We start from the raw sequence: 57,671 nt of genomic DNA, 5'->3' as shown, positions 1-57,671 counted from the left end.
GCTACAATATGAGTAAAATCAGTCATGAAACTCAACGACTGTTCGATGAACTTATCATATAGCTTAGAGTGCACTATAACGCAAGGAGGTTTTTATGAATTATTCAATCACTGAAACTAGTCGTTTAACTGGCCTCAGTAAGTACACATTACGTTATTACGAGAAAGAAGAGCTGATTCCCCAAATCAAACGAGACTCAAAGGGATATCGAATTTACACTCAACAAGATCTTGAATGGTTAACTTTTTTATTAAATATCAGACAAACAGGTATGCCCATTAGTAAAATTAAGAAATTTTCTCAAATGAGGTTCAACACTAAAACGATTCTTACAAGACGGCAAATGTTAGTTGAGCATCAACAAAACATTCTAGAGCAAACACGAAAACTTCAAAAATCAATGGCGGCAATTGACGCTAAGATAGCCAGATACGATCGCTATCTTAAAGCCTCAGATGAACTGAAGGAATAAGAAGTATTAATAAAAAAAATACCTAGGGACTAAAATATTCTTTTACAAGCCACTCTAAGTGCCCTCAATTTACATTGAAAGGTGTGGCTGTTACTTATGCGCTAAACGCTGTCCCATTACAGCCATTCCCCAGTGGATCCAGCCGAGATTAACAACAAAAAGAACAGCTACAATTAGAATAATAAGAACCCATTGCCAAGCAGGAGAATGCGTTAACTTGATCAAAGCAGTTAAATATGCAATTGTGGGGAGCAATTCAAGCAGTGCGGTTGCGACTCCAGGGACATAGCCACGTTTGACGATTGAAAACACTAAATGCAGCATTAAATGAGCCAAATATGGAATAGTCGCGGCGACAATTAACAAAGGATAATTAAACCAAGCGGCCGTTGCAGATAACAACAGGTAAATACAAAATTCCTCCCAAATTCCAAGCGCCAAGATATCTGCACGCTTAATGCCACCAAATAGCATTCGACCGTGAATATTTGGGCTATGTTTTTCAAGCCAACTAGGAACTAAAGTTAATTCTTCAAAATCATGGAACATAAACAATAATGGTAACAACCAATACGAAGACCAAATCAGCATTGTTCAATAACCTCCCTTTACCTTAAGTATATTGTTATTTTTCAAGATAATAAACAGGGCAGGGATAAGTGCTACATAAAGAAGATAATGTGCCACGTGACACCATTACGCAGACAGTTAGACGTATGTTCTCGAAAAATCAGCCCACAGACCAAATAGTACTAGGTAAAAAATGTGACAGTCACTCAGATTCGGACACATTAATGATAAATTGCACCGTGTGATCGCATGCTACGATTCATCATTAACCTCGAAAATCTGATGGCTGTCACATTTACTTTTCGATACATTTAGTTTTTATTAAAGACTTCCTTTGCCACAGCAATCGCATTTAAAACTCTTGGAAAACCAACATAAGGTAAACAGTGAATGAAAGTTTCAACTATTTCTGCACGTGTTAAGCCAACATTTAAGGCTCCTTGAATGTGAATTCTAAGTTGCTTTGCGGTATCTCCTTGTGTCAATAATGTAGTAATTGTAATCATTTCCCTTTGCTTCAAGTCTAAGACGCCTCGTCTTTGTGCTTCATCAAATGCTAATAGCGTTTTTTGATCCAAGACAGGGGCAATGTCAGCTAAACTTGCTGATACCAATTGACTTGCTTTTTTTCCGATGACTGCTTCGCGAATTTTTAAACCATTTTCGTATTTATTCAAACTAATTCCTCCTTTGATATGATAAAGTTACTATAAACTATCAAGTAAACTTTATAGCAAGTCACATGACTATTTTTTTAAAGAAGGTGCCTAGGCTGACTAAAACATACAAAATATCAACGATCTCTAAGCTGACTGGTTTTTCAATCCCAACTTTACGCTATTACGAAAAGTTGGGACTCCTGAACCCCAAGCGTGATGCAAACAACTATCGGTGCTTTACAGCTAACGATTTACGCTGGATTAAATTTATTAAACGTGCCAAGGCCACTGGAATGCCGCTTGCAAAAATTATTAAATATTCGCAGTTGCGCGCACAGGGAACTGGTACAATTCAGGAAAGAATCGCGATTTTGGAACAGCAGGAACAAATCTTATATACTGAGCAGGCCAAAATTCAAGAACACATTGAATTTTTACAAAATAAAAAGCAATTTTATGCTAAACTAAAGGCCAAAATCAAAAAGAACCGTTAAAAAACGCTATAATGACAATTTAAAAGGTAAAAGAATCAAGGGAGGAACCAGTTCAATGTTAGCAGATGTTCTATTAGTGATCGATCTCCAAAATGGTGTTTGTAAGGAACCGATTCAGCTGGACAACTTACCCAGCTATCTAAAAAAGATCAATCAAAGCATCGCTTTATATCACCAGGCTCATAAACCAGTCATCTTTATCCAGCATAATGATGCGGAATTAATCAATGGAACTTGGTCTTGGAAGCTTGTAAGTGAATTAAATAATCAAAGTAACGATTTTTATATTCAAAAAACCCACGCTAATTCTTTTTATGGCACTAACTTGAAAATAACTTTGGACAAATTACATGTTAAAAGTCTAGAAATCTGTGGGGCACAAACCGAGTATTGTGTAGATACAACGGTTAAAATGGCACATGGGTTGGGCTATAAAATTCAAATGGTGCCCAAAAGTACAGCCACTTTTGCCAATGCCTATTTAAGCGCAGCGAAGACCGTTGCATTTTACGAAGGCATCTGGGATCAAAGATTCTTGCAATTCGTTGAACGTTAACAACAGTTTGCATAGGGGAGTTTCAACTTAAGTGTTTCCTGAAAATAGCTAATAAGCAATTTTTCAAAATTAACTTTATTTTTTTAAATGTGCTTTAAAAAAAGCGTAGGAAATGCTTAATAATAAAATTACAGCTCCTGAAATAGCTATTCCAGCAACTTTCCAGCTTTGATATATGTAAGTTCCCATCCAAGAACCAACGGATCCACCGAAATAATAACTTACCATATACAAAGAGTTTAAACGACTATGAAATCTTGGTGCTAAGTGATATATTCTTCCTTGGTTTAATGTCATGTTCATTCTGGAACCAACATCTAACAAAAAAATCACCAGCATCAAGCCGATTAAATTACTCCAAACAATCTTTAAAAGAAGAAATGCAAAAAGCATCACACTAAGAGCAACTAAGTTCCAATTTCTAGCGTGCGGCTGATCGGCTAATTTACCTGAAAAACCAGCTGCAAATGCTCCAGCTATTCCAATCAAGCCGAAAGTTCCAATCAAGCCGCTTGCAAAATGATAGGGTGCACTGCTCAAAATAAAGGTTAGCGGAACCCAAATAATGTTAAAAGTAGCAAATGCTACCGCTCCAAATAACATAGTTTCTCTAATCACAGGTTCCTGTTGGAGCAGCTGCGGTAATGACTGTAAAATTTTCAGATAAGACTGCTGTTTTTCTGTTCGATCATTTGGAAGTATAACAGCTAGTAAAGTAGCACATATTATTAGAACTGAAGCAATAATCCAATGAATCATTTCCCAACTAAACAATTGTCCTAACCAGCCTCCCAGCACTCTACCAAGCAAAACACCTATAAAGACACCAAATAGAAGCTGACCTGTAACTTGACCACGCTTTAGTTTAGCAGAATTGGACGCTACAAAGGGAATTAATAGCTGCGCTGCAACCGTACTGAAGCCTAGTAAAAAACCGCAAATTTTTAAAATCAAAAAAGAACTGGTCAATGTCATCAGTAGTAGCCAAAGAGCAGATAAAAACAGGCTGGCAAGCACAAGCTGCTTTCGCTTAAATCTATCACCCAGTGGTACTAGTAATAACAAACCCAAAGTATATCCAATTTGCATTGTAGTTATTAAAGCACCACCTTGGCTAGGCGAAGCATTAAATTGTGCAATAATTTTTACTAAAAGCACCTGATCATAATATAAATTTGCGACTGCCAAAGCACAGACAATTGTTAAAAAATGCAAAATTTTATTTGCAGGGAACTCACTCTCTATCATTCTACATGCCCTCATTTCTTTTAAAATCAAGATGTTATTTACTATAAACTGCAGGTAAACAACAAAATAGTGTCGCTTTATCCTAGGTTAGAGAGTCCTAGTCTAAAAACGTTGAATTGGAGGCAAAAATGAGTATCGACAACTACAAAGAGCTTGGAATCTTTCTCAAAAAGAAGCGTGCTTCATTAAACATCCAAAACTTTAATATAATTTCCAATCGCAAAAGGCGTGTCAGAGGTCTTAGACGCGAAGAAGTTGCAGAATTGGCGCATATTAGCACTGATTGGTATACAAAACTTGAGCAAGGACGTACAGTCAGTCCTTCTGTCAGCGTGCTACTTTCTCTCAGCAATGTTTTGGAATTAAATAAGGGTGAGAGGGAGTATTTGTTTGCGTTAGCAGGACACTCGCTTCCAGTCACTTCCAATCAAAAACAGCAAATCACACCACAACTGCAAAATTTCCTAAATTCACAAAATCCTAATCCCGCCTATATCACTGACAAATATTGGAATTTCATTGGTTGGAATACAGCTACATTGGCAGTCTTTGGGAACTATGTATCAATGAACACACGTGCAAAAAATTCAATCTGGAGAATGTTTACAGATCCATTTATGCAAAAGTTGCTGGATGATTGGGAAGGACATGCTAAATTAAGAGTGAGTCAGCTAAGAGTTGTCTATAGTCGGACAGGAACAGATCCATTTTTGTCTGAACTTGTGACACAACTTTGTCAAAAAAGCCGGGATTTTAATGCATTGTGGCACGATTTAGACATTATTGGTACACCTGAAGGAGACAAACTGTTGCACCATCCGCAAGTTGGTGACTTAAGACTTTCACATTTGTCTTTTTCAACTACTGAGCTCCCTAACGCAATCATCACAGTCAATGTGGCTAATGATGCTGAAACTAGTGAAAAACTCAAACAGCTGATTTTAAAGCAATAAATACCAGCTTTTAGTGGGAAAGTTTGACAAAAAAACACATTTATCCGTTAAAAACTACAAGGGGACTGTGACAAAAGTTAACTTTTGTCACAGCCCCTCTTTTATTCCGGATAAACGTGTTCCATAAGTCAAAATTCTCCGTCTAACCTCGAATTACTCATAGCAAAGTACACGCTATGTTCGTAATTTCGAGTTAGTACTCAAATTTTCCCGACTTATGTCACACTCTCTCTTTTATTCCGGATAAACGTGTTCCATAAGTCAAAATCTCCGTCTAACTTCGAATTACTCAATAGCAAAGTACTCACGATGTTCGTAATTTCGAGTTAGCACTCAAATTTTCCCGACTTTGTACTGCCTTAAAAAAGTTGGACATGTTTTTTACTCAGCGCTTAATTAGCCACAAATTTACTCATTGGTACTACTTGGTTAACAAATAGTTCATGAAATCTGGTATCTAAAGTTAATTCCGGGTGAAATGCGGTTACCAAAATATTCTTTTGTCTAGCCGCGACAATGCGATTTGCAGCTAAAGTTGCCAAAATTTTTACATCTGCACCAACCTTTTTGAGATAAGGCGCTCGAATAAAGACACCTGGAAAAGGGTCTGTGAAACCTGCAACTTCAATTGCGGACTCGAAGCTTTCGCGCTGACGTCCAAAACCGTTGCGGATTACTTCTCCGTCAAAGCTGTTGAAAGTTTCAGGTTGTGTTAGTAAAACCAATCCTGCACAGGTTCCAAAAACTGGAAAATTATGCTGCACTAAATTCTTTAATGGTGCCAGCAACCGTTCACGCACCAATAATTTATGCATGGTGGTGCTTTCTCCACCTGGAAGCACGATGCCTTTAATCCCTTGCAAATCAGCCGGTTCCTTAATCAGTTTAGTTTGAACATTGCAGCGTTTAAGTAGCGCAACGTGTTCGCTGACTGCACCTTGTAGTGCTAATACTCCGATTACCATCTTTTTGCCTCCTAGATTCCGCGATTAGCCATTTTTTGTTCAGCAGAAAGCGTGGAAATTTCAATTCCTCTCATTGGTGAACCTAGATTTTTAGAAAGCTCTGCAATTAAAGCATAGTCGGTAGGATGGGCCGTTGCAGTCACAATGGCTTTAGCAAACTTGGCTGGATTTTCAGAATGAAAAATTCCTGAACCAACGAAGATTCCTTCTGCCCCAAGGTTCATCATTAATGCGGCGTCAGCAGGAGTTGCTACTCCACCTGCGGCAAAATTAATGACTGGCAGCTTGCCGTTGTCGTGAACTTCCTTGACTAGTTCGTACGGAGCTTGTAAATTACGTGCAAGCATTACTAACTGATTGTGTGTAGCAGCTTGAACTTGAGTAATCTGTTCATTGACCTTTTCCATATGCCGCACAGCTTCAACAATATTACCTGTGCCGGGTTCTCCTTTAGTTCTGAGCATCGCTGCGCCCTCATCAATACGGTGTAAAGCCTCGCCTAAATCACGGCAACCACAGACAAATGGAACCTGAAATTCATTTTTATTAATATGGTACGTGTCATCAGCAGGAGTCAAGACTTCACTTTCATCGATATAGTCAACCCCAATTGCTTCTAAAATACGAGCTTCCGCCAGATGTCCGATGCGGGCTTTGGCCATTACTGGCACAGTCACGGCTTTCATAATTGCTTCAACCATAGCTGGATCAGACATCCGGGCAACGCCACCAGCGGCGCGAATATCCGAGGGGACACGTTCGAGTGCCATGACAGCGACTGCTCCTGCTTCCTCGGCAATTCTTGCTTGTTCAACGTTGACAACGTCCATAATTACGCCGCCTTTTTGCATTTGCGCCATTCCGCGTTTAACGAGAGTTGTACCTGTCTTTACCATGTGTTTCTCCTCCAATTTTAATTGAAAATTTATTCTAGCTTATGGTATTGTGAGCATAACTTAAACCACCAATTGGAATATATTTATACCAACCAATTAATTTTGAGGAGGATTACTAATGCAGTGGAAATTACCTGAGGGATCGCAAGCTGTTTATCTAAAACTAATTAAACTGATTACTAAGGGGATTGAAAAAGGGGAGCTGCTGCCAGGAGACCGGCTGCCGGTTGAACGTGATTTAGCAAAAGCTCTAGATATTAACCGTTCTACGATCCAACGTGCATTCAGCGAATTAGTCAGTCGTGGAATTCTTGTCCGCAAGTTAGGCAGCGGTACGTGGATTAATTCTGGAAAGTGGGGGGTATTAACTCAAGGTGTCAATTGGCAAAGATATATGACTACCAGCCGCCTAGGCGATCCGGAGAATTTTACGGTGCGGTTGCGCCAACTACAACGGCAACCAGGCATAATCAACTTATCCTATTCAAGTATCAGCATTCCTAACTTAGCACTGACTTTCCCTTCCATGACAGTCAATGATTTAATTGTGCAGGAAAATACGGATGCTGTGAGTGGGACACTTGCATTAAAGCAGCAGTTGATTACTCAGCTGACACCATTCTTGAAACAACAGCTTGCAGCGGCACAAATTTTGGTCACATCAGGTGCACAACAGGCTTTTTATCTGATTACTCAAGGTTTATTGTCTTATGGAGATGCAATTGCGGTGGAATCACCGTCATATTTTTATCAGTTATCACTTTTTCAAGCCGCTGGAATTCGCGTATTTGGAGTGCCACTCAAAGAAAGCGGCGGCATGGAATTAGATGTGCTGCAGCAGCTTTACTATAAACATCATCTGCGGTTTTTATTTGTCAACCCGACCGGTCAAAACCCAACTACACGCAGTATGCCGTTAGCTGCACGAAAAAAATTAGTTGAATGCTGCCGGCAACTAAATTTGCCAATTGTGGAAGATGATCCCTTAGGACTTAGTAATGCAGTCACCCAACAACCGGTGACCACCTTAAAAGAGCTAGATCCCAGTAATGTACTTTATGTTGGTTCACTTTCATCGCTGACCGGACCAGGAACACGCATCGGTTGGTTAATTGCACCGCCAGCAATCGTGGCGCGTTTGGCGGAAATTCGGCAGCAGATGGAAGCTGGAATTAGTGTGCTCTCGCAGTTAGCCGCAACACAACTTTTGCAACCAGTGCAACTCTCACAGTTAGTTCAAGCACAATTGCGCAACCTTGAGGAACAAAAGAAACATCTGCTCAGAGCTTTGGCACCGCTTGTTGCGCAAAAGCTAATTTCGTATAAATTACCTACAGCGGGCAGTAATATTTGGGTTCATTTAAATGTCCGCCAAAAGCTCCCGAGCTCTGCTTACAATCTATTCTTAGCGCATAAACTCCTTGTATTGCCTGATTTCTTATTCGGAGTGCAATCTAATCATGTGCGTCTCAGTTTCACTCATATAACAGCTGCTAACGAGCTCGAAATAAAACAGCGCTTCAGGGCGGTTATGGCTGAATTGTCCTAGCATAAAAAGCCAGCAAAATGTCTTATTTAACTTTAAAGTTATCATTTTCGATGAAGCCTTTAATACAAGCAATCGCGTAAAACTAATTGAATTTTTAAGTCAGCAATGTTTGCCGACTGTTTAGAGAGTGTGACATAAAGTCGGTAAAATTTGAGTACTAACAAGAAATTACGAACATCACAAGTAATTCGCGGTTAGACGGAAAATTTTGACTTATGGAACACGTTTATCCGTAATAAGTAGAGGAGCTAGGTTAAAATTTCACTTTTGACTCAGCCCCTTTTGTGTGGCAACAATTGCCAGAATAAAGAAGCGTAATTTTATAAGTGCGGCAGTCAATGCAGATTTTAATAATCTTATTCATAAGAAAAAGTAAAACTCTTTAGAATAATTTATAACAAAAAGTAAATATATTCATCTTTTAGAAACACTTTATTCACGGATTACACGTATCCTGAAGTTAACAAATAATTGAGGAAGGTGAAAATGATGCTAATTAACTCACAACTTTATTTACCTATTTTAACGCTTACTCCATTTAAATTGGGATCTTTTCTCCTGCTGGGCGTCTTTCTTCATTGGACAAACACCTCATTTCCTAAAATAAACACCCGCAATATCTTGAAAAGTTTATTTTACTTTTACTTGACCTGTCTTGCTCAATTGACTATCAGCATTAACATTTATACGCCTTGGACTTACCTGCGCATGTTGCGAGCCGCTCATGGATTCGGTTATTTTAATAGTATTGAATGGCATCCCTTAGAGATGTACAAGACAATCTATACTGCAGCTTCACAATACACTATTGTAGGCAACCTAGTGATGTTGATTCCATTGACACTTTTCGTTGCACTCCTCTGGGAAAATAAAGCAACTTTTAAAAACATGTTAACTATTTCATTTTTAACCTCATTAACTATCGAAACTTCACAATTATTGCTGTCCGCTGGTTATTTTGAACGTCGCCTTTTTGATATCAATGATTTGCTCCAAAACACACTTGGGGGGTTACTCGGATTTGCTGTTTTCGTTATTGTACGCAAACTGGTCCCAAATCTTGCGCTGCATAGTAGGGCAAGTTCTAGGACCTAGGTGTGAGAAAAGCAAATTTATGGTAAAAAAGCTCGTAGGCAATCAAATTGTTGCGAGCTTTTTATTGGCATTCTTCAATTTAAGAGGCTGGTCTTGGCTTAGTTTTGCACAGTAAGTAATAGTGTATCTAAGCGTATTATCAAATGGTAAGCTTTTTTGCTCATACTATAAGTTGAAGTTGAATCGCCGGAACTCTTATATACTTTTTTAAGAAGTTCAATGGGGGTTTAATTATTTTGAAGAAAAAAATTATTTATGGTTCTTTGCCATATTATTCTGCTAGTCTAGGACTCCACTTGCTTGGAATTATGCTTTTGTTCACAGCAGCTGCACAGCATTCCAGTTTTTGGGGTTTAGGTTTGTTAGCTTATTCGTTAGGTTTACGGCATGCATTTGATGCAGATCATATTGCTGCAATTGATAATACAGTCCGCAAATTAGTTCATCAAGATAAGCAGTCTTACGGAGTCGGGTTCTATTTTTCTTTAGGTCACTCTACGGTGGTTTTTTTGATGGCAATTTTAGTAAGCATTTCAGTCAAGTGGGCTAAAATAAGGCTGCCTTTTTTAGAAGCAGTTGGTGGCAGAATTGGATCTTTAGTTTCAGGAAGCTTTTTAATTCTTATCGCTGTTTTCAATTTTTTGCTTTTAATTAGTCTTTACCGTTCGTTAAAAGCGATGAAGGCAGGAGCAGTTAATGAAGATCAGCTTAATAAAATTTTGATGGCTCGTGGATTCTTAGCAAGGATTTTAAAACCGTTCTTTAAATGCATCAATCATTCATGGCAGATGTATCCAATCGGTTTTCTCTTTGGCTTAGGTTTTGATACCGCAACCGAAATTGCCTTGATTGCTTTATCTGCAAGTACGGCCCAATCCGGCGTGCCCACAATTGGAATCATTGCGTTGCCAATTTTATTTGCCGCTGGAATGAATCTCATGGATACTACTGATTCCGTGATGATGTCAGGGGCTTATACTTGGGCTTTTGATACTCCAGTCAGGAAAGCATACTATAACTTAACAGTTACCACAATTTCTGTGATTGCGGCGTTTTTGATCGGAGCAATCGAGTTAATTCAGGTTATTACGAGTATGGCACACACGCAAGGCAGAATCTGGTCCTGGATTCAGAATATAGATTTTAGTTGGTTAGGTTACGGCCTAGTGATTGCCTTTTTGGTAACCTGGGGCATTGCATACGTGATCTGGCACTTCTTCATTAAGAAAAGCGAGACCACCATTTAAAAATACTGTAAGAAGAGTGTTCCATAAGTCGGCAAAGTTCGAGGTTAGACGAAATATTTTGACTTATGGAACACGTTTATTCGGAATAAGTAAAAGAGCTAGACTAAAATTTCACTTTTGGCCCAGCTCTTTTTTGGTGTACTTGCTTTCCCAACAGCTAGTGCTGAAACGTGCACCAAAAAGCAGATCCACTCGCCTTTTTATTAATTACACAAAATCTCAGCTATTACCAATGCTGTGTACTGCTGGTAATAACATGTTTTAGATACAATTTGCGTAAAACCTTGAAATTTTAAAGTTGAACTGATAATGCTATAATGAAATAAAATTTTAAGAATGTGTGGCCTGCCTGAATTGATTAATCAAAAAAACAATATACTGCGAGCATGGATCGCAATTGAACAGTTGACTGAAGGAAGTATCCAGAAAAAAGAGCCGCAATATCGCCAATTTCAACAAAATATTCCGGATTTTAAAACATATTTCACTAAATTTATGCAGCAACAGCAAGAAAAACTGCATATTTCTGATAAATTGTTTCAAAAAGCTGGAATAGCGGTTTATTGCGAAATTTTTCCTTTTCAAGAAATTGTAGAGAAATTACGGCAAAAATATCAGATTGCTGCGACTAATGAAGAAGTCGTATCTTCTGAAAAATTTACATTTGCAATTTACTTTGATAAAGACTTGAATTTCTTGTCAGAAAAATTCTTTTTAACAATCAGCGGGGCCATTAGGCTTAAAGGTAAATTACCCAGCGATTTTTCGAAGGAAGAAGAAAGTTTAAGAGATTTGCTGGCAAAAAAATTCGCAGATGGTGACTTTAATCAAACCTTTGAAGAACTATTCAAAAAATATCAGTTTACATTTGCCAATGCACGCTATGCGTTTGTGAAAAATATTGAAAATACAGAAGCTAATCTCCATTCATTTTTTATCGATGATCTAAAACAGGCACTAGCTATTAATACAAATAATCTGTATCACTATTTTCAAGGCTTTGCGGGTAAACGCAAGAATTTGGATAGCAACAAAAATTCAGCGGCTTTTAATCCTGAGCTTCTGACAGAAATTTTGCAACCTAAAAATTATCCTCTTGGTCGTTTCCCAAGTAATCCTGATCATCCGTTAGCATTTATGCAACAAATTGCTGTTAATTTAGCTTTAAATGATAAAAATGATCTGCGCAGTATCAACGGTCCTCCTGGAACAGGGAAAACTACTCTCTTAAAAGAAATTTTCGCGGAGCTAATTGTACAACAAGCAGCGGTAATTTGTAACTATTCCAAGCACTCCTTAAAGGGTACATTACGCTATAATGATGCATACAAAATTGCTGCTTTACCGCCAGAAATTGCCAATAAAGCAATCATTGTCGCCAGTTCAAATAATGGGGCAGTTCAAAACATTGTTGCTGAATTACCACAGATTGAAAAAATTGAGCTTTCTCAGTTTCTTTCAGAACTAATGGATGTTGATTATTTCAAACAGCTTTCAAATTCGGAGATCAAGGAACATTGGGAACAACAGGCCTCCAAAAAAGTTAAAAAAATAACGGTTAAACCGCGTGTTGGCAAATTAACATGGGGGCTATTTTCACTTGAAGGCGGAAAAGCAAAGAACCTGAATTCTTTGCTAAATAAGATAGAAATGATGGTGCAAAATTTAAAGCAGCCTGATTTTAAATCTCAGCCCAATGCATATGCTGATTTTAAAAGTCAGTATTGTCAGTTGAAAAACAGACGTGCCAAAACCCAGGCCTTTTTTGAAAAAATTAAACCACTGCCACAGTTAAAGTTAAAAAAGATTAAACTCCAAAATAAATTTATTCATGAAAAAAAGCTTAAACAAGATCAGTTACATACCAAGGTCCATCAAAAACAGCTTGAAATTGAAAGTCTCAAAACAGAACAACATGAACTTGAACAAAAAACAACGGCGCTGAATAATCAATTGAAAAAGCTTGATACTGAAAAAATAGAATTGCAACACGCTTTTGAGGTGCTTAAGTTACAAAAACCAAGTCTGTTTTGGTTCAAGAAAATGTTTAAGTCAGTAGAAGCCACTGTATTTTTGAATAACCTGGATAAGACACAAGCTACTTTTGTAAAAGTAACTCACAGTAGAAAGCAACTCTTAGACCAACAAGCTGATACTGCCAAGGTAATGGCTGCTAATCAGCAAACACTTACTTTTGCTCAAAAGGGAATTAATGAAGCTCAACAGACTTATCAGCTTTGGTTTGCTGAAGAGAAAAATAAAATTGAACACTTAAACCAGCATATCAGAGCAATCGAAAAACTAATCGCTGTTAATCAGGACATAAATATAATTGACTTTGGAACTTCGTATGCTAACCTGCAAAAGAGTAATTTCTGGTTTGATCGGACATATAGAATTGCCCAAAGTAATTTGTTTATTCAGTCTCTTGCAGTTAGAAAACAATTTCTTTATGAAAATGTAAATCACCTGCAATCAGCGGTCATAATCTGGCGTAATCAAAATAAATACCTTGCCAAAGAAAACGGAGAAAAACTGATTAAGATTGCTTGGGATTGGATTAACTTTGCTATTCCGATTATCGGGACCACTTTTGCGAGTTTTAACCGCATGTTCAAGCATCTTGGAACTGATACTCTTGCCAATCTTTTTGTTGATGAAGCAGGGCAGGCTGTTCCACAAGCCAGTGTCGGCGCTATTTATCGCAGTAAACGAGTATTAGTTGTTGGCGATCCTGCTCAAATTGAACCTGTGCTAACACTAGATTCAAATGTATTAAATCTAATTGCAAGAAATTATGCAGTCACTGAAAAATTCATTTCAGCGGCTACTTCAGTGCAATCATTAGTGGATGCGGCAAGTCAGTACGGCTTTCAAAAGGATCCGGACACCTGGATCGGAATCCCGTTATGGGTTCATCGCCGTTCATCAAACCCAATGTTTCAAATTTCAAATAAATTATCCTATCACGACTTAATGGTCCAGGGTAAATCAGAAAAAGAAGGGCAGGCCCAATGGTTTAATATTCCAGGAACCGCGAATGATAAATTTGTGCAAGAACAAGCCGAATTTCTCAAACGCGAAATTTCAAAAAGAACTCATGGCATGTCCGTACCTGAAAATGATATTTTTGTAATCACACCATTTAGAAATGTGGCCCGTCAATTAGTTAAAATCCTGGACCAGATTAGTTTTGTGAAAAGAAATCAGGAAAATAAGCCCATCAATGTGGGAACTGTGCATACTTTTCAAGGCAAAGAAGCTAAAGTTGTTTACTTTGTTTTAGGAGCTGATAATAGTAGTGTTGGAGCGGCCAATTGGGCTGTTACTAAACCAAATATGATGAACGTGGCTGTAACTCGAGCAAAAGAAGAATTTTATATTATTGGTGATCGTAAGCTTTATCAGTCATTAGGCAGCAATGTCGTAAAGATAACTATGCGGCTGTTAAATGCTAATGTCTGAGCTTGAATGGGGAAGTGTTGTAAGAGAGGATGAACTGTGCCAAGCACTCAAACTTGGCTTATTTAATAAATCTAAGTATCCCATTGACAGTAACATTATTTATAAAGGAAACGATATCTTTTCTTGTGTATCCCTGATAGTTACTGCTCCAAAACTTGATAATTCCTAAAATCGCAGAACTAGCATAATTTGCTAACAAAGTCGTCTGCTTTTCTGGAATTTCATGCTTAGTTAGTTGTTTCAAGGTAACTATATTTTGCTCCATTAAAAATTCTCGTAGTTTTTCTTGAAAGGAGATATTGCCCGTCTTATTTAGCAGGGCATTTACCATTTGGATATTAGTTTCGATTATTGCTAAAATTTGTTCGATAAAATTAGACATATCTGAATAATTTTCCATTTTCTGGGCTTCAGAAAGCAAGTTTCTATGGACAAAATATAGTTTATCAAGAAAGTTTTCCTCACAATCTTCAACTAAAGCTTGTTTATTTTCAAAGTAACGGTAAAAAGTCCCACGATCAACGTGAGCTTTTTTGGTGATCTCAATTACGCTAATGTGAAGAGCATCTTTGCTGTCTAGCAATTCAATAAAGGCATTCACAATTGTTTGTTTGGTTTCTTTTGTTCTTTCTCTTCTATTTTCCATTTTAGAATCTCCTTTTTCAACATAAGTGAGTGATATGTTGCGCTAAAATTAAATTACTCCTTGTATAATCTACAACGTAGAGCACAATAAGACAACATGCTGTTGTATTTTGATTAAGGAGAACAATATGTGGAAAATACTAAAAAGTAAAAGTTTTTGGCTTTATGCCGTAGTCCTGGTTGTAGTTGTAGGTTCCTTTTCTTTTGCTCAAATTGCATCTAGGAATTCAATAAAAGTGAAAGAGTTACCTGTCGCACTTGTCAATCAAGCGGACAAGCAGGCTAGTAAAACTATCGTTAAGCAACTCAAAAATAAGTTTAGCAGTTCAGATTCGCAAATTAAATTTATTCAAGTTGCCAGTTACACTGCTTTAAATAAGGGTTTTGCTGCTAAAAAATATTATGCCGCATTAGTAATTGACAAAAATTTTGATAATCAACTTTCTTTGCAGCAAAACTATCTTAAAGGATTAATTATCCAAGAAAAATTAAATAAAATCTCAAATCAAGGAACTGCCCAAGTACCACAGATCAAAGCACAAAGGGACTTTGCAAAAAAAGCTTTGGCTAATTTGCCACAAGCAGGAAAAATAAAAGTAATTATCAATCAGGGAATGAATGCTCAAGCAGCTCAAGTATTAACAAATGCGCTCCCAAGACTTGTAGCAGGATTAAATCAAGGAATCGCTAAAAAAATACAAACTGCTATTCAGCAAAATGGAATCGCAATGAACAGCTCAGAATGGCAAACGCTTAGTAATCCCGTCAAAGTTCAAACGAAAATAAAAAATAAAATTCCCGAAAAAAGCATTAGTGGAATGGCACCAATGATTATTGTTGTGCTCGCTTGGATTAGCTCATTAATTGGTTCAATGTTGTTATGGCGCGAACACAAAAAACATAGTGAACATCATAAATTTAGTTTGTCACTAATCAACAGCCAAATTCTGACTGGCGGAGTACTGACAATCATCGCTAGCCTATCCATCTACTTTTTTTCCGCAATAGTTTTTGGATTACCAATTCCAGATGTACCAAGTTTCTTAGGGTTATTAGTCTTCAATGTCTTCATTTTCTATCTGCTCCAAACATGTGTCTTAAACTGGTTGGGCTTTGCTGGTTGGCCCTTAATTATTGTGATTTGGCTACTATCAGCTGGAACAATCAGTTATGCACCTGAAATGTTGTCACCATTATTTAGACAATGGGTCTATAACTGGACACCTATGAGATTTAGTATGGAGATGTTTACCAATAATCTTTATATTCATGGTTCAGTGACAACTATGCAGACTAATTTCTTAGTGCTATCACTCGTTGGATTAGTGGCTTTACTGTTTATTTATCTGTCCAGTTTGTTAAAACGCAAAGAGGACTGATAAAAGAAAAATCGGTAACTTTCTAAGAATACAAATATAGTGGAGGGAAATTAGGATGAGCAATTATAGGATTACATTTAAAGTTGCTGGAAAAATTGTGACAGCAGCTAAAATACGTGAAGTTGAACTCGAACGTTATCATCACGTTTTTAAAGTCTTCAATAAAAAAAATATTAGCATTACACTGAAGGGAAGGCCATTAACAACAGCTGAACTTTTGCACCTACCATTAGCTGATGCTAAAATAGCCTTGGCTGAAACTCGAGAAGCAATTGGCAAAGCAAAAACATTGTCTCTTTTTGCACCAGAAATTGAAAAAAGTAATAAAATGTGGCGCGAAATTGCTGAGAATTCACAAGCTAATCAAAATTTACAAGCAGGAATTGTTGAAGTGGAGACCCATAATATTTCACTACTTCAATTTATGTTGTTTAACCAATTACTAGTTAAAAAGAATAACTTGTATTTGCCCTCAATAATTCATCCTGAGCATTATTATTTTGACGCTAATCGAAAAGGTGTACAAACAATCATTGAAACTTTTGGAATGTACCAAGAACCATCTTATTTAGACTTACGCCCAAGTAATGCCAGTGTAGCTCCAATTAAGCCGGACCCAAATGTTGACTTAATCATGATTGGGAAAACATTTTTGAAATCTTTGAATATTGATACTAAGTTGATTGGGATGCATCAGTTGACTCAAACTGATGCTGGGATGCGCGTTAAATTAGGTGTCTTTCTACCGGAAGCTGCACCTAAAGAAATTGTTACAGGTCACCAGTGGCATCTAATGATTGAGTTTAATAATGGTTTGCAGATCGCGGCAAATCAACATCCTAATGCTGTCCAAAAAATTTTGTTGCAACAAGCAATTAAACACTTGAAAAATAAGCAACAAAGCAACTAGATTGCAGTCCTACTAGTTGAAACAAGGTAGAAATACCATAAGCAACTAGCTTTTTATTACTAAAACAATAAAAGAGAGTGTGACATAAGTCGGGAAAATTTGAGTGCTAACTCGAAATTACGAAGATAGCGAGTACTTTGCTATGAGTAATTCGAAGTTAGACGGAGAATTTTGACTTATGGAACACGTTTATACGGAATAAAAGAGGGGTTGTGACAAAATTTAACTTTTGTCACAGCCCCTTGCTGTTTATTCCAATTGCAAAAGATACGCTGTGTTATTAAAATCTGCGTACTAACACAAATTTTAATAACACAAATAAAAAAACCAAAAGTCGCTTAGCGTACACTTTTTGCCACCACACGAATACGACGATAATCAGCTTCCCAATGATCCTCTTTCCAAAGATCAGATTTTAAACGTTCTTCCAAATGGTCAAGCACCATGGTAGCATCATCTAGTTTTGCCAAATCCGCAGCAAAAAACTGTTGAACCCAGTTGCGTAAACCAGAATAACCACCTTTCAAAAAAGTCGGACGTGAAAAAGCATCAGCAGTTACGATCTCAAAATTATTTTGACTTAACAGCGTCGTATATGCTGACACACTTGGAAAATAGAAGGGCGAGCGGTAAGTTTTTCCCAATAATTTCAATTCAGCGCTAAAAGCCTGACTAATGATGTTAATGTTTCCTTGCGCCCCAAATTCACAAATTAGGTAGCCACCAGGTTGCAGCACTTGTTGAATTTTTTCAGCCAATTTTTGCTGATCTTTAATCCAGTGGAAGACAGCGTTTGAAAACACGGTATCAAATTCACCTTTTTCCAAGGGCATGTTTAAAATATCACCCTGCACAAAATCCAGTTTTGGAAAATTCAAACGAGCTTTTTGGATCATATTATTAGATTGATCAATTCCCTTAACTTCGCAACCTTTTGCTGCAATTTGAGCAGCCAGTTCTCCAGTCCCACAACCAACATCTAATACTTTATTTGAATGCGCTGGCAGGTAATCCAATAACTTTTCTCCATATTTGAAAACAAAATCGTGTTTATGATCATAAGTTTCGGTATTCCATTCCACCACAGCACCTCTTACTATTAGTATTTTTTAATAATAATCTTACTATAACATAATCAAAATATATTTGGCATCTAAAATTGGGTTCACTGGAATTAACTTCCTGTTGTAAAAATGCTAGCAAAAATACATTCTGCTTTTCACTAGTTAACTGACTAGCGTAAAGCAGTTTTGCTATCTCTTTCCTGCTACTTCTGCACAGGAACCCAGTTCAGTAATCCCTACGATATTTAAAAGGAAAAAGCAACTTTCATTTTTTGAAGCCAGTTAACCAAGATTTGTGCTTTACTTGGCCTTTTAGGTAATATATAATTTACTTAAGCAATATATACATTACCTAAGAAGGTGTCATTAAAAGATGCTTAAAAATAAAGTGAAAATCTTTAGAGTTGAAGCAGGTCTGTCTCAAAAAGAGCTCTCTTTTGCTGCAGGTGTGACCCGGCAGACAATGAGCTTGATTGAAAAAGGAGAGTACAATCCGACCATTATTCTTTGCTTGAGAATCTGCTATGCGCTTGATAAGACACTGGATGAAGTTTTTTGGTTAAATGAGGAGGAGTTTGAGCGTGAAGAAAGTTGAAGATGAAAGACTCAAAGGGCAGTTGCTAAAAAATTTTAAAACAGCATTTTTAATTGAAAATTCTTTTATTCTGCTAGTTTTAATTTATGAGTCTTTCAAAAATGTTTGGGGCACGGTTAATGCTCAAAATCCTTTATGGGCAAGCTTTATGCTGGGTCTCGTTACCCTTTCAATCTATCACAAAGGGTAACTGCTGCAATTGAAGATAAACCCAAGATCTCGAAGAAAAGATTAACAGTTTATTTTGTACTAGAATTTTTAGTCTTTAGCCTTTTATTCATGTTAGTAATCCCGAAAAATATTTGGATTGCCATTATTTGTGGGCTTACAGTCGCATTCATTACTTCAAGTGTTCTACTTTATAATAATCACTACCGAGACTAAAAAATTAGTCAGGTGGGAAACTATTAATAAGCACCGTATTAACAAATGACTGTTAGAACTACTGACTAATAATTAGATTAAGTACTTTTTTAGAGCAGCGCTGTTTAGCAGGCTGCTTTTTTTATATAAGCTAGTTAAATAAATCCCAGTGTTCCAGCAGTAGATTGAAGGCAAGACACCTTAAAATTTAAGGGGGCTACTACTCCAAGTGATATATCAATTTTTTTAAAATTAACAGCTTTTAAGCATGGACAATCCTGAAATTATTTTTTGGAAATAAGGCGCTGATCCATGCTATGCTTAATAAAATAAAACCTAGATGATTGTGAAGGGGGAGAAGATCAGTGGAACCATACGTGATTTATCTTCGCGGCATCAATGTCGGCGGTAAAAATAAAATCAAAATGATCGCTTTACGCGCCGCTTTAACTGCTGCAGGCTTTGAGCAGGTTAGGACGTACATTCAAAGTGGTAACATTGCCTTACTGTCATCTTTGCCAAAAGAGAAGGTCCGCACAAAAATCGAGCAGTTACTAGCCCAAAAGTTTGTACTCGACAGTGAACTGATTCAAGTCCTTGTGCTTAATGCATCATTGTATCAAGCAATCATTGCAGAAAAACCTGATACATTTGGTGTGAAATTTAAGGATCGTGACTATCGATATGAAATTTTATTTCCAATTGCTGTCACCCCCGATGAGCTCCTGGAAGAATTAGTAGTTCGTGAAGGTGTAGATCGCGTCTGGAAAGGAACACATGCTCTTTATTTCCGCAGACCCGGGCCGGCTCATCCAGACTATTCTAAAACTGCATTGGCGCGCATCGTTAAAAAGCCTATCTACCAGTCAATTACTGTGCGAAACTATCGGACAGCAATGAAGATGTCTGAAATATTGCAGGCGTTGAGCTCAAGATGCTGTAAGAATGTAAAACCCTAGACCAACAATTTTATTAATAGTTTTAACCTATCATATAAAAAAGCACCGCAAATAAGAAACTGAATTCTTCTGCGCTGTTCTTTGTGTAAATCAAAATTTATCAGTGACAAGTTTTCTTTTTAAAAAAAGAACACAGATAATTGAACCTAGTACACCAATGTTGCCCAACCATGCCAAAGAAGTCATTGGGGAAAACGAAATTATGACACCGCCTAAAACAGAACCTATTGCCATCGACATTTGACTAACAGATTGATTTAAACCAAGGATCATGCTTGTTTGTGAAGGAATTAGTGAAGCTAAATTAGCTAGTTGAGCGGGTTGAACACTCCAGACAGTTGCCGACCAAAAGAAGAGAAAGATAAAAATATATATTGCAGAATTTATGGATATTGTTAAGAATGATAGTGACACAATGTCACATACCATACTTACTAATAAAGTATTTATTACTCCATATCTATCAGCACAATACCCACCTATTTTTGATCCTACTAAACACGCGATTCCGAACACAAAAAGAGCTAACACCACCAGATTTGCAGAAAGTTTTAATCCTTTTGTCAAAAAGGGAGATATATAAACGTAAACGAGGGCATAACCACTTAACCAAAAAAGAGTAATCATTAAGCCCATTATTACTCTTGGATTTTTAAACAGTTTCAATTGTTCTTTGATTGATGTATTTTGATCATTTTGGACTTTAGGTATAAATACGATTATTATAAAAACCGCAATTATACTTAACAGTGAAATGATTAAAAAAACACTCCGCCATCCAAACGTGCTTGACAACAGTCTTCCGATAGGAACACCAATAATTAGTGCAATTGTAAAACCAATTGTGACGATTGCAATGGAACTTGCTTTTTTCCCAATTGGTGCAATTTGGCTAGCAATGGTCAAAGCAATCACAACGGATATTCCTGCTCCAGAAGCAACAATTATTCTAGAAATTGTAAATACTCCCACGCTTGAAGAAAAATAAGAAAGAATGTTTCCAAGTATAAAAACTCCAAATGAGCATAAAATTATTTTCTTCCTATCAATTTTAGCAGTTAAGGAAGTAACTATTGGTGTAACGATAGCGTAAACTAGTGCATAGGCTGTTGTAAACTGCCCAGCAGTGGCAATCGATATTCTCATTGCTGCCGCTATTTGATCTAGAAAACCTGATGTAATAAATTGTGAGGATCCTATCAGGAAACTAATTAGGGCTAAAATATATATTCTCCACATACAAAAAGTCAACCTTTCATAACTTGATTATTAATTATGGTATACTCTATTGATATTAAAAGTAAGTATGCACTTAAAAGTAATATACTGTCAGAAAGGAAAGTAATATGAAAAAATGGTCAAAGGATGAAGGCAATTGTTCAATATCTTATACATTATCTGTTGCCGGAGGACGTTGGAAATGGTTAGTCTTATATAAATTGTTTAGCAAACAGGTGCTACGTTATGGCGAGTTAAAAAAGGAACTTCCCTCTATTACTCATAAAATGTTAAGTCAGATCCTTAAAGAATTGCAGTCTGACCAATTAATCGAACGAAAATCATACAACCAAATTCCACCTAAAGTTGAATACAAGCTTAATGAGAAAGGAAAAAGCTTGATTCCTATTTTAAAAATGATGGCAGATTGGGGTAAAGAAAATAGTCCTAAAAGCAAAGAAAACTTCTAACTACGTGTTCTGGATACTAAGGTGACAAACATGGATTTTATGCTAAAAATACAGTATTAAAGAAGTAGAACTCATTCAACTATTCAACTTCAAGCAAGCAAAAGAACAGTTGAGATATTATGGGATTCAACCATACGAACAGCAGCTAAAACGAGCTTATAAAATCATTCAAGAAAATAACCAAAATTTTGGACACACTTAATATTTACACCTGCTTTTTGATACAATATTGAACCTATTATAATGGAGGAACTTTTAATGAACGCAATTATTTTTCACGGAACAGCACCGCATGCAACAGCTAACAAATTCTGGTATCAAAATCTTGCCCATAGTTTAAATGATAGCGGAATTACGGCAACTGTAGCTGACTTACCTAAGCTTGATCAAGAACCTCTAGTCGACACGTTGGCTAAAATTAAGGAAATGAATTTTGTAATTGATCAAAACACCATTTTAATCGGGCATTCAGCTGGCACAAATCTTATTTTTGCTTTGCTAGAACAGCTGACGACCCCAGTTAAGGCCGTCTATCTCATTGCTGGATACAGTCAGCCTAATGGTATGCACCATACAACTTTAAAGGATTCTTATGACTGGGAGACAATTAAGAGAAATTCAAATGAGTTTTACATTTTTAATTCATTCAATGATCCGTTTAATTGTAATGAAAAGCAGGGGAAAATCTTATTTGATCATTTAGGCGGTACCTTGATTTTGCGTAATGATGGTCATTTCACCCAGAAAGTACAACCATTATTAACGACATTACTAAGCAAGTATCAAGAATAAATAATTATCGTCTCAGTCTGCAGCTAAGTTCAACTTTTGCGCGTAATACCCAAAATAAACAGTCTAATAATTATTGAAGTGAAATTGCACATATTTATGCTACTGCTTCAAAGCATAAGTTAGCAGAAAAGCTGCATGGACGCTTCAAACTGCAGCCGTTTAAAATGAAAATAGGAAGGGGGTAAAGAATGCAGCTTATAGAGTACTCTGAAACAATAACTAATTTAGAAAGCATAAGCAACTATCAACTGACTGATTTAACCTACACTGGAAGTCCAGAGGCAATTATTTCTAAATCAAAGTTCGATTCTGAGCGAAAGCCTATTATGATAATGGATAATGAAAAATTAGTAGGATTTTTCTGTCTTCATTTACGCCAGGGACCAGCTCAGTATGGTGGGAATCCTGACTCAGATATTTTAATACGTGCATTTTCAATTGATGAAAGATATCGTCATCAACATTTAGCAAAATTGTCTATGATTCTGGTAGATGACTATGTGGATTGAAGTCAATATTTGAGACAGGTTTTAAGAGACATTCAGAACTGCGTTTACCTTCCACAGCTCAAATAAATCATTAATCGTGATTAATAACTTATTTGAACCATGGAAAGCATTAAATCAGGCGGCCATTTGGCTCGTAAGTGTTGCGATTTCAACTTGTAAGGGGGTCTGGTAGCCCAGTGAACTATGAATTCTCTTCCTATTGTAGAAAGCATGCACATATTCAAAAAGGACAGCAGCGGCAGTTTCATAATTCTTAAAGACCGGCACTGGATAAACACACTCCTTTTTGAGGGAAGCATGAAAAGATTCCATTGGTGCATTATCGTATGGACACCCCTTACGGCTGTAAGAGTGGCGGATATGTAGTTCTGTTAACCGTTGTTTGTAATCATCGCTGGTGTACTGTGATCCTAAGTCTGTGTGGATAATCAGGTCCCCAGTAATGGTTCGATTTTTAACCGCGCTTTCCAGGGTCTTTAAGACTAAATCAGTATCTATCTTTTTTGAGAATGAATAGCCGATAATTCGTCTTGAGTGCAGATCCATGATGGTTGATAAGTAACACCAGCCATTACGCTTCGTTTGAATATAGGTCATATCAGCGGTCCATTTTTGATTTAAACCAGTGGTCGAGAAATCCTGCTTAAGCAAGTTGGGACGCTGTTCAACCTTGGTTTTGGAAGCCGAAGCCGCTTTCCATTTATTGACGGTAACGGAGTGGATATCCAGTTCCTTCATGAGCCGGGAAATCCGTCTTGGGCTGCACCGACGCTGCAGTGGTTGAAGTTCCAGATTCAATTCATGGTGGATCTTCATAACGCCGTATCGCTGCTTGAATTCCGCAAAGATCCGCAGAATCCGTTGTTTTAAGTCCTCATCTTCGGTCCGGCGTTTTGAAGGCTTTGGGGATCGATAACGATAATACTGAGCTCTGGAAACACCGAGGATTCGGCACATCTTAGTTACCTGGTGGTTATGGCTTTCTTGGTGAATGTAATCAAAAATATTGGTTACTTCTGCGCAAGGAAGCCCAGGGCTTTTTTTAGGATTTCGTTCTCCTCAGACAGGGAAGCCAGCCGCTTTTCCATCGCTTTAATTTCGTCTGGCGATTTACCGGATTGAGTTTTGGCTTGGCCCTGGATCCACTTATGAACGGTTGAATAGCCAATGCCATATTCTCTGGCCAGTTGGGCGGCTGATTCGCCTTGTTTATATAGGTTGATGATGTTTTGTTTGAATTCTTTGTCGTAACGAGTTGGCATGTAAAAATTCCTTTCTTTTAAGAGACGATTGACTTATTATACCCTCTCTTAAAAGTTGTCTCAGGAATCAGCTTACATCCAGAAGGTATTAAATATGCCATTAAAATATGTTATTCCAACTGCCGAAACTTTCGGCAAATTAACTTTTGAAGGAAAAGATCGTGAAGTTACTGGTGGTCGTTCTCGGATTGCGACAGGAGTAGTTTATAACCTCTTGTCAGAAAAACAAGCTGAATTAATCGAAGTTCAAATCCCAGCAAGAGCTGGTTCTAAAACCTTTGAAACTGATACTGAGATTGAGTTGGTTAAGCCAAAACTTGAACCTACTGGTCGTTCAACAGGTGACGAAGCAATCGCATCGTGGAAATTAACAGCCGAAAACATCAAGAAAAAGGGGGACAAGTAGTATGGTTAAGATCTTAAAATTGCGCAATGGTATTGAAATTGATGAAGAAAAATCATTAGGAAAATTAAAATTTTTGGATAAGAAATCTCCGTCATTGATCTTGGGTGAAGATGGTGAACCAACTGGGGAGATTAAAGATCGGCGCTATGATGTTTTGTCTAAGCTACAACACGATTCTTTTACAGTCGTTTTACCTGCTGAAACAGAGGAAAAGGATTTTCCGTTTAATTCAACGGTTAAGTTAATCAATCCAGTAGTTGAAAATTATGCTATTCCAAATGGCCGATATGTTGATTCTGGAATTCGAGTTACTGCTGATGATATTATCTTAGATGATAAGGGGGTGGCTATCGAAACAAAACCAAGTAAACCAACAACCAATCCATTAAAAAAATAGGGTGATTTAAATGTTCAAATATAAAGGAATTCGCATCAGGCGGTTTCATCGGGATATTGTGTTTATCTACTTATCCTTGATGTCACTGCCTTTTACTTTACTTTCAATTTCATTTCTCTATCTTGTTTATGCTAGAAGTCCAGATAAACTTATTTGGGCTGCTCTAGCTGCTGCTATTTTTGCTTTTTGTGGTGCAATTATCAGCTTTGCAGTATACAAAAGAAGCGACAATCACAATGGTTTCTTTACTCGGGTAAAGCATAGACAACTACTTGCCAGAATGATTATTGATAATAAATTGTATCTTGCAAAAAATAGAAATCGTAATAATCCTCGACAGAAGATTATCTATTTTCCCAAAATTTACTATCACTATAAGGAGTTGATTATTACTGTCAGATTTCCAATGGATTTACAAAAAAATCAAGACAAGTTTAATCGGATCGGTGAACAGCTTGAACAAGCTTTGTTTGCTGATCTTTTTGATATTATTGATGAAAAAGGTTTTAAAGCATACAAATTAATCAATGATCCTATTCAAAATAGGATTAACATTACTGATACTAAACCTGATTCTAAAGAAATAGAATTAATGCATGGATTTACCTGGGATTACAATAAGTTTCCGCACGCTTTGATTAGTGGTGTCACTGGAGGTGGTAAAACTTATTTTATCCAAGCTCTATTAAAATCATTTATTGACTTAGGAGCGAATTGCTATATTTGTGATCCAAAAATGTCTGATTTATCACAATTAGATCAAATACCTATTTTAGAAGAAAAAGTCTTTTCTAGTACAGGTCAAATCAATAAGTGTGTCCGTGAGTTCTATGAACAAATGGTTGAAAGACAAAAAGAGTACAAACAATTATTAAGAAAAGTAGGTGAAATTGGCAAAGATTATCGAAGCTTTAATATGCAACCTAAAGTATTGTTCTTTGATGAATATGTAGCCCACATGAGCAATTTAGACTTCAAGGAACAAGAAAAAACTCTAGGATACTTGAAACAAATTATTTTATTAGGTAGACAATTAGGATTCTTTTTGGTTGCTGGAATGCAACGACCTGATGCTAAATATTTTGAAGATGGTATGCGTGATCAGTTTGGACTAAGAATTTCTCTAGGGCAAATGTCACGTTCTGGTTACATTATGATGTTTGGTGAATCCGACAAAAATTTCAAAGTTCAAAGTGACAAAGTACGTGGCTGGGGCTATGTTTCCATTGGTGGAGCTTATGTTCGTGCCTTTTTTGCACCCTTTGTACCATCGGAGTTTTCATTTTACAATTATCTACTCAGCAAAGACGAGCCCTCGCAGTTGAGCGATCAGAGCCGACAGGCGATAGCGGAGCGGGGGCGTGGAACGCCCAGCGAAGCTGCGCGGGCGAAGTCTGGCGGGAGGAGCTGAAAGCTCCGAGCGCCAAGTGTTTACCCCCGATTGCTAACAGGGGGGTAACAAGGACGAAAACAAGTCAACCAAGGTAATGCTAAACATTGATTTGATAGTGATAACTAAGATTTGCAAAACTTCACCATGAAGTTCCAAAAGTGAAGTTTTGCAAATTAATTCTTGGGGGATGACAATTTGAATGAAAAAAATCAAATATGAATGGTCTAACGAATATATCAGAAGCCTAAGGCTTCAACAAGGTTTGACACAAAATCAGATTGCTAAAGAAATCGGTATTTCAACTAGGGCATATATTAATTTTGAACAAGGGAGAAGCCAGTTCAGAAAAACAACTCATGAAAAGGTTAAATGTTATTTTAAAAGTCGCTTGACTCATGAATCAAAAATGGAAGTGATCATTGACTATTTAAGAATCAGAGTACCCTTGCATGATCTGAATATAATTTTTAACGAAATTTTAAAAATAAATTGCAAAGCTTTTGTTTCAGATGAGGTTAAACGATACGGTTATGTGGGTCGTTATAGTATTGATTTGATCCAAGTTTATCAATCAGTGCCAAACGATAATCGAGGAGTTTTAATTGAAATGTCTGGTCAAGGGTGCCGTCAGTTTGAAGCCTTTCTTCATCAACAAAAACGTAGTTGGTTAGATTTTTTAAAAGATTGTTACGCTTTTAATGCTAATACAACTCGGATTGATATAGCGGTCAATGACTATAAAGAAGCCTTACCACTTAAACGGTTACTGCATAAAATGGAGCGCAAAGAATATAAATCCAAGTTTAAAACATGTAGTTATCACTGGGGTACTCAAAAAAATGAAATTACTGATAAACTTCAAGCAGCTGGACTTAGCTTGTATTTTGGATCAATGCAAAGTGAATTTTATATGTGCTTTTATCAAAAAAATTATGAGATTGCCAAAAAGAAGCACTTAAAGGTGCAAGAAGTCCCTGTCAAGAATCGCTATGAACTGCGTTTTAGTTCAGATAAAGCTGACCAAGCAGTTAAACAACTAATCGATGTTGAAAATCCAGTCAATATCTGCGACTTAGTTTTCGGCTATATGAGTGAGTACGTCACTTTTTTACGTCCGATAAAAAATAAACCAAGGAAAAAGTGGGAAATTTATCCTGCATGGTCATTGTTTCTGGGAGATGTCTCAACTTTAAAGTTTGTTACTGATCCTAAAGAATTATCCTTTGAAAAAACTAAAACATGGTTACAAAATCAAGTTATGCCAACCTTAAAAGCTTTCAAGATAATTGATGACACCTTGGAAACAGAAGAAATCGAAGCAATGATGGCACAAGCAAACTTAGGTGAACGACATAGAAAAATGATTCAAAGTGTAATTAATCCAGATTGTTCTGTTACTAAATAATTCTAAAAGAGGTGATAATTATTAAAATCGGAAATTTTGAATTTAAAAAACGAAATTCTCGTCAAGTTGATAAAATTCCACATAAAAAGAAAAAAGTTAATATGAAATCAGCCAGGATCATTGTTTGGATAACAATGGTCTTTATTTTTTCTAGCGGAATTGTGGCTTTTATTAAAGCTAGTAATGTTTCTCAAACAAATCATCGACTGCAAAAAGAGGTTCAAAATTATCAAACAAAGCTCGACCGAGCTTCAGCTAATATCAGTGGGTACAGTCCATTATTAAACAACTACATGCAAGAATTTTTAAAGGCTTATCTCACCTATCCAAATAATACTGATGACATGGATAAAAGAAATCAAGATTTATCTGCTTATTATGCAACTAACTTAATTACCGATGATCAAGCTGGTAAAGACAACCAGACTTTCAATAAAGCTCATCTTCAAAGTATCTATACGCAACAAGGTGTCAAGATTGCACAATACTATGTCAATTACTCTGTCAATAATAACCCAACCAGTGGTTATCTGAATATTCCTTTTAAAGTAAAAGATAGTAAATTCACTGTTGTTAGTTATCCATATTTTTCTAATAAGATTGATCCAGTCGGTCACATTGGTAAATTACAAAGTAAATACTCTAAAGACAATCAAACTACCTCAGTTAATCTAAACAATCAAGTCACTGATTTTACTAAGTCATTTTTGAAAAAATATGCAGCTGCTAAAACTAATGATATGAAATTTATTATGGCTAATCCTCAAGGATTAGCTGGTAACTACAAAATCGTTAATATCCAAAATCTACGTGTTTATGGTACTAAACATAATCCTGTCGTTCAGTGCCTACTAATTTTAAAACGCAGTGATTCGGATATTGAACACTCAGAAAACGTCACTTTAAAACTCTCAAAACAGCAAACAACTTATTTTGTTGATGAGTTTAATCATAATATTGGAGGAGATTAATATGCAACCTATCTTTTTAGCTTCTGAATTACCGTCTTTAGGCAATGTTTCTGATTGGGTCGTCACACAAGGTAAATATGCGATCACAATTATTATTGTTATTTTACTGGTTAAATTTATTTTCCGCCAAGAACTAGGCAGAGCGATTGGAATTGCTTTATTGACTGGTTTAACTTGGTTTGTCATTTCCAACTCGCAAACTGTTTTTACTGCCATTGGTAATATCTTCAAAACTATTTTCGGGAGTTGATCAATATTGGAAAAACATAACTATAACTACCGTAATGTTTTTAACGAACCAATTAAAATTAAGCAGTTAACACAAAATTTTTCACTGCCGTATTTCATCAAATTGAGAGATGTTTTAGTTTATCTGTTAACACTAATTAGTCTCTTTATTGTTTTTCATTCAGTCGTAAGTTTTATCAGTTCATATATCCCGTTGTTTACCATGCTGTTTTATGTTGGTATGCCATACCTAACAGTACGCTTAGTTGAGAAGGTTCAACCAGACGGTAAAAATATTTTTTGGTATCTACTAGATTACATCACTTTTTATTTTGAGTATCTGCAAGGCAAAAAGAAAATTTGTCACGATATTAAAGTCAGCTACACTGATAAACCGGTCGTTTTTGATGAATTTAATTACAGAAAGAAGGGTAATCATGGAAAAAGAAATTAGTATCTTTGTTGAAAATCTTGCTCGCCGAAATGCTGGCAACACTCAAGGTGCCTGGTTCACCTTACCAGTACCATTTAATACGATTGCTCGCAAGATTGGATTAAGTGAAAAAGAAGAAGAATGGATCATCACAGACTATGAAGCTCCATTTAACATTGGCGAATATGACAATATTAACAAGCTTAACCGAATTGCGACTGAATTGGATAATGTGCCTGATTATTTATGGGAAAATGCTCGTGATTTACTTGACAGCGGGATTTATGAAAGTATCGAAGATTTAGTAAGTGATCCTGAACGCGTTATCTATCTACCCAATATTTCAGAAGATAGCGACCTCGGCAGCTATTTAGTTGAACATAATACTTGGTATGACGTTCCAGACAACTTAGCCGGTTACATCAATACTAGAAAATTTGGTCAGGATTACCGCTTTAGCACTGATGGTTTTTTTGCTAAAACTGGCTTCTTTATCTCCGCATGATATTTTTAACTCAAAAAGAAGCAATCAGAACTTATCTAATTTGGGTAGATAAGCAGTTAGACAAAGAAAAAAATATCAAATATATGCCTTTGGTAAAGGTTGGTGAATTTCGTGACCATGAGGTCAGTAGCTTTGAAATTGCCTTTATGACTATGACTGATGAGTTACGTACTCACAAAAAGTATAAAGACCTGCACTATGATAAACTGCCAAAAAACTATGCCGTGCAAATTATTCAAGATCGCAAAAGAAACTTCCGTGAACGTTTATTGAATGAGTTACTAATGATTTTTTGAGAGGAGGAATTTAATGGAATTGCAGACACCTTTTAAGTTAATGAAAGATAATTTACTGCTAACAAAAAGTGGTGATATTTGGGCGTACTACAAAATTAAGCCTGAAAGTATTGCCACTAATGACCTAGACAAAAAAGAATTAAATAAACGCATGATGACATTTATCTATGGCACACTTTCAAAATACAGTGAACTACACTTGGAAATGCTACCAAAAGATATGAACTTGACTGAACGTTTTACACAATTAGGCAAAGATTTTGCTGATGAAGCTTTACCAATTGCCAAATATTATGCTAATGAAACAGTAAAACAGTTGGGATATGAACTCGGAACTATTACTAATGAAGAATTTATCCTTGGTGTGAAATTGAAGTCGTTTCAATATGCTGATTCAATTAAAACTGCTATTTCAAGCAACTATGATCAATTCTTGCAAAAAGCTTTTGCGGCACTGGGTTATGAAGCTACAATTGATGAAACTTATTTCAAACAATTTGCCAATGAATTAGACGAACTAAATTCAACTATGATCACAGTTAAAGGAACGCCTTTAAAAGAAAACGAACTGGCGTATTTGATTCATTATAACTTTATCAGAAATATTCAACATGATGTGCTAAAAGCAAGCACAGAGCATAATTTTTACAAACTTACGGATACAATTCTTGATCCAAGTGAGAAAGGATTCTTGAAATTGGAAAACGATCAAGGAACTTCATATGTTGCTTTCATTCCAATTGGTGCTTTACCGGATAATATCAGCTTTTCTCATTTATTTGAAACGGCACAAAGCATGAAATTTTCCGTAGAGTTGCAAATTAAAGCGCAGTATCAAGCAGTAGATGGGTTAAACGGTTTGAACTCTAAACTTTCTAGACTTCGTAGAAGATTTAAGAGTACCACCCAAGAAGCGCACCAAACAGGTGACCGTGATAGTCAACGAAATTTAACTAATCAAATTCTTTTAGATGAATTACAAAATGATATTGAAGCAGGTAAATCTATTCTGAAATGGTTAGCTTGCTTTGCTATTTCAGGAAATACAAAAGAAGAAGTTAAAGCTCGTTCTGATCGTTTAATTAATCGTCTTAGTTTAAGGGATATTGAAGCCTATCGACCTAATGCTGATCAACTACCATTGTTTTACCGTTTGCTGCAAGGTAATTCACTGGAAGGTAATAAAAATTGGTTACAGGTAACCAATAACGATGGCTTTGCGGAAAATCTGTTTGCGGTGAGTAACCGTTTAGGCAACAATGTTGGCTGGTATATCGGTCGTGTTGATGATTTAGCTGAAAGCCAGTCACTCGAACAATCAATTTATGCCAGTCGTAAAATTGTTTTGTTTAATCCAACAATCGCTAATAAAGGTATTAAAGGGGCAAAGACCGACAGCCCACATATTGCGGTCACTGGTGAAACTGGCAAAGGAAAATCATTCCTAGTCAAATTGCTGTTTATCTACATGTCGTTTATGAAAACAAAGCTTTTATACATTGATCCTAAAAAAGAAATTCGTAACTGGTTCAGCAAAGTGATTGAAAATGAAGAAATGCAGCGCAACTATCCATTGTTCGTCAATCACTTAAAGAATTTTCACTACGTGACTTTAGATGCTACTGATTCAAATAATTGGGGCGTACTCGATCCAATTGTTTTTCTAAAAGGTTCAGACGCTAAAGATACTGCTGAAGCCATGATTGATCAGATTTATTCAACCAAAGATAAGGATATGGCTAAAACCGCAATTCTCAAAGCAATCAAGACAGTGATTGGAAAACGAGAATTGGGCGAAAAAGTTGGTATGTTAAATGTGATTGAAATCTTAAAGAGTTCTGATGATCCAGAAATCAAAGGCGCTGGCAATCTACTTTATGAAATGGTAACTGATTCTGTTTTACAGCTAGGTTTTTCTGATGGTTCAAATGATGGTGTCAATCTAGCAGACCGAATTAATGTTTTAGAAGTATCTGGGTTAGAGTTGCCAAAGGAGGGTGATAATCCTGATAATTACTCTGACCTAGAGAAAAAATCAGTTGCTTTAATGATCCCACTAGGTAAGTTCTGTGAGAAGTTTGGTTCAAATGATAGTAATTCTTATACCGCTGAAATCTTTGATGAAGCTTGGATTTTCAATGTTGCCAAAAGTGGTAAGAAAATTCTCAAATCTATGAAACGTGTCGGACGTTCACAAAATAACATGTTATTGTACGCCACCCAATCGGTGGCAGATATTTCTGACCAAAATGATCATGGCCAGTTTGGTGTCTTATTTGCCTTTGATGAACCCAGCGAACGTGAAGAAATCCTAAACCACGTTCAACTACCAGTCAATGAAGAAAATCTACATTGGTTATCCAATATGATTAAAGGACAATGTTTATTCCGTGATATTTACGGTCGGGTCGGAAAAATTGCGGTTCACTCACTTTTTGATGAAATGACCAGCTCCTTTAAGACAATCAACAAAACGGCTTCTTCTAAAAGTGAGGAAATGTATCGGTAAAAACAATCAAGAAAGTTTAGGAGGTGACTATTTGAAAAGTAAATTTAAAACGTTTGGACTAATTGGCGCCGCTGCGTTGGTTAGTCTTTTACTTTGCAAGATTTCTATTTTGGCAGCTTCTAATTCGTCTGTGAAAAATATTTTGGCTGGCTATGATATGAACAAAATTCTTTCTACACTGGACTCTTTTAATCCTTACATGGAAAAGGCTGGATTAACTGATGTAACGCTAAAGGCAATTACTGCTTTAACTGGATTCTTTTGGGAGATCAATCGTTTTGTGTTTAAAATCTTCGATTTTTCTCTCCAAATGATGTTTGGTGCAACCTCAGTCAATAACAGTATTAACACCTTGATTGATAAGATTTCTGGTCTTTCTGGTCAGCTATGGGATAACTTATTTGGCAAGTTTGGGATCATCTTATTTGTAATTTCAATCCTGAGTGCTTTTTATATCTTTGCCTTTAAAAATGAGCGAGACGGTCTGAAAAAAATATTCTTAACGCTTGTGATTGTTGGTTTCTCAGCTGTCTGGTTCAAAAATTCCAGTTATATGTTGCAAACTTTTAATTCAATTTCGACAACTGCACAAAGTTCATTAATGAGTCTAGACGATTCACAAACAGTCAAAAATGCTGATGCTACTAGTATTGTCCGTAAAAACTTCTTTGAAAAATCTATTGAACGACCCTATTATTTAATGAATTATGGCAAAACGGATATTGCTGATATTCAAAAAGCCAATGAAGATCCATATGAATTTCTTTCGTTCGATTATGACAAAGACTCTGATTCAATTAGTGAAAAAGTTAGTGATAGTAATAACAAATATCTTAAAGAAAATCATATGTATTACAAGATACTAATTGCGTTAATGTCACCGTTGGTGTCAATCAGCTATGGGGTTCCACTATTTGCGATTGGTTTTTTAAATCTGTGCGTGCAGATTTTTGCTTTAGTTTTATCATTAATATTACCAATTATGGCTTTGTTGAGTCTGATTCCAAAATATTCTAGCAGTTTATTTAAAGGCTTGATGGACGTTATTTTGTTATTCTTCTCGAAAGCTTGTTTAGTGCTTGGAATTCTTGCACTCAATGTCTGCCAAGAAATCGTTGATATTATCATTCCACCAAACTCTTACGCTGGATATTTTGTTAATGCTTTAGTCTTATGGCTGATTATGTTTTTAGGCTGGAAGAATCGTAGTTATCTGATTAAGCGTTTCTCTGGTGGTCGCATTAGCTCATCTAAAGAAGTTTTACAAACTGTCAATAATCAAAAAGAAAAAATTGTTGAAAGTGTTCATCAAGCTAACGATCGACTAGAAAACGCTAATTATTTTGTCAGAAATTCGGGAGAAAAAGTGGCAAGTTTCTTTAGTCGTGGTACTTCTAGCAGTGAAACATCTGCCGATGTTAGTGAAGCCAAAAAGAAGGTTGGTGAAACAAGGCGAACTCCACAAGAAAATGTTCAACCAACCACTTTTATTAAAAAAATGGCTCAAAAACGAAAACAAAAATCAGCAGTTTCAGAGCAACTTGACCCTAAAGATAAAAAGGGTACTGAACCAGAAAAAATTAAACGAAGCACTCAAACAGAAATTCGGCAAAAAAGAATTGTTAAAATTGATGATCATTTTGAAAAAGGTAAGGATAGTAAAATACCTGATCCAATCAAACCAAAAGATCTAAAACAAGAACGCAAGTTAATGGTTAATGCTAGAACTAAACAACAGATTACAGGGTTAAATGAAGCACAATATCAAGCTAAAAAGAAGTTAAATGACTCTAAAGTAAAGACAGATAAAATACAAGAAAAAATCGAATCAATGAGAGAGTAGGTGAATCTTATGTGGCAATTGGTGGGATACTTTTCGCTCAATATTTACCTACAAGCTGAGTCTAAGGAAAAGCTTAATCAACTAGCTATTCAAAAATATAACCCAGCTTTAAGTAAACAAAAACATTGGAAAAATATTTATCCAGAACCGATGTTAATTAACTATTCACGAAAGTAAAATTCCCACCAATTTTATGTCAGTCGTGAAGAAATATGAGGTGAGTAAATGAAATTAAAGTTAGTCGGGATCTTAATGATCCCGATTTTTTTGCTGGTTATTCTAATTGTTATTATTTTTATGATTTTTGGTGGCAATGAAAAAAGTAATGTCATGGATTTAGATTGTGCCAATAATTTAGGCATTTCAGGTAATCAAATATCTAAAGATACTGAAAAGAACGCTCAAATTATTTGGAACTATCTAATTAATCAAGGTTGGTCTAAAGCTGCGATAGCTGGTGTTCTAGGTAACTTACAACAAGAATCAAATATCAATCCTACTTCGACTAATTCACGTTCTGGCGCACATGGGATTGCTCAATGGTTAGGTAATCGCTTAACTAATGAAAAGAGCTTCGCAGCCGAACACAGCAAAGATCCTGATAGTATTCAAGCTCAAGTTATGTTTCTCTATGAAGAAGCCAATGGAGCTGAAAAGACTAATTTAGGTGATTACGCTAAAAATTCAACTGATCCAGTTATTGCCGCGGTTCAATGGGAATTACGCTTTGAACGAGCTGGAAAGAATGAAGCCAATAACACTGTTAGAGCAAGCAATGCACAGTATTGGTACAACAAGTTTAAAGACTCAACAGGAGATAACTCTAATTCAAATACTGTTGAAATTACTGAAACAGATCAAACTTGTGATAAAAATGCTGGTGAAGCACTTAGTGTCTCTGGTCCAACTGACAAGTGGTGGACGGATTTATCGGCTTGGGCTAATAAATGGGCAGACAAAGTTCCCGATAACTATTTGTTGGGTGGTAATCCTTCGAACCTTGATAATTCAGCAACCGCTAAAGCAGTGCATGGCGTAACTGACTGTTCAGGTTTCACTTACTGGGCATTTAATAAAATCGGAATTACACTGACTAGGACGTCACAAACGCAATGGTCACAAGATGTTGATGAGGTAAAAAAAGAAGATGCTAAAGCTGGCGATCTAGTTTTCTTTTACAGTTCAGTCAATGACGGTGCTGGGTCAGGGTATAGTCATGTTGGGATCTATATCGGAAATGGTCAGATGATTGATGAGGAAAATTCTGGAATTAAAAAAACAAACGTTTGGCAAGCAAATAATCCAACATATGGCAACTGGAGTAAAGTTTCATATGGTCGAATTAGAGCAAGCTTATTGCCAGATAAGTATAAATGAGGTGAATAGGGTGAATAGAAATAAAATAATCTTGATTATAATCGGAATTCTAGCACTAAGTGTCTTTTATAAAATTAACGCAACTAATCAAAAACAAAGTAGCATAAGTCTAAAGCAATCAGCACAGATAGCAAAATTAAAAGCTGAAAATAAGAAATTAACAGCTCAACAAGTTACTTTTGAAAACAGTTCTACTTCAACAACTACAAGTAAAAATAATCCTGATAAAAAAGCAGAACATATTGCAACAAAATTGTTCAAAAGCTTAAATAATTGGAATGCAGATAACTGGTTAGAAAAACAACAAACTGCTGCAAAATATGCCACTGATGATGTTTTAACATACCTTGGTGGCGGTCAATCAGTTGATAACCAATCAACAGCTACCAAACAATTAAAACAGTTGAATGCAACTTCACAACTAACAGCATCTACCTTTTATTTTGAACAACATTCAGAAGATAACGAAGTTAAGGGTATCTTTATCGGAACAGTTAAGACAACTAGTTCTGGTAATCAAACAAAAAATAATATCAAATACCAATTTACTTATAACACAAAACAAGGAAAGATTACTGAAATATCAACATTTTAGGAGGACAAAAATGAAACTATTACAGAATAAAAAACTAATTATAATAACGTTATTAGCAGTCATAGGTTTAGGAATTCTAGGCTTTGCATACTACAGACACGAAACCAAATATGACTATGAAATCAACCAAGTTCTCAATTATGAAAATAAAATTGCTGTTCCTGGTCAAAAGAAGTTGACCAATCAAAATACTAAAATTGTTATTTATGATGATCCAGCAGAAAACGAGCACCTAATTAGTATTAGTTTTAAATATCCAAATCGAAACCAAACTATTGATTGGTTTATTTACTATAAATCGTCTAAAGATATTAGCTATCTTAATGACTCTCCTGATAACACAAATATACTAGGCCTTAAAATTATGTATCAAAATAAATAACTAATAATATAGTATATTTTTATCTAGGCACATAAAACATTTCAAAAAAATTGAATATGATCGTTTTTGAAATGTTTTACATTAAAATTAATGGAATGTAGTCTAATTAATTTAATTGAATCATTCAAGCAGAAAAATAAGGGAATTTTTATTTCAGTCCAACAAATACGCCATTTTTTGTTTATTTGATGGATTATATAGAGTATAATATTCCTACGAGGTGTATTACATGATACTAGAAAATTATTTAAAAAAAAATAATTCTAACTTAAGACAAGTTCATCTAGTTTCGGGTATCCCTGAAACTACTGTTAGAAATATAAATAAGCGTGACTTAGACAAATGGAACATTGAATACTTTGATGCTGTGGCTAAGACTATTGGGAAGAGTAAGTTTACGGTTATGAAAGAACTAGAGAATTTAGCTGCTACAAAAGATAAAGAAAATTTTGAAATTACAAATCTTAATGGTAAGTATAGCCTTGAAAATAGGCGGTACATTGGTAATAAAAATAAGTTGTTAAATTGGATAGAAAATTTGATAGAGGCACACACTATTGGTAATTCATTCTTCGATGTTTTTGCTGGTACTGGTGTTGTAACAAAAAAAATGCTTCCTAAATATGATCGATTTATTTTAAATGACTTTTTATTTTCTAACAACGTTATTTTCAAGGCTTTTTTTGGTACTGAACATTATGGATCAAAAAAAATTATAAATTATTGTAAAAAATTCCAAGCAATAGAAACAAATACAACAGATAATGATTACTTTGTTAATAATTATGGAAATAAATTTTTTAGCAATCATGATGCTAGAATAATTGGTGAAATTAGGGCCATAATTCACTACTCTTACAATCTTAATGAAAGAGAAAAATCTATTTTAATCGCGTCATTAATATATTCAGCAGATAAAGTTGCAAACACAGTAGGTCATTATGATGCATATCGCAAAAAAATAAAAATTCAGGATCGCTTTAAATTTGAACTAATTAATCCATTAGATGTATCAGGAAAAAAGATAGAAATTTATCGGAAAGATTCAAATGAATTAATTCGTAGCGTAACAGCAGATATTGCTTTTATTGATCCTCCCTATAATTCTCGTCAGTACTCACGTTTCTATCATGTTTTGGAAGAAATAACTAAATGGGATAAGCCTCAACTTGAAGGGGTTGCTATGAAACCACCAGTTGAAAATATGAGTGCATATTCAAAAAAGTGCGCTCCAAAAGTTTTTGATGATTTAATTAAGAACTTAAATGCAAAATATATAGTTGTGACCTACAGTAATACTTACAAGTCAAAAAGTAATAGTTCAAAAAATAAAATTACTCATGAGCAAATTCTTGAATCATTGAATTCTATCGGTAATACACAAAAATTTGAAATACCGTTTAAATTCTTTAATGCTGGAAAAACTGATCTAAAAGATCATAAAGAATTTGTGTTTATTACGGAGGTGAGAAAATGATGCAAACTTCGTTATTCTCTGCAGAAATTTATGAAGTGACTGATATATCCAATAAGATTAAATCGATTAGATCTCCATTATTTTATGTTGGGGATAAATATAAACTTATGCCCCAACTTAAAAAGTTATTTCCTGAAAATATTAATACCTATTATGATGTTTTTTGTGGTGGTGGAAGTGCATCAATAAATGTGAAGGCTAACAAATTTATCATGAATGATATGGATGATAAAATTATGGGATTACATAAGCATTTACAAAAAAGCTCAGAAAATATTCATGGATTTATTCAGAAAATGTACAGGCTTATTGAAGATTATGATCTAAGCCTTTCTGAAAAAGGTACAAATGCAAAAATTGAGGAACTCAAGAAAATTTATGGTAAAACTTATTTTTCAAAATATAATAAAAAATCCTATTTGAAACTAAGAAATGACTATAACAAAAACCAATCTAATATTGATTTACTATATCTATTATTGATATATGGTTTCAATCATATGATTCGTTTCAATAGTCAAGGTAAATTTAACTTACCTGTTGGAAACGTTGACTGGAACAAAAATGTTACAAAAGCACTTGAAAACTATTCATTTTGGTATAATAACAATGACATCATTCTTTCTTCTGGGTTAGATTTTGAAACATTTGTAGAATCACAGAATATAAAACCTGGAGATTTTTTATATTTTGATCCTCCATATTTGATAGCATTTAGTGACTACAATAAATTTTGGAAAGATGAGGAGGAACATCGCTTATATACTTTATTAGATCGTCTCTCTGACAATGGAATTTATTGGGGGCTTTCAAATATGATATCTCATAAAGGAAAAACAAATAATATTTTATTAAATTGGTCCCAAAAATATAATAAATACCGAATTGAGAGTAATTATATTTCGAGGTTTGATAATACTATTAAAAGAAGCAGTAAAGAAATATACGTAACAAATTATTTAAATGGAGGTTTAGTGTAAAAGATGGCAAAAAGAAGAAAACCAATCTCTTTCGATACAACACTGCGGAATCCGAGCAGAATTCCGCAGTTTATTTCCATTCTAAGTAAGTTTGAAGGGAAAGTTATTGATGACAAAACTGCCCTTGAATTAGAGGGTGAGATAATTCGTTGGAAAATATTTGAACCTACTAAAAACACACTCGGTAAATACATGAGGTCATATAGTAATAAGTTTTTATTTTCAGCAGAAGATCAATCTTCAGAAGCTAATAAGAAGGTTGAAACTTATTACAAGGAATGGCTTAAGGGCAACCCTGGCGAGATAAAAACCAATAAAATTATTTATTTACTGAAAAATACTATAACTGCTCACAAAGATACAGGATGGAAGGGTGGTTGGGAATCCAGAATTCATACTCAATTCAATTTTCTAAATGAACTAGGTTTTGTTCGAGTTGAAAAAGGTGAAAAAATAAAAATTTCTCCGAACGGGAAATTGATGATTACTGATTATAAAAATGGCTATCCAAAAAAATATTCATATGATGAAAGTTTTGAACAATCCGCTTTTCTTAATGCTTTTGCTAAATATCAGATAAATAATCCTTACAGAAAAAACACTATTAAAGTAAACTTTTTTCCTCTAGTGTTAAATACCATTAAATATCTAGATAAAGAATATAAACGTCCTGGAATTTCTAAACAAGATTTACCATTTATTATCACTTGGGGCAATAACGACTACAAGACTTTAGGTGAATATATATACTCATTTAGAAAAAAATTCGGGTATAACACTTCTAATGAAATAATATATGATTATGCTATGAACTTGATGGATAATACAACTTCAAATAATGTTATTGCAGCAGCTAGTTCAAAATTTGTTACTTCAAAAAAAAAAGATTATAAATACGAAAAAATCACTATTGAAACTCCTGACGAAATAATTAGAAAACTTCGCTTAACGATGTTGATATCCCTTAGAGGTGCAGGTAGATTTATCGACATTAATAAAAACGAGCAAAAAAAAATAGACCATGTTCTTAATAAATATAGTTCAAATATTAATTTTGGTGATGATAAAGATAATTATTTTGATTATATGGGTGCTGTTGACAAAAAACTATTTTTTTCTCAACTATTAGTCGAAACACAAGAAGCTAAAGATGCCAAGGAAAAAGCTATTGAGAGGTGGTCTACTGAAAATGATTGGAGTTTCTTAAAAAATGAGATGCTCAATAGTGTTGAAAAGCGTCCAACTTCGCATCTAATTTTGAAGTATGTTAAAGAAACTGCACGTCTAGAATTCCTATCTGCAATTGTAATAAAAAAAGCTCTTCCAAATTTAAGGATTATAGCAAATTATAAGGCAGATGATCAAGGTATACCTTTCAATACTGCATCAGGCGGAAGAAACAGCCAAATTGGTGCAGATATAGATGTATTTGAAGGTAATATACATGCCATAATAGAACCAACCATTTCAAAAGCACGTAGTTTTCAAGTAGAACACGAATTGCCTTCAATAAGAAATCATGTGTTAGCCACCGCTCATAAAGACATAGAAGATAAATTAAGATTTAATGAATGGTTTTCTTTGTTCCTTGCGTCAAACATTTCTCGTGATGTTGGAGACCAAGTTGCCTTAATTAGACAAACTAATAACGTCGATATTTTCCCATGGGATATAAGAGATTTTGTAGATTTTTCACAGAGTATTGCTTCAATTCGAGATTATAAAATTATCCGTGACTATGTAAAACCCCAAACAATGCCTAAAATATAAAAAATGAGGATCTTAGTTAGAAACTCTCATTTTTACCTATTGCTATTAAAAAGGATTATTTAGTTTTAATTTAACGTTATTAGCTAAACTATAAATGTCTGTAATAGTATCCATAGGTGCAACATAATAGGAACCTGTCAAACTGCCATGCTTTGTGAATGCGCTATTGGGTGTAAGTGGTTTGTGGTAATTTGTATTGATTAGCGTCGGCCCATCCATAAAACCAATTACATAGAAACATTCTTTTTGAATAACAAAACGATTGTAAACATTATATTTTCTACCTTCAAACAGTACACGCGAATATGCATCTTTCGGAGGCTCATAATGACTCTTGTATGATTGCTGATAGTATGATCCGAGTACATCAAAATATGTTTTTCCAGTGTAACTATCAACAGCAAATAATGCAAACGGTATACCATTGTTTACAAATGATGAACGAACTTCAATAGATAAATCTTGATTTAAATAATGCCATAGAACATCTACTTGATTTTCTGTGTTTGTAACTGGGGGACGAATTGCGGAATTCGGTACTAAGGAATTCAACAAGTACATAGTTGCATACTCTGAAATAATTCCAGCAAATGCATCATTTTTTTTAACCATTGAGTTTCTAGTATGCCCACTATTAGCCGCGCCACTATTAGCCATTGCGGCAAGTTGGTTCGCTTCTAGTTTAATTTTATTTTGATCGTTCACAGAAAAATCCGAAAAAGACATCTTTAACACTGCGTAATTTCTTTTTATTGAAGTTTTGTTACACTTTTGTGGTTTAATTATTATCTGTTCCATTTGCTATTCTCCATATAAAAGTATTTTTTCTCATAATTTAATTAGCGTAAATATATTGTGTTATCTTTTTAGCTTATTTATATCCGTAAGAATTATACATCATAGTGGTATCAATTTCCAGCATACAATAAAATTTCATTCATAGCTTTTTAGAAAATTCATGTGGTGAATTTTTGTAATTTTTTTGTAAATATTTGTAGGGACCATAAATTATAAATAACCCTTAGGAATTACTTTAGTAGCAGTGTTTATATACTTAGGTTTTATCATTAGTGTTTTTACTTGTCAACGCCGATGTGAAAATGTAGTTTTTTGCCGATTAAAAAATGCTGTTTTTTACCGATAAAGTTTACAGTGTCTCACTGCTCCTTTCTTTATTTTGTGCGTTGAAACCTGATAAATCAGGTCCGGAATTATCCTTCTTTTCAATTAAATGATCTTTCATTCGATATGATCGACCAGTGATTCGGATAACTTTAGCGTGATGAACCAAGCGATCTAAAATGGCGTTAGCTAACATCTTATCTGAAAAGGTGTTTCCCCACTTAGAAAGCGGAATATTAGTGGTGATAATGGTTGATTTCCGTTCGTATCGTCTTTCAATTAACTGAAAAAACAGCTTAGCGCCCACTGACTCAATTGGAAGATAACCAATCTCATCAATGATTAGAATTTGAAAACGGGCATACCGGCGTAGCACTTCTTCGCTCCGGCCTTGAACTTGTGCTGTTTGAAGCTTGTTGATGAGGTCGCTACATCGAATAAACTGCGTTGAAATTCCTTGTTTACACCCTTCAATTCCAATGGCGGTGGCTAGGTGAGTTTTACCGACACCGGAGGTGCCGATAAACAAAACGTTTTGATTCTCTTGGGTGAATCTTAGTGATCCCAAGTCCTCAATTATCCCTTGGTTAATTCCCGGTTGATAACTAAAGTCAAAGTCAGCTAACGTTTTTTCATATGGAAAGCGGGCTAGTTTAATTCTCAAATTAATCTTTTTTTGTTCCCGGTATTTAAGCTCAGCCGTTGTCAATTCGAATAAGGCATCACTCAAGGACTTGGGTGCTTCATCTTGATGATCCAATAGGTAGCCTAAATGTTCGGCGAAACGATCTAACTTTAATTGTCTAAGGTTGGTGTATAAAGCTTGGTAATTGGCCATTTTCTCACTCCATTTCATCAAACATCTTCAGGTTTCGGTCGACGTAATCATCAATGACTCGGTCATCACGATTCTTATAAAGGTCTGATCGGACAATCTCTTCCATGTCATCGCGAAGGTAAGTAAATCTTTTCAGTGAAATAGGGTGAGAACGAATTAATTCTCCGTTATAATAAATGTATAGAGTATTGTCATCGTGTTTAATTTGTACGGTTTCGTCAATATATCTTATGGGGACGGAGTATTTCCGATTTTGAAAGACAATCATTGATTCCTTGCTAACTTTCCTTGCGATGGTTTGGCTGGCATAGGCATCGAGTAAGTCGTGATCAAAATCCTGGAGATACTCTTTTTCTTTATCAAGCAATAAATAAGGCGGAATTTGAGTCGCCTGAGACTTCTCATGATTCAGCTGATCACACGTCAAATGGACGATCTCGGCTAAGTCTAGCGGCTCTTCAAACTCATGGTTGTAAACTTTGATTCGCTGAGTAGTTCTGGCCAGCGCCTCAACCTTTCCTTTGGTTTGTGGCCGAAACGGTCGACAAGCAATTGGCTTGAAACCAGCGTCCTTAGCGTATTCAACGAAGGTTTCATTAAATACCGGCTTACCAAAATTACTTTTATGATGATCGACGACAACCTTTTGGTTGTCAAACCAGATTTCTTTCGGCACACCCCGGTTGCCCAAAAGGCATTAGTTAAGCAATCAAAAAAGGTAATTTGGCTGCGACTGAAGGTAAATTGCATGTATTTCATTCGCGAGTACCCTAAAACATATAAGAAGATGTTGCCTTTGACAATCTCTCCATGCCGAGAAACCAACGTTAAATCTTCTTTCCAATCAACCTGGGCTGAAATCCCTGGCGAGGTTTCAATCCGGATAGTGGCTTTTTTCGTTGCGGCTTTTCTGATGGTTCGACAATAGTCTCTGAGAATACTTTGCTTTCCTTGATAGCCACGTTCTTTGATAAAGTAATAAATTGCCGTTGCCGAACAGCCTTCTAGAACCTTTTCTTCAATCGTTTTTCGATAATCGTCAAGTTTACTCGGCCGCCGTAAGGGTTGTGGCTGCTCATCTGGGGGCGTAAGCCCTAAATTGTAGTATCTTTTTACCGTTCGTGGATCAACACCGTATCGCCGACCAATTTCAGCGAAGTTGGGCTTTATTTTGTTCATAATATATTGCTGGACACACTGCTCAACATCTAAACGCATTTCAGTTCCTCCAAATTTGAGATGCGTTTATTTTACCGTAAAAAAATGTTGGAAAACCGACATTTTCTAATCGGTATTTTCCAACATTTTACAACCGTTGCTGACATTTACTTTAATATATTTGATTAATCGCCCCTAAAAAGGAGCGATTTTTTGTACTCTACTATTATTTATTAAAAGAGGTGAATGTTATGAGATTTAAAAAATTATTAGAGTTAGTAGAAAAATATAATCAAAAGTATTCTGCTGAGAACTACCGTACTTTAGAAATATGTGGTACTACCGAAATATATATGTATTTAAAATCTAAAAATGGAAAAAAACTTGCCTGTATTTCAAAGGAAGGAATTTCATTTGCAGATGAAGGTATTTTCTTTATTCATAAAGAAATGAAATTATTGTTAAAAATAATGTATTTAATAAGGAGTTAAAATTATGAAACAGATTGTTATGCCAATTAAAGATTCAAACATTTTACAACAAGTTCAAAAATGTTTGCTAGAAGATTTTAAGGCTGGTCAGCGCAACTATACGATTTTTCAAGTTGGCAAAGCTACGCTTCTACGTGTAAGTGATGTTATGTGCTTAAAATATCAAGAAATTTATAATTCTGATGGTTTGGTTAAACATAATGCCTATATTCGTGATAAAAAAACTGGTAAACCAAATACTTTATATTTAAAACCAGTTAAAAGTGATTTAATTGAATATCAACAATGGTTAATTAAACATAATTTACAATCTGAATGGCTTTTTCCTTCGATTAAAAGACCCAATCGTCATATTTCTGAAAAACAGTTTTATAAGATTATGGCACATGTTGGTGACTTGTTAGGAATTAATTATTTAGGTACACATACCATGCGTAAAACGGGCGCATATCGGGTTTATACACAATCAAATTATAATATTGGCTTAGTTATGCAGCTGCTTAATCATAGTAGCGAAGCTATGACTTTAAAATACCTTGGTTTAGATCAGGTAAGCAGGGAACGTATGCTGGATAAAATTAATTTTGGCTAGTTTTTAATCACACCTCAAGTAAAAGGATTGTTTGTCTACGTTTTTTAGACAAGCAATTCTTTATTTGTGGTACAGTTAAACGTTTTTTGTTTAACAGGTTTGTAATTTTTATTACTACCTAACATTTTATTTTTACAAAGGTGTTTCAAGGCCTTTTTAATTTGATGATAAAAATAAAAAAATTAATTTAAATGAAAACTAAACGTTACTAGATAAATTATATAATTTAATTAACAATACTTAATAATAAATAGAAAGAAGGAGGAATATGCAGCAAAAACAAGCTCATCACTTAACACCATTTGAGCGCGGTCAAATCGATTATTTATGGAACATCGAAGAAATCCATAATCAAGCTGAAATAGCTCGTAGATTACACCGAACTGTGATGACGATTAATAATGAACTCCGTCGGAGTCAACGTTATTCAGATTATAAGTTGATGCCTCGTAAATGGCGTGCATATCACTATGATGCCGAAGAAGCCCAACAATATGCTGATTTAAGAAAAGATCGGATTGGCACTAAGAAAAAATATTCAAAGAAAAAAGCGCGGATTATTGCTAAACGAATTTTAGATGATAAATGGTCACCGCAAATGATTGCTGAAACTCACAAAGAATTGAAATTGAGTCGCAATACAATTTATAACTGGATTTATCGCGGTATGATTCCTGGTGTTTCTGAAGCCAGCTTACGCTACCGCCATAAATATCGCCGGGGGAGACCGCAACGTGTGGCTGAAATGAGTGCTAAAGAAAAGAGGGCGGCTGAATTAAAAGCTGAGAAGAAAAGGGTGAAACAAAAAGAAAAACAGCTTGTTCGTCCTCTTAAGCATTCAATCGAAGAACGTCCTGTAGGCGTTGATAAACGCAAAGTTTTTGGTCATTGGGAAGTTGACTGTGTTTTACCAAAAATGGGCTATAAGCAAGTCTTTGTGACGTTTTGCGAACGAAAAACTCGTTATTATATTGTTTTAAAAGCTGAATCACAAACTGGAAAAGCTGTTTGTAGGGTCTTGGATCAATTTATGGGATTATTTGGTGAACGTGTAAAACATATTGTTCAATCATTCACATTTGATAATGGTTTTGAATTTACAAATCACTTTGTAATTAATAAAGTTCAAAAAGAATATGGAATAATAGCTTATTTCGCGCATCCGTATAGTCCCGAGGAGCGTGGATCCAATGAAAACGCTAATCGTATGCTGCGTGAATATTTTCCTAAAAAAACACACTTTGAATATGTTAATAATGATGATATTAGGCGAACGTTACATAAAATTAACAAACGGCCAAAGGCTGTTTTGAACTATAAAACACCGAGAGATGTATTAAGAAAAAAATTGCACGAAATTGATCGAACATTTGGCTACAAACAAGACTTAAGACATTCTAAAAATGCCAATAAACACTGATTTAAATCCAATTTCATCAATATTAATTAGCAAAATCATAGCAAGCTTTATACACGTAAATCAGTCAAATCCATTGAATAAATCGCTAAATTAATGAGCTTAAGTATGAAAATCAAAAAAAGTCGTCAAAATTCAATCAGTAAAGCCAGTTGTTTTTGCTGATTATAATTTTCAACGACTATTTTTTTACAAATTTTTGCAACCCTTTTTTGATTTTTATTTTCTTTTTCAAATTTATTTTTACTTCTTTTTATACGCTAAAACGTTGTTTTAACAGTCTTTTAAGACGTGTATAAAGATAAGAGGGTGCTTAGATTAAAATTTGCTCTTGACATTTTCCCTGTTTTTCCTAGTTTACATAATATATATTATCGAAAGTGGACTTAAAAGAAAAAATTAACGTCTCTTCATTTTAACGGCTTTATTTGTGTCTAAAACACTTAATTCGTTTATTAATTGCTTTAAAATAAAAATGTGCCTCATATGTCATCATGCGTTTAAATCTTTTTTGAAAAAGAAAAAAGGATCAACACAATTAACTTGCGTTGATCCTAATTTATTTTGATTAATTAGAACCTGAATATGAATTAATCAACTTAGCTTTTGAATTCCAGAAAACAACTTTAACGACCCCATCGATCTTGCTCTTAGGTACAAACCCATAATAACGACTATCATTTGAATTTCGTCGATTATCACCAAGCACAAAATACTTATTCTTAGGTACCGTGAACGTTTGGTTTGTCCCTAACCTGACCCCGTCTGCTTCTTTTAACGCAAGTGTAAGTGTCCCGGCTTTACGCTGATCTGCAGTAATATAACCCTGTGAGAGATATTTACCGTTCACATAAACGTTGCCATTATTACGATATTCAATCTTATCGCCTGGTAATCCAATAACTCGTTTGACGTATTTTGTATCATTCTTAACTGTTGGATTGTTGGTATCAACTCCCTTAGCATTAAAAACAATGACCGTATTATGTTTGATGCTTGCCTCTTTCAGCAACATGACACGCTCATTATTTTGCAAATTGGGAGCCATTGAAGTTCCGTCAACTTTAACCATGCCAAACCAGAATTGGCGGACGAGTAAAGCAATTAAAATACCAATTACAATCGGAAGAATCCAGCTTAAAATTTCCTTAACTGTTTTCACCTAACTTTTCTCCTTTTGACTAACTACCTGTAGTATAGTCTCATTTTACAACTTAGTTGCCTAGTTTACTATTCGTTTTTAGGTATTATCTCTTTGGTGACGCGAAAATACGTGTTCTCTATGCAAATCAAGTTCACTCTTTTTTAACAATCGTAAATAGTTCCAGAAAAGGAGGCAAAAGAACAGCTCATAGAGGATAAACCAAAGGTTATTAACATATAAAAAAGGCATTAACATTGTGACACAGTTGAAAAAAATCTTAAATATAAATCCCCCCTGCATAAAGTAAATCATATTGCTAAAAACAGCAAGTGTTCCAAAGATAACTAAAAAGATGGTCAGAGTAATGATCAAATTAAAGATATCTGCAATATTTGCAATTTTTTCGGCTGTTTGAATTGAATAACCTTGTTGACGATATAACTTGATCATTATTCTAAAATAAGTGTCATTGAGAACATATAAGAGTCCGAGACCGCCGACAACCATATTAAGGAATTTGTTCAAATTTTCATCTCCTTAGTCACATTAAATGCGCTTTTTCGTTAAATTAATCCAGTGTTTCGTTACTTTAAATTATATACTGGATGAAAGCTGAAGAAAGAATTGGAACATTTTTTAAACCAAACTTAATTTATTGAATTCGGTTCGTTCAATTTGTCATAGATTTTCATCAGATAGTGATAACTAGCAACCTGTTCACGCGCATCATTTTCGTCACGCAACTGGACCTCATAAATGCTGCTAGCAGCTGGGTTTAAACACGGCAACACTTTTTCCCAAGCAATTGCCCCTTTGCCAAGCTCTAAACTATCATGTTTTTTCCCGAAAGAATCTACCAAATGATAATGAACGACCTGCTTTTTTAAACGTTGCAACGATGCAGTTAAAGCCTGGTTAGAACCGTGAGCCCGAATGAAGCAATGACTGACGTCAAAGGCAAGGCGATAACCGCGAGCTGCAATATAACGATCTTCTTCTTCTTCGCCATAATAGAAAATGGGTGAAAAGGAATTTTCGAACATGATATGATCTTTTCCAAGTTCAGCATAGTTATCCAAAGTAGCATAAACATGCGCACGTGCTTGTGCTAGCGACGGATACAAAGCAATCATCTTTTGTGTATGGCGCGCGTAAGATCCGTGCAAAAGAGTTTGCACATCATAATCAAAAGAAAGCTGCAGCAGATCTTCAGTGCTCTGCCGGATAAACCGGCACAGTTCCGGGAAAGTTTTTTGAGGCGCTACAAGTTCGGTAAATTCGCCCTTATAACGCATTGGATGATGCAGGACAATTCTACTCGTTGCCTCATTTTTAACTAATTCAAGTGCATACGCTAATCTTTTAAGCCCTTCTTTTGTGAAATCAGCTTCACTGGTAAAGAATTCGAAAACCGTTGGCCGATATTTCAGTCTGTCTGCAAGCTGTCGCTCACTGCTGCTTGCTTTTAATCCTAACTCTGGTTTTTTCACTTTCTCCATCTCCCTGAAAGTTTGAATCCTAGATATTGAAGGCTGGGAACAAACTATCTTCGCCCCAGCCTTGTGAAAAATATTAAAATAATTGCTGCTTAAATTAAAACATTACTTATCGATATCTCTCATCCAAGCTAATGCCAATGCTTTTTCACCTAAATGAACGCCGACAACCGGTCCAAAATAACTCAAGTCAACCTGATACTGCGGATATTTCTCAGCTAATTCTTGCTGCCAAAGAAGCGCTGCAGCCTCATCATTGCCATGAATCACAATTAACCTGAGCGGATAGTCAACCTGCTGCTGGGCGTTTGCAAAAATGCGCTCAACACGCTTCATTGCACGTTTCATTGAGCGTACTTTATCAAAGGCGACAATTTTGTGGGTCTGACGTTCAAATGTCAATAATGGTTTAATCTTAAGGACACTGCCGATCAAAGCCGTTGCATTTGATAATCTTCCCCCCCGCACAAGATTTTGCAAATCATCTACAATAAAACATTCGTTTGTTGTGGTGCGCAATTCTTCCAGCTTTTGCAAAATCTCTGTGACACTGGCACCAGCTTTAGCCATTCGGGCTGCAGCAATAACCATATTTCCCATCAGCATCACTGTAATTTGCGAATCAAAAGGATGAACTTCAATTCCCTTTATCTCAGGTGCGATCCCCTTGAGAGTCTGCACAAAGCCTGAAATAGTACTTGCTAAGTGAACGCTGATAACCGCATCGTATCCCTTTTTTCCCAAACTTTCGTAAAAGTTAATCAATTCTCCAATTGACGGTTGCGAGGTGCTCGGAAATGTAGTAGTCGTTTTGAGCTTTTGATAGAAATCTTCAGTCGTAATATCTTGACCTTCATGATAAACCTGACCATCAATAATTACAGGAATTGGAATCACGTAGATCTCATTTTCAGCGATCTGTTTTTGCGACAAGTATGCCGTACTGTCTGTAACAACAGCGATTTTCATTAAATGTGCACCCACTTCTTTGCATTTTCTTACATCGAGTATCATACCATAATTCTAAATATTCAGCTAGAACAGCGGTTGTACTGCCTTTATTCCAGACGTTCCATACTTTTATTCAGTCTATTCAGTAAAATTTGCAACAAGTTCTGTTCTTCTTGTGCCCAATGTCTAAAAAGATTTTCATCAAATTTATGGAATTCTTCTTCCAACTGTTCAATTGCTTTTTCACCCTGCGCAGTTGCTGCATAAATGAAATAGCGCCGTCCCTGTTTACCGTCAGCTGGAACTTTAGTCACAAATTCTTTTGCCAAAAGGCGCCCTAATTGCCGGCTGAGCGTTGAAACATTCAGATTCATCAGTGCAGAAAGTTTTTCCTGAGTGTCAATTTGATGCTCAATGTTGACCAGCAATTGCCATTCCGCAAAGGTTAGACCAGTCTTGCGGGTCAATTTTACGAGATGTTCATGATATTGACGTTCAAGCTCCAGCAGACTTTCCATACAAGATTTCACTATAACAGCCCCTTCTCCATAGATCGCTTAATATGTATTATGCAAACAACAATCTTATTATTGCCCATTATGGTCTTACTCGCAATAAAAAAGTCTTGTTTAAAAAGACAAAGCTCTTATCCAGCACGTTCTTTGCGCATTTATAGTAATAAAGGTACAATTGTAGACAGCAAATCTTGTTATGAAAGAGAGTTGGACTTCATGCCTTTTGATGGCCTTTTTACTCGTGCAATGGTGCATGAACTTGAATCACAATTAATTAGCGGGCGTGTCACAAAAATCTCGCAGCCTTTCCCAAATGAGGTAATCCTGACAATCCGTGCACAGCGGCATAACTATCCGCTTTTATTATCTGCACATCCAAGCTATGCCCGCTTACAGATCACGACCGTTCCTTATAATAACCCACCAGTTCCCACCAATTTTACGATGACGTTGCGTAAATACTTGGAAGGTGCACTCTTAACAGAAATCAAGCAGCGTGATAACGATCGGGTGGTTTATTTAGGCTTCTCCACCCGTAATGAGCTGGGAGATCTGCTGCCTTTGCAATTAAGTATCGAAATTATGGGCAGATATAGCAATGTAATTCTAATTGATCAAACTGCCGGTAAAATTATCGATACTATCAAGCATGTTGGACCCGGACAAAACCGATATCGCACTTTATTACCAGGAGCACAATATCTTGCTGCACCTAAACAAGATAAACTAAATCCGTTCACTGATCACACTGAAAAATATCTCCAACTGCTCCAGCAATATCCCAACCGCGAAATTCTAGCCGCACAGTTACAGCAGACTTATCAAGGTTTTGCCCGCGAGCACGCACTTTATTTTGCGGATCAATTACACGCCGGTGCAGCTAACCCGCAACAGGCTTGGGGTAAGACTTTAGCCTATACCGAAAAACCACACCCTGTGATCGTTCCAGCTGGCAAAAAGAAATTCTTCTCTTTTCTACCCTATGCAACTTCGAAGATGCAACAACATGATACACTCAGCAAATTGCTTGATTTGTATTATCGGGATAAAGCAACCACAGATCGGGTGCAGCAACAAGGTGCTCAACTTTTTCACGTTGTACGACTTAATCTCCAAAAAAATCGTAAAAAATTGAAAAAACTGCAGCAAACTTTGGATGCCACACAAAAAGCTGATCAATTCAGGATCAAGGGCGAATTGTTGACCACCTATCTCAATCGTGTCTCACGGGGAATGGACAGAATTGAATTACCTAATTTTTATGATAATGAACAGAAAATGACCATTTCACTTTCTAAACAACTCTCACCCTCACAAAATGCACAAAAATATTTTAAAAAATATCAGAAATTAAAGAATGCGGTTGCATATGTCACGACTCAGATCGCCCTAACAAAAAAGGAACTCACATATCTTGAAGAGCTTGAAACCCAGTTGGAATTAGCTGAGCCGCAAGACTTGCAAGATATCAAGGTGGAGTTACAGCAACAAGGCTATCTCAAAGCGCAAAAACGGAACAAAAACGGCAAGGTGCGTAAAAACAAGCCTAGCAGCCCTGCAGTGTTCTATGCAAGCGATCATACAAAAATCTCTGTCGGCAAAAATAATCTGCAAAATGACCGTTTAACACTCAAAATTGCACACAAAAATGATTTTTGGTTGCATGCTAAAAATATCCATGGCTCCCATGTGATTGTACACAGCTCCAGTCCGAGCACGCAAACTTTACTGGAGGCTGCAACACTTGCAGCTTATTATTCAAAATCACGTTCCGCAGCAAATGTCCCTGTTGATTATGTTGCAGTGCGTAAAGTTCACAAACCGAACGGAGCTAAACCTGGATTTGTAATTTATGAGGGACAGCAGACTCTTTTCGTAACTCCAACTGTTGAGGCGATTACAAAGTTGCAGCAAAATAAAGAAAGCAGTTCTGATGCAGTGAATGATCCGAAGCACTAAATTTGACTGGATTAGTTAATGCAAAAAATTGACTATAAACTTGCGTAATTAATTAAAAAGAGAGTGTGACATAAGTCGGGAAAATTTGAGTGCTAACTCGAAATTACGAACATAGCGAGTAATTTGCTATGAGTAATTTGAAGTTAGACGGAGAGTTTTGACTTATGGAACACGTTTATCCGGAATAAAAAAGGGGCTGTGACAAAAGTTAAATTTTGTCACAGCCCCTTTTAATTTAGCTTGCAATCAACAAGCATTAGCTTACTTATTCTTCTGTCTCTGAAAGCCACTTAGCAGCTAACGGCTGACCTTCAATTGCTGGGTCAAGTATAAAAGAACCATTGGAATAACGATCGCCTAAGGGATGCGACTGCGGGTCAACTACAACTGCTTGTCCCTTGTCAGTTATAATTGCCAGTTTCTGTACGCCACTAAGTGCAACAACTAGAACAATCCGATGTGGGGTTCGTTTAAGTTCACGCAGAATTTGAACGCCTTTGCGTGCCCGCGTCGTGACAGAAACTTCAGCAGCATTCATTCGCTTGAAGGCCCCTCTTTGAGTCACAATTCCCAGTTGAGTGGCTGCAGTAATTACAAGCACCGCCGTCAAAAAATCATCTTTCAAAGCAATTGCACGCACACCAGCTGCCTTAGGTCCATTGACAGGAACCTCAGCGAGTGCATACCGAAGACCGTAACCTCCATTAGTAGCTGCAAAGACAAACTTGTCGCTTGCTTGTCCTGCAGGAACAAAGGTTACACTCAAAAGCCGATCACTTTTGGTTTTCAGCTTCATGCACTGACTTGCACGTGTGCGATAAGTTCGCCCGGGTTTCAAGTCACTCAAAGCAGTTTGTTTAATATATCCTTCACGAGTTGCAAGTACAAAATTGCCTTTTTGGGCAAAGTCTTTAAAACAAAAGGCTGCTAAAATTTTTTCGTCTGCTGTCAATCCCACAGTTTGTGATAGATGCTTTCCTGTATCCTTCCATTTATCCTCTGGAATCTCATGAATTGGACGGTAAATCAGATCGCCATGATCCGTAAAAATCAGCAAATTGTCTAAAGTATTGACTGTTTTTTGGAAAACGACTGCATCTTCTTCTTTGAGTCCGTTTTCTTCTGGTCCAGAAGCTTTAAAGGAACGTAATGAACTCCGTTTCAGGTAACCATCTCGACTGACAAGTACAACTACATCTTCTGGAGCGACCATTACTTCTGTTTCAATTTTAAGCTGCTGCACTTCTTTTTGAATAACTGTTTTACGTGCCGAAGTGTATGCACGATCGACAGCCAATAGCTCCTTTTTAACAACCCGATCGAGTTCTTTAGGATCACCTAAGATCGTTTCGTAGCCGGCGATCTTTTTATGCAATTCTTCAAATTCAGCCTGCAGATCCGTCACATCGGTGTTGGTTAACCGGTAGAGTTGCAATGACACAATCGCCTCAGCTTGCGCCTCTGTGAAAGCATATTGTGCAACCAAATTATCTTTAGCATTCTTTTTATTGTCACTGGCACGAATTGTTTTAATCACTTTATCTAAAATAGAAAGGGCTTTAATTAAGCCAGCCACAAGATGTTCGCGTTCTTGTGCTTTCTTGAGATCAAAAGCTGTCCGCTTACGGGTAACCGTCCGTTGGTGCGTGAGATACGCTGTCAGAATTTCTTTTAAACCGACAAGTTCAGGCCGTTTATTATTAATCGCGACCATGTTGAAGTTATAAGAAATTTGTAAATCGGTATTTTTAAATAAATAGTTTAAAATCCCCTGGGTATTGGCATTTCGTTTTAACTCCACCACAACCCTTAAGCCTTCACGATCACTCTCATCCCTGACTTCAGCAATCCCTTCGACTTTACGCAAAAGACGAATTTCATCAATTCGTTTGACTAATAGGGCTTTATTTACTTCGTATGGGATTTCAGTGATTACGAGTTGTTCTTTGCTACCGCGCAATTGTTCTGTCGCAGTTTTCGCACGCAGAACCACGCGGCCGCGCCCTGTCGTATAGGCCTTAATTATACCGTCAATCCCTTGCACGATCCCACCAGTGGGGAAATCAGGCCCTTTCACAAATTCCATCAATTTCGCTAAACTTGGATTCGGATGTGCCATTAAATAAGTGATTGCTTGAATTGTCTCATGCAGATTATGCGGTGGAATCTCAGTTGCATATCCGGCAGAGATTCCGGTCGCTCCATTAACCAACAGATTCGGGAAACGAGCAGGTAAAACAGTTGGCTCCATTTCCGTGTCATCGAAGTTAGGGACAAAATCAACCGTCTTTTTGTCAATGTCACGCAGCATTTCAGCTGAAATCTTGCTTAAACGTGCTTCTGTATAACGCATTGCTGCGGGCGGATCCCCATCCATTGAACCATTGTTGCCATGCATTTCAATTAAAGGTTCACGCAACTTCCACGCCTGACTCATTCTGACCATTGCCTCATAAATTGAGCTGTCACCATGCGGATGAAAGTTACCCATTACATTACCAACTGACTTAGCTGACTTGCGAAAAGCTTTTTCAGCAGTATTGCCGTCTTGATTCATGGCATACAAGATTCTTCTTTGCACAGGTTTTAACCCATCACGGATATCCGGCAGTGCTCTTTCTTGAATAATATACTTTGAATAACGTCCGAAGCGTTCACCCATCACTGCCTCAAGTGAAAGTTCTTGAATATTACTTTCTTGTTCTTGTGCCATTAACGGCCGACCTCCTCTTGTTTAGTTGCGAGCTGTTCTTCGGTTTGTAAACCGTGCGCTCCCTCAACCACTGCGTTATCTAACAAGCTGCCGTCCTCTTCCAGCGTAAACTTGACATTTCTTTCAATCCACTTGCGTCGCGGTTCGACTTTATCTCCCATTAACGTAGTGACGCGCTTTTCAGCTAAGGCATCGTCTTCGATTTTTACGCGCACTAAGGTGCGGGTCTCAGGGTTCATCGTTGTTTCCCAAAGCTGATCGGCATTCATTTCACCTAACCCTTTGAAGCGTTGGAGAGTATAGCCCTTTTTCATTTCTTTACTTGCATAATGCAATTCTTCATCGGTCCAAGCATATCTGATAACCGTCTTATTTTTGACCTTTTTTTGCAACTTATACAACGGCGGTAATGCAATGTAAATCTTCCCGGCTTTAATCATTGGACGCATATATTTATAAAAGAACGTCAACAATAACGTCTGAATGTGCGCTCCGTCTGTATCTGCATCGGTCATAATGATAATTTTGTCATAATTGGCATCGGCAATCTTAAAATCAGCACCGACACCAGCCCCAATTGTATAAATCATCGTGTTGATCTCTTCATTTTTAACAATTTCCGGTAACTTGGCCTTTTCAGTATTCAAGACTTTTCCACGCAACGGAAGAATCGCTTGAAACTTGCGATCACGCCCTTGCTTGGCAGACCCACCGGCTGAATCTCCTTCGACTAAGAAGAGCTCATTGCGCTTAGCATTTTTTGACTGTGCAGGTGTTAATTTCCCTGAAAGCAAACGATCCTTCTTATGTTTGCGCTTGCCGCTGCGACTTTCATCACGTGCTTTACGGGCAGCTTCCCGTGCTTCCCGCGCTTTAAGCGACTTACGCACCAATTCTTGAGCAAATTCCCCATTTTCCATTAGATAGTATCCGAGCTGTTCGCTCACAACACTATCAACAATTGCACGGGCTTCCGGAGTTCCTAATTTCCCCTTTGTTTGCCCTTCAAACTGGAGTAATTCTTCCGGAATTCTAACAGAGATTACCGCCGCCAAACCCTCACGGACATCACTACCCTCTAAGTTTTTGTCCTTGTCTTTTAACAGATTGACTTGCCGCGCATAGTCATTGAATGCCTTGGTCCATGCAGATCTCATGCCGGCTTCATGTGTACCGCCGTCTTTTGTCCGCACGTTGTTGACAAAAGAAAGCACACTTTCAGAATAACCATCGTTGTATTGGGCTGCTACTTCGACTTCGATTCCTTCCTTGGTACCGTCAAAGTACATTACGTCTCCAAGAGTGTCTTTATCTTCATTCAAATAAGCAACAAATTCCTTAATTCCTTCAACAAAATGGAAGGTATCTGCACGTTCAGTCCGTTCATCTGTCAAAGTAATTTTGACATTTTTAAGTAAAAAAGCTGACTCGCGCAAACGCTCTGCTAAGATATCATAATTATAATTAGTTGTTGTAAAAATTTCCGGATCCGGTTTAAAAGTGACTGTCGTTCCAGTTGGTTTTTTAGTTTTTCCAAGTTTGCGCAGCGTTCCAACCGGATGTCCGCCGTTTTCGAAATCTTCTTCGTACTCGTTTCCATCTCTTACGGTCTTAACACGCATGTGCACAGAAAGAGCATTCACAACACTTGCACCCACGCCATGCAGGCCACCGGATGTTTTATAGCCGCCTTGCCCAAACTTCCCGCCAGCGTGTAAAACGGTGAAAATAACTTCTACAGTGGGAATTCCTAATGCGTGCATCCCCACAGGTAAGCCACGACCATGATCTGTGACTGTAATACTGTTGTCACGCTGAATAGTAACATTAATCTCGTCTCCAAAACCTGATAATGCCTCATCAACTGCATTATCGACAATTTCATAGACCAGATGATGCAGTCCACGACCATCCGTTGAGCCGATATACATGCCCGGTCGTTTGCGGACAGCCTCAAGTCCTTTAAGAACTTG

The 57,671-nt window shown here is 36.3% G+C and carries 56 protein-coding genes and 1 pseudogene; 37 read left to right on the top strand and 20 right to left on the bottom strand.

What is annotated here, in order from left to right; all coding sequences use genetic code 11:
• The first annotated feature begins 94 nt into the window (after positions 1–94).
• The gene (locus tag AB3Y88_RS00285; protein WP_056960818.1) at positions 95–472 is read left to right on the top strand and encodes a MerR family transcriptional regulator; all 378 of its coding nucleotides are present in this window, start codon (positions 95–97) and stop codon (positions 470–472) included.
• Positions 473–562: 90 nt separating this feature from the next.
• On the opposite strand, the gene AB3Y88_RS00280 is transcribed toward AB3Y88_RS00285, so the two are convergent.
• Both AB3Y88_RS00280 and AB3Y88_RS00275 read right to left on the bottom strand, forming a co-directional pair.
• Positions 563–1,063: an HXXEE domain-containing protein gene (locus AB3Y88_RS00280; RefSeq protein WP_056960819.1), complete on the bottom strand. Its 501-nt coding sequence runs from the start codon at positions 1,061–1,063 to the stop codon at positions 563–565.
• A 290-nt stretch (positions 1,064–1,353) separates the two neighbouring features.
• Complete coding sequence (locus AB3Y88_RS00275; protein ID WP_054756082.1) at positions 1,354–1,719, bottom strand: carboxymuconolactone decarboxylase family protein; 366 nt, start codon at positions 1,717–1,719, stop codon at positions 1,354–1,356.
• A 95-nt stretch (positions 1,720–1,814) separates the two neighbouring features.
• Between AB3Y88_RS00275 and AB3Y88_RS00270 the strand changes: the two genes are divergently transcribed.
• Complete coding sequence (locus tag AB3Y88_RS00270) at positions 1,815–2,195, top strand: MerR family transcriptional regulator (protein ID WP_228888074.1); 381 nt, start codon at positions 1,815–1,817, stop codon at positions 2,193–2,195.
• 55 nt (positions 2,196–2,250) lie between these two features.
• Entirely contained in the window at positions 2,251–2,751 is a 501-nt protein-coding gene (locus AB3Y88_RS00265; protein ID WP_228888026.1) for a cysteine hydrolase family protein, read from the top strand.
• A gap of 75 nt (positions 2,752–2,826) precedes the next feature.
• Here AB3Y88_RS00265 and AB3Y88_RS00260 read toward each other — a convergent pair whose 3' ends face one another.
• Positions 2,827–3,999, bottom strand: coding sequence for an MFS transporter (locus AB3Y88_RS00260; RefSeq protein ID WP_228888025.1), 1,173 nt, complete (start codon positions 3,997–3,999; stop codon positions 2,827–2,829).
• A gap of 128 nt (positions 4,000–4,127) precedes the next feature.
• Between AB3Y88_RS00260 and AB3Y88_RS00255 the strand changes: the two genes are divergently transcribed.
• Entirely contained in the window at positions 4,128–4,952 is an 825-nt protein-coding gene (locus AB3Y88_RS00255; protein WP_228888024.1) for a helix-turn-helix transcriptional regulator, read from the top strand.
• A gap of 392 nt (positions 4,953–5,344) precedes the next feature.
• Here the strand turns inward: AB3Y88_RS00255 and pdxT are convergent, their stop codons facing one another.
• On the bottom strand, positions 5,345–5,917 hold the full coding sequence (gene pdxT, locus AB3Y88_RS00250; RefSeq protein ID WP_228888023.1) for a pyridoxal 5'-phosphate synthase glutaminase subunit PdxT: 573 nt from the start codon (positions 5,915–5,917) through the stop codon (positions 5,345–5,347).
• Between the two features lie 11 nt (positions 5,918–5,928).
• Entirely contained in the window at positions 5,929–6,813 is an 885-nt protein-coding gene (gene pdxS, locus AB3Y88_RS00245) for a pyridoxal 5'-phosphate synthase lyase subunit PdxS (protein WP_228888022.1), read from the bottom strand.
• 118 nt (positions 6,814–6,931) lie between these two features.
• Between pdxS and AB3Y88_RS00240 the strand changes: the two genes are divergently transcribed.
• The 4 genes from AB3Y88_RS00240 to AB3Y88_RS00225 all read left to right on the top strand — a co-directional run bounded on the left by AB3Y88_RS00240 (position 6,932) and on the right by AB3Y88_RS00225 (position 14,169).
• A complete protein-coding gene (locus tag AB3Y88_RS00240; RefSeq protein ID WP_228888021.1) occupies positions 6,932–8,362 on the top strand; it encodes a PLP-dependent aminotransferase family protein in 1,431 nt (476 codons plus the stop codon).
• Positions 8,363–8,848: 486 nt separating this feature from the next.
• Positions 8,849–9,457 carry a VanZ family protein gene (locus AB3Y88_RS00235; RefSeq protein WP_228888020.1) on the top strand — a complete coding sequence of 203 codons (609 nt, stop codon included), beginning with the start codon at positions 8,849–8,851 and terminating at the stop codon, positions 9,455–9,457.
• A gap of 236 nt (positions 9,458–9,693) precedes the next feature.
• Entirely contained in the window at positions 9,694–10,704 is a 1,011-nt protein-coding gene (locus AB3Y88_RS00230; protein ID WP_056960823.1) for a HoxN/HupN/NixA family nickel/cobalt transporter, read from the top strand.
• 354 nt (positions 10,705–11,058) lie between these two features.
• A complete protein-coding gene (locus AB3Y88_RS00225) occupies positions 11,059–14,169 on the top strand; it encodes an AAA domain-containing protein (protein ID WP_228888019.1) in 3,111 nt (1,036 codons plus the stop codon).
• A gap of 58 nt (positions 14,170–14,227) precedes the next feature.
• Here the strand turns inward: AB3Y88_RS00225 and AB3Y88_RS00220 are convergent, their stop codons facing one another.
• Entirely contained in the window at positions 14,228–14,815 is a 588-nt protein-coding gene (locus tag AB3Y88_RS00220) for a TetR/AcrR family transcriptional regulator (RefSeq protein ID WP_054756075.1), read from the bottom strand.
• A gap of 127 nt (positions 14,816–14,942) precedes the next feature.
• Between AB3Y88_RS00220 and AB3Y88_RS00215 the strand changes: the two genes are divergently transcribed.
• Entirely contained in the window at positions 14,943–16,193 is a 1,251-nt protein-coding gene (locus AB3Y88_RS00215; RefSeq protein WP_228888018.1) for an ABC transporter permease, read from the top strand.
• A gap of 55 nt (positions 16,194–16,248) precedes the next feature.
• Positions 16,249–17,103 carry a hypothetical protein gene (locus AB3Y88_RS00210; RefSeq protein ID WP_054756071.1) on the top strand — a complete coding sequence of 285 codons (855 nt, stop codon included), beginning with the start codon at positions 16,249–16,251 and terminating at the stop codon, positions 17,101–17,103.
• A gap of 338 nt (positions 17,104–17,441) precedes the next feature.
• On the opposite strand, the gene AB3Y88_RS00205 is transcribed toward AB3Y88_RS00210, so the two are convergent.
• The gene (locus AB3Y88_RS00205; protein ID WP_228888017.1) at positions 17,442–18,185 is read right to left on the bottom strand and encodes a trans-aconitate 2-methyltransferase; all 744 of its coding nucleotides are present in this window, start codon (positions 18,183–18,185) and stop codon (positions 17,442–17,444) included.
• 355 nt (positions 18,186–18,540) lie between these two features.
• Here AB3Y88_RS00205 and AB3Y88_RS00200 point away from each other — a divergent pair, with 355 nt between their 5' ends.
• The 3 genes from AB3Y88_RS00200 (at position 18,541) to AB3Y88_RS00190 (ending at position 20,084) form a co-directional block, all read left to right on the top strand.
• Positions 18,541–18,762, top strand: a complete 222-nt coding sequence (locus tag AB3Y88_RS00200; RefSeq protein WP_054756067.1) for a helix-turn-helix transcriptional regulator — start codon at positions 18,541–18,543, stop codon at positions 18,760–18,762.
• A complete protein-coding gene (locus AB3Y88_RS00195; RefSeq protein ID WP_228888016.1) occupies positions 18,749–18,952 on the top strand; it encodes a hypothetical protein in 204 nt (67 codons plus the stop codon). Before AB3Y88_RS00200 ends, AB3Y88_RS00195 begins: the two co-directional genes overlap by 14 nt.
• Positions 18,953–19,490: 538 nt before the next feature.
• Positions 19,491–20,084, top strand: coding sequence for a DUF1697 domain-containing protein (locus tag AB3Y88_RS00190; protein ID WP_056960825.1), 594 nt, complete (start codon positions 19,491–19,493; stop codon positions 20,082–20,084).
• 90 nt (positions 20,085–20,174) lie between these two features.
• Here AB3Y88_RS00190 and AB3Y88_RS00185 read toward each other — a convergent pair whose 3' ends face one another.
• Complete coding sequence (locus AB3Y88_RS00185) at positions 20,175–21,323, bottom strand: MFS transporter (RefSeq protein WP_228888015.1); 1,149 nt, start codon at positions 21,321–21,323, stop codon at positions 20,175–20,177.
• Positions 21,324–21,430: 107 nt separating this feature from the next.
• Between AB3Y88_RS00185 and AB3Y88_RS00180 the strand changes: the two genes are divergently transcribed.
• The 3 genes from AB3Y88_RS00180 (at position 21,431) to AB3Y88_RS00170 (ending at position 23,073) form a co-directional block, all read left to right on the top strand.
• Positions 21,431–21,772 (top strand): helix-turn-helix domain-containing protein, encoded by a 342-nt coding sequence (locus AB3Y88_RS00180; RefSeq protein WP_054756059.1) that lies wholly within the window; start codon positions 21,431–21,433, stop codon positions 21,770–21,772.
• Positions 21,773–22,030: 258 nt separating this feature from the next.
• Positions 22,031–22,564, top strand: a complete 534-nt coding sequence (locus AB3Y88_RS00175) for an alpha/beta hydrolase (protein ID WP_056960826.1) — start codon at positions 22,031–22,033, stop codon at positions 22,562–22,564.
• Positions 22,565–22,752: 188 nt separating this feature from the next.
• Complete coding sequence (locus tag AB3Y88_RS00170) at positions 22,753–23,073, top strand: N-acetyltransferase (protein WP_367293345.1); 321 nt, start codon at positions 22,753–22,755, stop codon at positions 23,071–23,073.
• 114 nt (positions 23,074–23,187) lie between these two features.
• Here AB3Y88_RS00170 and AB3Y88_RS00165 read toward each other — a convergent pair whose 3' ends face one another.
• A complete protein-coding gene (locus AB3Y88_RS00165) occupies positions 23,188–24,066 on the bottom strand; it encodes an IS3 family transposase (RefSeq protein ID WP_367293437.1) in 879 nt (292 codons plus the stop codon).
• 17 nt (positions 24,067–24,083) lie between these two features.
• The gene (locus AB3Y88_RS00160) at positions 24,084–24,335 is read right to left on the bottom strand and encodes an IS3 family transposase (RefSeq protein ID WP_002816285.1); all 252 of its coding nucleotides are present in this window, start codon (positions 24,333–24,335) and stop codon (positions 24,084–24,086) included.
• A gap of 94 nt (positions 24,336–24,429) precedes the next feature.
• Between AB3Y88_RS00160 and AB3Y88_RS00155 the strand changes: the two genes are divergently transcribed.
• From AB3Y88_RS00155 to AB3Y88_RS00075, 17 genes are all read left to right on the top strand, one after another.
• Positions 24,430–24,741 (top strand): YdcP family protein, encoded by a 312-nt coding sequence (locus AB3Y88_RS00155; protein ID WP_261909433.1) that lies wholly within the window; start codon positions 24,430–24,432, stop codon positions 24,739–24,741.
• A gap of 1 nt (position 24,742) precedes the next feature.
• Entirely contained in the window at positions 24,743–25,138 is a 396-nt protein-coding gene (locus AB3Y88_RS00150; protein ID WP_261909432.1) for a YdcP family protein, read from the top strand.
• Positions 25,139–25,148: 10 nt separating this feature from the next.
• Complete coding sequence (locus AB3Y88_RS00145; RefSeq protein ID WP_367293344.1) at positions 25,149–26,549, top strand: FtsK/SpoIIIE domain-containing protein; 1,401 nt, start codon at positions 25,149–25,151, stop codon at positions 26,547–26,549.
• 181 nt (positions 26,550–26,730) lie between these two features.
• Positions 26,731–27,936, top strand: a complete 1,206-nt coding sequence (locus AB3Y88_RS00140; protein ID WP_367293343.1) for a replication initiation factor domain-containing protein — start codon at positions 26,731–26,733, stop codon at positions 27,934–27,936.
• 101 nt (positions 27,937–28,037) lie between these two features.
• A complete protein-coding gene (locus AB3Y88_RS00135) occupies positions 28,038–28,907 on the top strand; it encodes a conjugal transfer protein (RefSeq protein WP_367293342.1) in 870 nt (289 codons plus the stop codon).
• Between the two features lies 1 nt (position 28,908).
• The gene (locus AB3Y88_RS00130) at positions 28,909–29,157 is read left to right on the top strand and encodes a TcpD family membrane protein (RefSeq protein ID WP_057737462.1); all 249 of its coding nucleotides are present in this window, start codon (positions 28,909–28,911) and stop codon (positions 29,155–29,157) included.
• Between the two features lie 6 nt (positions 29,158–29,163).
• On the top strand, positions 29,164–29,589 hold the full coding sequence (locus tag AB3Y88_RS00125) for a TcpE family conjugal transfer membrane protein (protein ID WP_367293341.1): 426 nt from the start codon (positions 29,164–29,166) through the stop codon (positions 29,587–29,589).
• Entirely contained in the window at positions 29,573–30,073 is a 501-nt protein-coding gene (locus tag AB3Y88_RS00120; protein WP_367293340.1) for an antirestriction protein ArdA, read from the top strand. Before AB3Y88_RS00125 ends, AB3Y88_RS00120 begins: the two co-directional genes overlap by 17 nt.
• Positions 30,070–30,369 (top strand): hypothetical protein, encoded by a 300-nt coding sequence (locus AB3Y88_RS00115; RefSeq protein WP_141053550.1) that lies wholly within the window; start codon positions 30,070–30,072, stop codon positions 30,367–30,369. The genes AB3Y88_RS00120 and AB3Y88_RS00115 overlap by 4 nt, the downstream gene beginning before the upstream one ends.
• Before the next feature lie 13 nt (positions 30,370–30,382).
• A complete protein-coding gene (locus AB3Y88_RS00110; RefSeq protein ID WP_367293339.1) occupies positions 30,383–32,878 on the top strand; it encodes an ATP-binding protein in 2,496 nt (831 codons plus the stop codon).
• A gap of 31 nt (positions 32,879–32,909) precedes the next feature.
• Positions 32,910–34,721: a CD3337/EF1877 family mobilome membrane protein gene (locus AB3Y88_RS00105; protein WP_367293338.1), complete on the top strand. Its 1,812-nt coding sequence runs from the start codon at positions 32,910–32,912 to the stop codon at positions 34,719–34,721.
• Positions 34,722–34,946: 225 nt separating this feature from the next.
• On the top strand, positions 34,947–36,098 hold the full coding sequence (locus AB3Y88_RS00100; RefSeq protein WP_367293337.1) for a phage tail tip lysozyme: 1,152 nt from the start codon (positions 34,947–34,949) through the stop codon (positions 36,096–36,098).
• 10 nt (positions 36,099–36,108) lie between these two features.
• A complete protein-coding gene (locus tag AB3Y88_RS00095; RefSeq protein ID WP_367293336.1) occupies positions 36,109–36,693 on the top strand; it encodes a hypothetical protein in 585 nt (194 codons plus the stop codon).
• 10 nt (positions 36,694–36,703) lie between these two features.
• Positions 36,704–37,075, top strand: a complete 372-nt coding sequence (locus tag AB3Y88_RS00090) for a hypothetical protein (RefSeq protein WP_367293335.1) — start codon at positions 36,704–36,706, stop codon at positions 37,073–37,075.
• A gap of 229 nt (positions 37,076–37,304) precedes the next feature.
• Entirely contained in the window at positions 37,305–38,552 is a 1,248-nt protein-coding gene (locus AB3Y88_RS00085) for a DNA adenine methylase (protein ID WP_367293334.1), read from the top strand.
• Complete coding sequence (locus tag AB3Y88_RS00080; protein WP_367293333.1) at positions 38,549–39,532, top strand: Dam family site-specific DNA-(adenine-N6)-methyltransferase; 984 nt, start codon at positions 38,549–38,551, stop codon at positions 39,530–39,532. Before AB3Y88_RS00085 ends, AB3Y88_RS00080 begins: the two co-directional genes overlap by 4 nt.
• A gap of 3 nt (positions 39,533–39,535) precedes the next feature.
• Complete coding sequence (locus AB3Y88_RS00075) at positions 39,536–41,302, top strand: AlwI family type II restriction endonuclease (RefSeq protein ID WP_367293332.1); 1,767 nt, start codon at positions 39,536–39,538, stop codon at positions 41,300–41,302.
• 45 nt (positions 41,303–41,347) lie between these two features.
• Here the strand turns inward: AB3Y88_RS00075 and AB3Y88_RS00070 are convergent, their stop codons facing one another.
• From AB3Y88_RS00070 to istA, 3 genes and pseudogenes are all read right to left on the bottom strand, one after another.
• The gene (locus tag AB3Y88_RS00070) at positions 41,348–42,100 is read right to left on the bottom strand and encodes a hypothetical protein (protein ID WP_367293331.1); all 753 of its coding nucleotides are present in this window, start codon (positions 42,098–42,100) and stop codon (positions 41,348–41,350) included.
• Positions 42,101–42,449: 349 nt separating this feature from the next.
• Entirely contained in the window at positions 42,450–43,280 is an 831-nt protein-coding gene (gene istB / locus AB3Y88_RS00065) for an IS21-like element helper ATPase IstB (RefSeq protein ID WP_313819558.1), read from the bottom strand.
• Positions 43,267–44,480: pseudogene (gene istA, locus AB3Y88_RS00060) on the bottom strand (IS21 family transposase). Before istA ends, istB begins: the two are co-directional and overlap by 14 nt.
• A gap of 191 nt (positions 44,481–44,671) precedes the next feature.
• Between istA and AB3Y88_RS00055 the strand changes: the two are divergent.
• From AB3Y88_RS00055 to AB3Y88_RS00045, 3 genes are all read left to right on the top strand, one after another.
• Positions 44,672–44,911 (top strand): hypothetical protein, encoded by a 240-nt coding sequence (locus AB3Y88_RS00055; protein ID WP_261909720.1) that lies wholly within the window; start codon positions 44,672–44,674, stop codon positions 44,909–44,911.
• Between the two features lie 4 nt (positions 44,912–44,915).
• Positions 44,916–45,503: a site-specific integrase gene (locus AB3Y88_RS00050; protein WP_367293330.1), complete on the top strand. Its 588-nt coding sequence runs from the start codon at positions 44,916–44,918 to the stop codon at positions 45,501–45,503.
• Positions 45,504–45,771: 268 nt separating this feature from the next.
• On the top strand, positions 45,772–46,923 hold the full coding sequence (locus AB3Y88_RS00045) for an IS30 family transposase (RefSeq protein WP_367293329.1): 1,152 nt from the start codon (positions 45,772–45,774) through the stop codon (positions 46,921–46,923).
• 565 nt (positions 46,924–47,488) lie between these two features.
• On the opposite strand, the gene lepB is transcribed toward AB3Y88_RS00045, so the two are convergent.
• The 5 genes from lepB to AB3Y88_RS00020 form a co-directional block, all read right to left on the bottom strand.
• The gene (gene lepB, locus AB3Y88_RS00040) at positions 47,489–48,082 is read right to left on the bottom strand and encodes a signal peptidase I (RefSeq protein ID WP_228887923.1); all 594 of its coding nucleotides are present in this window, start codon (positions 48,080–48,082) and stop codon (positions 47,489–47,491) included.
• Positions 48,083–48,160: 78 nt separating this feature from the next.
• Positions 48,161–48,589: a hypothetical protein gene (locus AB3Y88_RS00035; protein WP_056960838.1), complete on the bottom strand. Its 429-nt coding sequence runs from the start codon at positions 48,587–48,589 to the stop codon at positions 48,161–48,163.
• 122 nt (positions 48,590–48,711) lie between these two features.
• Complete coding sequence (locus tag AB3Y88_RS00030; RefSeq protein ID WP_056960839.1) at positions 48,712–49,554, bottom strand: hypothetical protein; 843 nt, start codon at positions 49,552–49,554, stop codon at positions 48,712–48,714.
• Between the two features lie 111 nt (positions 49,555–49,665).
• Entirely contained in the window at positions 49,666–50,529 is an 864-nt protein-coding gene (locus AB3Y88_RS00025) for a DegV family protein (protein WP_228887922.1), read from the bottom strand.
• An 89-nt stretch (positions 50,530–50,618) separates the two neighbouring features.
• Positions 50,619–51,041, bottom strand: a complete 423-nt coding sequence (locus tag AB3Y88_RS00020) for a MarR family winged helix-turn-helix transcriptional regulator (protein ID WP_054756038.1) — start codon at positions 51,039–51,041, stop codon at positions 50,619–50,621.
• Positions 51,042–51,242: 201 nt separating this feature from the next.
• Here AB3Y88_RS00020 and AB3Y88_RS00015 point away from each other — a divergent pair, with 201 nt between their 5' ends.
• On the top strand, positions 51,243–52,985 hold the full coding sequence (locus AB3Y88_RS00015) for an NFACT family protein (RefSeq protein ID WP_228887921.1): 1,743 nt from the start codon (positions 51,243–51,245) through the stop codon (positions 52,983–52,985).
• 265 nt (positions 52,986–53,250) lie between these two features.
• Here the strand turns inward: AB3Y88_RS00015 and parC are convergent, their stop codons facing one another.
• Positions 53,251–55,698 carry a DNA topoisomerase IV subunit A gene (parC, locus tag AB3Y88_RS00010; protein ID WP_228887920.1) on the bottom strand — a complete coding sequence of 816 codons (2,448 nt, stop codon included), beginning with the start codon at positions 55,696–55,698 and terminating at the stop codon, positions 53,251–53,253.
• On the bottom strand, positions 55,698–57,671 hold a 1,974-nt coding region (parE, locus tag AB3Y88_RS00005), incomplete at its 5' end, for a DNA topoisomerase IV subunit B (RefSeq protein ID WP_367293328.1). The genes parC and parE, both read right to left, overlap by 1 nt.

It is taken from the genome of Liquorilactobacillus satsumensis (assembly GCF_964065465.1).
Taxonomy (GTDB): Bacteria; Bacillota; Bacilli; order Lactobacillales; family Lactobacillaceae; genus Liquorilactobacillus; species Liquorilactobacillus satsumensis.
Note: the sequence above shows the minus strand (reverse complement) of the source record. Positions and strands in the feature narration are given on the sequence as shown.

Excerpts from the sequence above, each read along its gene's own strand:
- AB3Y88_RS00285 (WP_056960818.1), top strand. The coding sequence starts at position 95 with ATGAATTATTCAATCACTGAAACTAGTCGTTTAACTGGCCTCAGTAAG.
- AB3Y88_RS00280 (WP_056960819.1), bottom strand. The coding sequence starts at position 1,063 with ATGCTGATTTGGTCTTCGTATTGGTTGTTACCATTATTGTTTATGTTC.
- AB3Y88_RS00265 (WP_228888026.1), top strand. The coding sequence starts at position 2,251 with ATGTTAGCAGATGTTCTATTAGTGATCGATCTCCAAAATGGTGTTTGT.
- AB3Y88_RS00260 (WP_228888025.1), bottom strand. The coding sequence starts at position 3,999 with ATGATAGAGAGTGAGTTCCCTGCAAATAAAATTTTGCATTTTTTAACA.
- AB3Y88_RS00255 (WP_228888024.1), top strand. The coding sequence starts at position 4,128 with ATGAGTATCGACAACTACAAAGAGCTTGGAATCTTTCTCAAAAAGAAG.
- pdxT (WP_228888023.1), bottom strand. The coding sequence starts at position 5,917 with ATGGTAATCGGAGTATTAGCACTACAAGGTGCAGTCAGCGAACACGTT.
- pdxS (WP_228888022.1), bottom strand. The coding sequence starts at position 6,813 with ATGGTAAAGACAGGTACAACTCTCGTTAAACGCGGAATGGCGCAAATG.
- AB3Y88_RS00240 (WP_228888021.1), top strand. The coding sequence starts at position 6,932 with ATGCAGTGGAAATTACCTGAGGGATCGCAAGCTGTTTATCTAAAACTA.
- AB3Y88_RS00235 (WP_228888020.1), top strand. The coding sequence starts at position 8,849 with ATGATGCTAATTAACTCACAACTTTATTTACCTATTTTAACGCTTACT.
- AB3Y88_RS00220 (WP_054756075.1), bottom strand. The coding sequence starts at position 14,815 with ATGGAAAATAGAAGAGAAAGAACAAAAGAAACCAAACAAACAATTGTG.
- AB3Y88_RS00215 (WP_228888018.1), top strand. The coding sequence starts at position 14,943 with ATGTGGAAAATACTAAAAAGTAAAAGTTTTTGGCTTTATGCCGTAGTC.
- AB3Y88_RS00210 (WP_054756071.1), top strand. The coding sequence starts at position 16,249 with ATGAGCAATTATAGGATTACATTTAAAGTTGCTGGAAAAATTGTGACA.
- AB3Y88_RS00200 (WP_054756067.1), top strand. The coding sequence starts at position 18,541 with ATGCTTAAAAATAAAGTGAAAATCTTTAGAGTTGAAGCAGGTCTGTCT.
- AB3Y88_RS00185 (WP_228888015.1), bottom strand. The coding sequence starts at position 21,323 with ATGTGGAGAATATATATTTTAGCCCTAATTAGTTTCCTGATAGGATCC.
- AB3Y88_RS00180 (WP_054756059.1), top strand. The coding sequence starts at position 21,431 with ATGAAAAAATGGTCAAAGGATGAAGGCAATTGTTCAATATCTTATACA.
- AB3Y88_RS00175 (WP_056960826.1), top strand. The coding sequence starts at position 22,031 with ATGAACGCAATTATTTTTCACGGAACAGCACCGCATGCAACAGCTAAC.
- AB3Y88_RS00170 (WP_367293345.1), top strand. The coding sequence starts at position 22,753 with ATGCAGCTTATAGAGTACTCTGAAACAATAACTAATTTAGAAAGCATA.
- AB3Y88_RS00160 (WP_002816285.1), bottom strand. The coding sequence starts at position 24,335 with ATGCCAACTCGTTACGACAAAGAATTCAAACAAAACATCATCAACCTA.
- AB3Y88_RS00155 (WP_261909433.1), top strand. The coding sequence starts at position 24,430 with ATGCCATTAAAATATGTTATTCCAACTGCCGAAACTTTCGGCAAATTA.
- AB3Y88_RS00150 (WP_261909432.1), top strand. The coding sequence starts at position 24,743 with ATGGTTAAGATCTTAAAATTGCGCAATGGTATTGAAATTGATGAAGAA.
- AB3Y88_RS00145 (WP_367293344.1), top strand. The coding sequence starts at position 25,149 with ATGTTCAAATATAAAGGAATTCGCATCAGGCGGTTTCATCGGGATATT.
- AB3Y88_RS00140 (WP_367293343.1), top strand. The coding sequence starts at position 26,731 with ATGAAAAAAATCAAATATGAATGGTCTAACGAATATATCAGAAGCCTA.
- AB3Y88_RS00135 (WP_367293342.1), top strand. The coding sequence starts at position 28,038 with ATGAAATCAGCCAGGATCATTGTTTGGATAACAATGGTCTTTATTTTT.
- AB3Y88_RS00130 (WP_057737462.1), top strand. The coding sequence starts at position 28,909 with ATGCAACCTATCTTTTTAGCTTCTGAATTACCGTCTTTAGGCAATGTT.
- AB3Y88_RS00120 (WP_367293340.1), top strand. The coding sequence starts at position 29,573 with ATGGAAAAAGAAATTAGTATCTTTGTTGAAAATCTTGCTCGCCGAAAT.
- AB3Y88_RS00115 (WP_141053550.1), top strand. The coding sequence starts at position 30,070 with ATGATATTTTTAACTCAAAAAGAAGCAATCAGAACTTATCTAATTTGG.
- AB3Y88_RS00110 (WP_367293339.1), top strand. The coding sequence starts at position 30,383 with ATGGAATTGCAGACACCTTTTAAGTTAATGAAAGATAATTTACTGCTA.
- AB3Y88_RS00100 (WP_367293337.1), top strand. The coding sequence starts at position 34,947 with ATGAAATTAAAGTTAGTCGGGATCTTAATGATCCCGATTTTTTTGCTG.
- AB3Y88_RS00090 (WP_367293335.1), top strand. The coding sequence starts at position 36,704 with ATGAAACTATTACAGAATAAAAAACTAATTATAATAACGTTATTAGCA.
- AB3Y88_RS00085 (WP_367293334.1), top strand. The coding sequence starts at position 37,305 with ATGATACTAGAAAATTATTTAAAAAAAAATAATTCTAACTTAAGACAA.
- AB3Y88_RS00080 (WP_367293333.1), top strand. The coding sequence starts at position 38,549 with ATGATGCAAACTTCGTTATTCTCTGCAGAAATTTATGAAGTGACTGAT.
- AB3Y88_RS00075 (WP_367293332.1), top strand. The coding sequence starts at position 39,536 with ATGGCAAAAAGAAGAAAACCAATCTCTTTCGATACAACACTGCGGAAT.
- AB3Y88_RS00070 (WP_367293331.1), bottom strand. The coding sequence starts at position 42,100 with ATGGAACAGATAATAATTAAACCACAAAAGTGTAACAAAACTTCAATA.
- istB (WP_313819558.1), bottom strand. The coding sequence starts at position 43,280 with ATGAAATGGAGTGAGAAAATGGCCAATTACCAAGCTTTATACACCAAC.
- AB3Y88_RS00055 (WP_261909720.1), top strand. The coding sequence starts at position 44,672 with ATGAGATTTAAAAAATTATTAGAGTTAGTAGAAAAATATAATCAAAAG.
- AB3Y88_RS00050 (WP_367293330.1), top strand. The coding sequence starts at position 44,916 with ATGAAACAGATTGTTATGCCAATTAAAGATTCAAACATTTTACAACAA.
- AB3Y88_RS00045 (WP_367293329.1), top strand. The coding sequence starts at position 45,772 with ATGCAGCAAAAACAAGCTCATCACTTAACACCATTTGAGCGCGGTCAA.
- AB3Y88_RS00025 (WP_228887922.1), bottom strand. The coding sequence starts at position 50,529 with ATGAAAATCGCTGTTGTTACAGACAGTACGGCATACTTGTCGCAAAAA.
- AB3Y88_RS00015 (WP_228887921.1), top strand. The coding sequence starts at position 51,243 with ATGCCTTTTGATGGCCTTTTTACTCGTGCAATGGTGCATGAACTTGAA.
- parC (WP_228887920.1), bottom strand. The coding sequence starts at position 55,698 with ATGGCACAAGAACAAGAAAGTAATATTCAAGAACTTTCACTTGAGGCA.